This is a genomic window from Sphingobacterium sp., assembly GCF_039596235.1.
Taxonomy (GTDB): Bacteria; Bacteroidota; Bacteroidia; order Sphingobacteriales; family Sphingobacteriaceae; genus Sphingobacterium.
In genome coordinates, this window is record NZ_JBCNKE010000006.1 from 1 (window position 1) to 57,671 (window position 57,671).

At 41.2% G+C, this 57,671-nt stretch carries 46 protein-coding genes and 4 tRNA genes (1 of these 50 running past the window's edge); 13 read left to right on the top strand and 37 right to left on the bottom strand.

What is annotated here, in order from left to right:
- The 3 genes from ABDW32_RS13445 to ABDW32_RS13455 all read left to right on the top strand — a co-directional run.
- On the top strand, window positions 1–190 hold a 190-nt coding region (locus ABDW32_RS13445), incomplete at its 5' end, for a hypothetical protein (RefSeq protein ID WP_343563207.1).
- A gap of 845 nt (window positions 191–1,035) precedes the next feature.
- The gene (locus tag ABDW32_RS13450) at window positions 1,036–2,442 is read left to right on the top strand and encodes a Gfo/Idh/MocA family oxidoreductase (RefSeq protein WP_343563209.1); all 1,407 of its coding nucleotides are present in this window, start codon (window positions 1,036–1,038) and stop codon (window positions 2,440–2,442) included.
- Window positions 2,443–2,610: 168 nt separating this feature from the next.
- Window positions 2,611–3,549 carry a formylglycine-generating enzyme family protein gene (locus ABDW32_RS13455; RefSeq protein ID WP_343563211.1) on the top strand — a complete coding sequence of 313 codons (939 nt, stop codon included), beginning with the start codon at window positions 2,611–2,613 and terminating at the stop codon, window positions 3,547–3,549.
- Between the two features lie 44 nt (window positions 3,550–3,593).
- On the opposite strand, the gene carB is transcribed toward ABDW32_RS13455, so the two are convergent.
- A complete protein-coding gene (gene carB / locus ABDW32_RS13460) occupies window positions 3,594–6,413 on the bottom strand; it encodes a carbamoyl-phosphate synthase large subunit (protein WP_077438026.1) in 2,820 nt (939 codons plus the stop codon).
- Window positions 6,414–6,674: 261 nt separating this feature from the next.
- A complete protein-coding gene (locus ABDW32_RS13465; RefSeq protein ID WP_343563215.1) occupies window positions 6,675–8,933 on the bottom strand; it encodes a family 20 glycosylhydrolase in 2,259 nt (752 codons plus the stop codon).
- A 150-nt stretch (window positions 8,934–9,083) separates the two neighbouring features.
- Here ABDW32_RS13465 and lipA point away from each other — a divergent pair, with 150 nt between their 5' ends.
- Window positions 9,084–9,965, top strand: a complete 882-nt coding sequence (gene lipA / locus ABDW32_RS13470) for a lipoyl synthase (protein ID WP_343563217.1) — start codon at window positions 9,084–9,086, stop codon at window positions 9,963–9,965.
- Between the two features lie 188 nt (window positions 9,966–10,153).
- On the opposite strand, the gene ABDW32_RS13475 is transcribed toward lipA, so the two are convergent.
- The 8 genes from ABDW32_RS13475 to upp all read right to left on the bottom strand — a co-directional run bounded on the left by ABDW32_RS13475 (window position 10,154) and on the right by upp (window position 18,665).
- Window positions 10,154–12,814, bottom strand: coding sequence for a carboxypeptidase-like regulatory domain-containing protein (locus ABDW32_RS13475; RefSeq protein WP_343563219.1), 2,661 nt, complete (start codon window positions 12,812–12,814; stop codon window positions 10,154–10,156).
- Entirely contained in the window at window positions 12,814–13,716 is a 903-nt protein-coding gene (locus ABDW32_RS13480; protein WP_343563221.1) for a GLPGLI family protein, read from the bottom strand. Before ABDW32_RS13480 ends, ABDW32_RS13475 begins: the two co-directional genes overlap by 1 nt.
- 126 nt (window positions 13,717–13,842) lie before the next feature.
- The gene (locus ABDW32_RS13485) at window positions 13,843–15,483 is read right to left on the bottom strand and encodes an amidohydrolase (RefSeq protein ID WP_343563223.1); all 1,641 of its coding nucleotides are present in this window, start codon (window positions 15,481–15,483) and stop codon (window positions 13,843–13,845) included.
- A gap of 202 nt (window positions 15,484–15,685) precedes the next feature.
- Window positions 15,686–16,096, bottom strand: coding sequence for a BrxA/BrxB family bacilliredoxin (locus tag ABDW32_RS13490; RefSeq protein WP_077438022.1), 411 nt, complete (start codon window positions 16,094–16,096; stop codon window positions 15,686–15,688).
- 135 nt (window positions 16,097–16,231) lie between these two features.
- Window positions 16,232–16,831, bottom strand: coding sequence for an ATP-binding protein (locus tag ABDW32_RS13495; protein ID WP_343563225.1), 600 nt, complete (start codon window positions 16,829–16,831; stop codon window positions 16,232–16,234).
- A complete protein-coding gene (gene pnuC, locus ABDW32_RS13500) occupies window positions 16,788–17,390 on the bottom strand; it encodes a nicotinamide riboside transporter PnuC (protein WP_343563227.1) in 603 nt (200 codons plus the stop codon). Before pnuC ends, ABDW32_RS13495 begins: the two co-directional genes overlap by 44 nt.
- Window positions 17,391–17,440: 50 nt before the next feature.
- Window positions 17,441–17,914: a ribonuclease H-like YkuK family protein gene (locus ABDW32_RS13505; RefSeq protein WP_077438020.1), complete on the bottom strand. Its 474-nt coding sequence runs from the start codon at window positions 17,912–17,914 to the stop codon at window positions 17,441–17,443.
- 103 nt (window positions 17,915–18,017) lie between these two features.
- A complete protein-coding gene (upp, locus tag ABDW32_RS13510; RefSeq protein WP_343563231.1) occupies window positions 18,018–18,665 on the bottom strand; it encodes a uracil phosphoribosyltransferase in 648 nt (215 codons plus the stop codon).
- Between the two features lie 284 nt (window positions 18,666–18,949).
- Between upp and uvrB the strand changes: the two genes are divergently transcribed.
- From uvrB to ABDW32_RS13530, 4 genes are all read left to right on the top strand, one after another.
- The gene (gene uvrB, locus ABDW32_RS13515) at window positions 18,950–20,983 is read left to right on the top strand and encodes an excinuclease ABC subunit UvrB (protein ID WP_343563233.1); all 2,034 of its coding nucleotides are present in this window, start codon (window positions 18,950–18,952) and stop codon (window positions 20,981–20,983) included.
- Between the two features lie 255 nt (window positions 20,984–21,238).
- Window positions 21,239–22,270, top strand: a complete 1,032-nt coding sequence (gene proB / locus ABDW32_RS13520; RefSeq protein WP_343563235.1) for a glutamate 5-kinase — start codon at window positions 21,239–21,241, stop codon at window positions 22,268–22,270.
- On the top strand, window positions 22,267–23,517 hold the full coding sequence (locus ABDW32_RS13525; protein ID WP_343563237.1) for a glutamate-5-semialdehyde dehydrogenase: 1,251 nt from the start codon (window positions 22,267–22,269) through the stop codon (window positions 23,515–23,517). Before proB ends, ABDW32_RS13525 begins: the two co-directional genes overlap by 4 nt.
- Window positions 23,518–23,553: 36 nt before the next feature.
- Window positions 23,554–23,931, top strand: coding sequence for a hypothetical protein (locus ABDW32_RS13530; protein WP_343563239.1), 378 nt, complete (start codon window positions 23,554–23,556; stop codon window positions 23,929–23,931).
- A gap of 58 nt (window positions 23,932–23,989) precedes the next feature.
- On the opposite strand, the gene ABDW32_RS13535 is transcribed toward ABDW32_RS13530, so the two are convergent.
- On the bottom strand, window positions 23,990–25,126 hold the full coding sequence (locus tag ABDW32_RS13535; RefSeq protein ID WP_343563241.1) for an acyl-CoA dehydrogenase: 1,137 nt from the start codon (window positions 25,124–25,126) through the stop codon (window positions 23,990–23,992).
- Window positions 25,127–25,411: 285 nt separating this feature from the next.
- Here ABDW32_RS13535 and ABDW32_RS13540 point away from each other — a divergent pair, with 285 nt between their 5' ends.
- Window positions 25,412–26,047, top strand: a complete 636-nt coding sequence (locus ABDW32_RS13540) for a peroxiredoxin (protein ID WP_121125603.1) — start codon at window positions 25,412–25,414, stop codon at window positions 26,045–26,047.
- Window positions 26,048–26,369: 322 nt separating this feature from the next.
- Here the strand turns inward: ABDW32_RS13540 and ABDW32_RS13545 are convergent, their stop codons facing one another.
- Both ABDW32_RS13545 and ABDW32_RS13550 read right to left on the bottom strand, forming a co-directional pair.
- Window positions 26,370–27,476, bottom strand: a complete 1,107-nt coding sequence (locus ABDW32_RS13545; RefSeq protein WP_343563245.1) for a serine protease — start codon at window positions 27,474–27,476, stop codon at window positions 26,370–26,372.
- Between the two features lie 24 nt (window positions 27,477–27,500).
- Window positions 27,501–28,073, bottom strand: a complete 573-nt coding sequence (locus ABDW32_RS13550) for a sigma-70 family RNA polymerase sigma factor (protein WP_077438011.1) — start codon at window positions 28,071–28,073, stop codon at window positions 27,501–27,503.
- A gap of 289 nt (window positions 28,074–28,362) precedes the next feature.
- Here ABDW32_RS13550 and ABDW32_RS13555 point away from each other — a divergent pair, with 289 nt between their 5' ends.
- From ABDW32_RS13555 to ABDW32_RS13565, 3 genes are all read left to right on the top strand, one after another.
- Entirely contained in the window at window positions 28,363–32,412 is a 4,050-nt protein-coding gene (locus tag ABDW32_RS13555) for a glycoside hydrolase family 2 TIM barrel-domain containing protein (RefSeq protein WP_343563248.1), read from the top strand.
- Between the two features lie 453 nt (window positions 32,413–32,865).
- The gene (locus ABDW32_RS13560; protein ID WP_343563250.1) at window positions 32,866–34,107 is read left to right on the top strand and encodes an MFS transporter; all 1,242 of its coding nucleotides are present in this window, start codon (window positions 32,866–32,868) and stop codon (window positions 34,105–34,107) included.
- A gap of 49 nt (window positions 34,108–34,156) precedes the next feature.
- Window positions 34,157–34,381 (top strand): (4Fe-4S)-binding protein, encoded by a 225-nt coding sequence (locus ABDW32_RS13565; protein WP_343563252.1) that lies wholly within the window; start codon window positions 34,157–34,159, stop codon window positions 34,379–34,381.
- Window positions 34,382–34,439: 58 nt separating this feature from the next.
- On the opposite strand, the gene ABDW32_RS13570 is transcribed toward ABDW32_RS13565, so the two are convergent.
- The 9 genes from ABDW32_RS13570 to ABDW32_RS13610 all read right to left on the bottom strand — a co-directional run bounded on the left by ABDW32_RS13570 (window position 34,440) and on the right by ABDW32_RS13610 (window position 40,049).
- A tRNA-Asp gene (locus ABDW32_RS13570) sits at window positions 34,440–34,516 on the bottom strand.
- Between the two features lie 25 nt (window positions 34,517–34,541).
- Window positions 34,542–34,615 (bottom strand) — tRNA-Asp (locus ABDW32_RS13575).
- Between the two features lie 31 nt (window positions 34,616–34,646).
- A tRNA-Asp gene (locus ABDW32_RS13580) sits at window positions 34,647–34,723 on the bottom strand.
- Between the two features lie 61 nt (window positions 34,724–34,784).
- Window positions 34,785–34,858 (bottom strand) — tRNA-Asp (locus tag ABDW32_RS13585).
- 73 nt (window positions 34,859–34,931) lie between these two features.
- Complete coding sequence (gene prfA, locus ABDW32_RS13590) at window positions 34,932–36,005, bottom strand: peptide chain release factor 1 (protein ID WP_343563254.1); 1,074 nt, start codon at window positions 36,003–36,005, stop codon at window positions 34,932–34,934.
- Window positions 36,006–36,102: 97 nt separating this feature from the next.
- Window positions 36,103–36,432 carry a multidrug efflux SMR transporter gene (locus tag ABDW32_RS13595; protein ID WP_343563256.1) on the bottom strand — a complete coding sequence of 110 codons (330 nt, stop codon included), beginning with the start codon at window positions 36,430–36,432 and terminating at the stop codon, window positions 36,103–36,105.
- A 63-nt stretch (window positions 36,433–36,495) separates the two neighbouring features.
- On the bottom strand, window positions 36,496–37,086 hold the full coding sequence (locus ABDW32_RS13600; protein WP_343563258.1) for a Crp/Fnr family transcriptional regulator: 591 nt from the start codon (window positions 37,084–37,086) through the stop codon (window positions 36,496–36,498).
- On the bottom strand, window positions 37,068–37,823 hold the full coding sequence (locus ABDW32_RS13605; RefSeq protein WP_343563260.1) for a UDP-2,3-diacylglucosamine diphosphatase: 756 nt from the start codon (window positions 37,821–37,823) through the stop codon (window positions 37,068–37,070). The genes ABDW32_RS13600 and ABDW32_RS13605 overlap by 19 nt, the downstream gene beginning before the upstream one ends.
- 57 nt (window positions 37,824–37,880) lie before the next feature.
- The gene (locus ABDW32_RS13610) at window positions 37,881–40,049 is read right to left on the bottom strand and encodes a M1 family metallopeptidase (protein WP_343563262.1); all 2,169 of its coding nucleotides are present in this window, start codon (window positions 40,047–40,049) and stop codon (window positions 37,881–37,883) included.
- Window positions 40,050–40,266: 217 nt separating this feature from the next.
- On the opposite strand from ABDW32_RS13610, the gene ABDW32_RS13615 reads away from it, so the two are divergent.
- A complete protein-coding gene (locus tag ABDW32_RS13615; protein WP_343563263.1) occupies window positions 40,267–42,390 on the top strand; it encodes a prolyl oligopeptidase family serine peptidase in 2,124 nt (707 codons plus the stop codon).
- Between the two features lie 120 nt (window positions 42,391–42,510).
- On the opposite strand, the gene ABDW32_RS13620 is transcribed toward ABDW32_RS13615, so the two are convergent.
- The 15 genes from ABDW32_RS13620 to ABDW32_RS13690 form a co-directional block, all read right to left on the bottom strand.
- A complete protein-coding gene (locus tag ABDW32_RS13620; RefSeq protein WP_343563265.1) occupies window positions 42,511–43,749 on the bottom strand; it encodes a thioredoxin fold domain-containing protein in 1,239 nt (412 codons plus the stop codon).
- A 325-nt stretch (window positions 43,750–44,074) separates the two neighbouring features.
- Window positions 44,075–45,313: a thioredoxin fold domain-containing protein gene (locus ABDW32_RS13625; protein WP_343563267.1), complete on the bottom strand. Its 1,239-nt coding sequence runs from the start codon at window positions 45,311–45,313 to the stop codon at window positions 44,075–44,077.
- 112 nt (window positions 45,314–45,425) lie between these two features.
- Window positions 45,426–46,613: a C1 family peptidase gene (locus ABDW32_RS13630; protein ID WP_343563268.1), complete on the bottom strand. Its 1,188-nt coding sequence runs from the start codon at window positions 46,611–46,613 to the stop codon at window positions 45,426–45,428.
- Window positions 46,614–46,808: 195 nt separating this feature from the next.
- Window positions 46,809–47,861: a TerC/Alx family metal homeostasis membrane protein gene (locus ABDW32_RS13635; protein ID WP_343563270.1), complete on the bottom strand. Its 1,053-nt coding sequence runs from the start codon at window positions 47,859–47,861 to the stop codon at window positions 46,809–46,811.
- Window positions 47,861–48,832, bottom strand: a complete 972-nt coding sequence (locus ABDW32_RS13640; protein ID WP_343563272.1) for a polyprenyl synthetase family protein — start codon at window positions 48,830–48,832, stop codon at window positions 47,861–47,863. Before ABDW32_RS13640 ends, ABDW32_RS13635 begins: the two co-directional genes overlap by 1 nt.
- 50 nt (window positions 48,833–48,882) lie before the next feature.
- Window positions 48,883–49,446, bottom strand: a complete 564-nt coding sequence (locus ABDW32_RS13645; RefSeq protein ID WP_077437997.1) for a DUF3109 family protein — start codon at window positions 49,444–49,446, stop codon at window positions 48,883–48,885.
- Window positions 49,447–49,451: 5 nt separating this feature from the next.
- On the bottom strand, window positions 49,452–50,237 hold the full coding sequence (locus ABDW32_RS13650) for a DUF3108 domain-containing protein (protein WP_343563274.1): 786 nt from the start codon (window positions 50,235–50,237) through the stop codon (window positions 49,452–49,454).
- Between the two features lie 95 nt (window positions 50,238–50,332).
- Window positions 50,333–50,878 (bottom strand): DUF2480 family protein, encoded by a 546-nt coding sequence (locus ABDW32_RS13655; protein WP_343563276.1) that lies wholly within the window; start codon window positions 50,876–50,878, stop codon window positions 50,333–50,335.
- A gap of 64 nt (window positions 50,879–50,942) precedes the next feature.
- Entirely contained in the window at window positions 50,943–53,048 is a 2,106-nt protein-coding gene (locus ABDW32_RS13660; protein WP_343563278.1) for a SurA N-terminal domain-containing protein, read from the bottom strand.
- A gap of 306 nt (window positions 53,049–53,354) precedes the next feature.
- Window positions 53,355–53,978, bottom strand: a complete 624-nt coding sequence (gene lptC, locus ABDW32_RS13665; protein ID WP_343563280.1) for an LPS export ABC transporter periplasmic protein LptC — start codon at window positions 53,976–53,978, stop codon at window positions 53,355–53,357.
- Window positions 53,979–53,982: 4 nt separating this feature from the next.
- The gene (locus ABDW32_RS13670; protein ID WP_343563282.1) at window positions 53,983–55,311 is read right to left on the bottom strand and encodes a hypothetical protein; all 1,329 of its coding nucleotides are present in this window, start codon (window positions 55,309–55,311) and stop codon (window positions 53,983–53,985) included.
- Window positions 55,312–55,487: 176 nt separating this feature from the next.
- On the bottom strand, window positions 55,488–56,471 hold the full coding sequence (locus ABDW32_RS13675; RefSeq protein WP_343563283.1) for a DUF6427 family protein: 984 nt from the start codon (window positions 56,469–56,471) through the stop codon (window positions 55,488–55,490).
- Between the two features lie 20 nt (window positions 56,472–56,491).
- Window positions 56,492–56,701, bottom strand: a complete 210-nt coding sequence (locus tag ABDW32_RS13680) for a CcmD family protein (protein WP_077437990.1) — start codon at window positions 56,699–56,701, stop codon at window positions 56,492–56,494.
- Window positions 56,702–56,900: 199 nt separating this feature from the next.
- Window positions 56,901–57,563 carry a cytochrome c biogenesis protein gene (locus ABDW32_RS13685; protein ID WP_077437989.1) on the bottom strand — a complete coding sequence of 221 codons (663 nt, stop codon included), beginning with the start codon at window positions 57,561–57,563 and terminating at the stop codon, window positions 56,901–56,903.
- 35 nt (window positions 57,564–57,598) lie between these two features.
- Window positions 57,599–57,671, bottom strand: the final stretch of a protein-coding gene (locus ABDW32_RS13690) for a heme exporter protein CcmB (RefSeq protein WP_343563287.1). 587 nt of this gene lie beyond the right edge of the window; the window shows 73 of its 660 coding nt (coding positions 588–660); its start codon lies off the right edge, out of view; its stop codon occupies window positions 57,599–57,601.

Below are 57,671 nucleotides of genomic sequence, written 5' to 3' on the forward strand. Positions count from 1 at the left end.
GTATTGCCGTAACAGGTGGGAGAGTAGGTCGGTGCCTTTTTTTACACGGAAGCCCTTGCTGGAAACAGTCAAGGGCTTCTTTCGTTTGGAGACTTTTCTCTCGCTCTTCTACCGCCGGCCAACCGGGATGAATGGGAAGTTCCCCACAGTCACTTTATTCCTGCAACATCATTATTGGACAAAGTTATGAGGCGTACGGCGTTAGGGACTGTGTCTAGGCTGAAAGCATCTGAGAGCGAAACTAGCCACCTGGATGAGACTTCCTTATAGGGTCCTAGAAGAGACTACGCTGACAGCCCATAGGTGTATTGGCTTAATATTTTTAAAAGATGTGGGCGGTCTCCAGTAATGCGTGACATTGGAGGCACTTCGCTCCTTATTGTAAGACTACAAGGAAATTTAAGGGGCGATGTTTGAATACCGTACATTCGTATAGTGTACTATTGGAGTAACTCTGCTTCTGTAGTTCCTTCTTCTCTTACGCAAAGTAAATGCTGCTTTTACCGTATGATCTTTGCCGAATGAATCTGTTTGTTTGTGAATCCTACTGAATCAAAGCATGTATTCTACCCACCAATAAATAAAAGTAACTTGCTGAATAGCATCGTCTGATTACAGGGGATTCCGTATTTCGGAAATGATCTGCCGTGTAGGAATTATAATACAAAAGAGGATATCGAAGCTTGAGATCCATGGATAGAACAAATACATGACCTTGACTGCTTATTTTTAGATTTCTAGTATAAAATTGAAACACTGTATTTGTCTAAGAACCATACTTTTGCCAAAAGATCCCAATTTCAGGAGATTAAAGCAATCGTTTGTGTAGATTAAACAAACGATTGCTTTAAATTTTGATTTTTTATTTTGAGAAAAGTGTTATATTATTGTTATAGAGATTAAGTTCTTTAGTTAGAACCAAGTATAAATCCAAATCCAAATGGATTTTTCTTATTGACTGTTTAGTTTGTTTTAAAATAGGTGATTTTTTAGAGGGACCATTTGGTCCCTTTAAATTTACATGAACTTTAAATTATGGATTCTAGAAGAGATTTTTTAAAAAAGGCCGGGATTTTATCGTCACTGGCTGTTTCACTTCCTACTTTGGTTAATGCCAATGCAACAGCAGAAGCATTTAATATGTGTGGTTATGCTGCACCCAAAATTGATAAAGTGAAAGTTGCTGTCATTGGATTAGGGATGCGTGGTCCCGGTGCAGTAGAACGGTTATCTTTTATCGAAGGTTGTGAAATTGTCGCCCTTTGTGATAAACATCCGGAGCGGGTTGAAAAAGCACAGAAGATTCTTACTTCGAAAGGTTTGAAAGCCGCAAAATCATATTCTGGAGAAGACGGCTGGAAGTCACTATTGAAGGATGAAAAGTTGGATTTGGTCTACATCTGTACACCTTGGGACTACCATGCACCTATGAGTGTCGCAGCCATGAAAGCGGGTAACCATGTAGCTTGTGAAGTGCCAATTGCTTTGACAATTAAAGATTGTTGGGAAGTGGTTAAAACATCTGAAGCAACGAAAAAACATTGTATGATGTTAGAGAATTGCTGTTATGATTTTTTTGAAATGCTGACTTTAAATATGGCCCGTCAAGGTTTATTTGGTGAACTTATTCACGGAGAAGGCGCTTATATTCATGATTTATTGGATTTGAATTTCTCAAAAAATGGTTACGATAACATGTGGCGTTTAAGGGAAAATATTAAATATAATGGTAACCTATATCCAACACACGGACTTGGACCTGTTGCACAATGTCTAAACATCAACAGAGGTGATAAAATGGACCATCTTGTCGCGATGTCATCCAATGATTTTATGATGGGCGAGAAGGCTAAGGAACTTGCAGGCAAGGATTCGTTCTTTCAGGAATTTGTCGGAAAGAAATATCGTGGTAATATGAATACAACCCTAATTCGGACAGCGAAGGGCAAAACAATAATGTTACAACATGATGTCACTTCACCACGACCCTATTCGCGTCTACACACGTTAAGTGGTACAAAAGGTTTTGCCCAAAAATACCCAACTGAGAATATTGCTTTTGGTCATGAATTTATCAAAGAGGAAAAACTCAAAGAATTATATGATAAATATACGCCTGAGTTAGTTAAGTATATTGGTGACAAAGCCAAAGAAGTCGGTGGTCACGGTGGTATGGACTTTATGATGGACTGGCGTCTGATTGACTGTCTGCGTAACGGTTTACCACTGGATCAGGACGTTTATGATGCTGCTTCATGGAGTTGTATCGTGCCATTGAGTTTTGAGTCGGTTGAAAAAAACTGTAAAACGGTAGCTGTACCCGATTTTACAAAAGGCGCATGGAAAAATAATAATCCTGTGGATATCACATTAAAAGGCGGTGGTAATACGCCTATTCGCTCAAAAAATGCGAAAAAGGAAAATGTACAATTGGATGTATAAAATCCATCGCTAAGTCAATAATTGAAAGGGGAACATTTTATTGTTCCCCTTTTATGTTTATCTTTAAGTATGTTAATCAATCTAACACTAGTTACCTGCCTATCTATATTTTCCACAAATGATACCCTCTCATGTTGTGTTGGCGAAAATATACCTACCCGAGTAGGAATGATCAAATCTCAGCTGGCTAAACAAAGCAATGCCGCAGTTGGCAAGATGGTTTTAATTGAAGGCGGTAAATTTCTGATGGGAAGTTCGAATTTTGAAGATAGTAAACCTGTACATGCTGTGGAACTTAATTCATTCTATATGGATGAACATGAGGTGACAAATGCGCAATTCGCACAATTTGTAAAAGAAACAGGTTATGTGACAGTCGCTGAGCGAAAACTTGACCCGAAAAATTTTCCCGGTGTAGATCCAAATATGCTCGTCCCCGGATCTGCGGTATTTTCAAAACCTAAAGAACTCAGCTCTTTAACTAACTATTTGATGTGGTGGGAATACGTTCCCGGTGCAAATTGGCAGCATCCTGAAGGGCCCAATAGCTCAATAAAAGATAAAATGAATTATCCCGTTGTTCAAGTCGCCTACGAAGATGCCGCTGCTTATGCAAAATGGGCGGGGAAAAGATTGCCTACGGAGGCAGAATGGGAATATGCAGCCCGCTCCCGTAAGGATACGAATGAAGATCTGTACTATTGGGGGAAAGATTTGAAACCAAATGGGCAATGGACAGCCAATATCTATCAGGGGAAATTTCCTGTTGAAGATTCAAAGGAGGATGGCTATGAAGGTGCTGCTCCAGTAAAATCCTTTCAGGCGAACGCATTGGGACTTTATGATATGGAGGGAAATGTCTGGGAATGGTGTTCGGATTACTATAGACCGGACTACTATAAGAATAGCGCCGTCTCAAACCCTACAGGACCGGAGAATTCCTACGATCCACAGGAACCTAATCTCGAGAAACGTGTCCAACGGGGCGGATCCTTTCTCTGTAATGACCAATATTGTGAACGCTACAAAGCAGGAAGCCGAGGTAAAGGTGAGGTAAATAGTCCGACAAATAATGTCGGTTTCCGATGTGTAAAAGATATAAAATAGAAAAGGCTTGCATTTGCAAGCCTTTTCTATTTTATAATGATGCCTTATTGGGCATTCAAGAACATTGATTTTTGATTATACAACTCTCTGAAATATGGATCTTGAAGATCTTTGATAAAGCGGATGGCTTCACCTGTTGATTTCATTTCAGGTCCCAATTGTTTATCTACCTCAGGGAATTTATTGAAGGAGAATACAGGTTCTTTAATCGCGTAACCTTGCAATTTGCGCTCGATGGTGAAGTCCTTCAATTTATTCGCGCCCAACATGACCTTTGTAGCGATGTTGATGTAAGGAACATCGTATGCTTTCGCGATAAACGGAACAGTACGGGATGCACGTGGGTTAGCCTCGATAACATAAACATTCTCACCTTTGACAGCGAACTGAATGTTTAATAAGCCACGCACGTTCAATGCTTTCGCTAATTTGATCGAGTATTCTTCCATCTTATCCTGAACAGCTTGCGATAGACCAAATGGAGGCAATACTGCCGAAGAATCTCCGGAGTGAATACCAGCCGGCTCAATGTGCTCCATCATACCGATGATATGTACATCTTCACCATCACAGATTGAATCTGATTCCGCTTCTTCAGCACGATCCAGGAAGTGATCGATCAAGATGTGGTTTCCAGGAAGGTTTTTCAATAGGTTAACAACCGCTTTTTCCAGGTCTTCGTCATTAATGACGATGCTCATGCCTTGGCCACCCAATACATAGGAAGGACGGACCAATACCGGGTAACCTACTTCGTTTGCTACTTGTAAAGCTTCTTCTGCTGAAGTCGCTACACCATATTTTGGATAAGGAATTTCAAGTTCTTTTAATAAGTCAGAGAAACGACCACGGTCTTCTGCTAAGTCCATGTTTTCAAATGATGTACCGATGATTTTTACACCAAGTTGCTCTAAGCGTTCAGCCATTTTAAGCGCCGTCTGTCCGCCCAATTGAACGATAACTCCTTCTGGTTTTTCTAATTCGATGATCTCACGTACATGTTCCCAGAATACAGGCTCGAAATATAATTTATCGGCCATATTGAAGTCTGTAGATACAGTCTCAGGGTTACAGTTCACCATGATTGCTTCGTAACCACATTCTTTTGCTGCCAATAAGCCGTGCACACAGGAGTAATCGAACTCGATACCCTGACCGATCCGGTTTGGACCTGAACCTAAGACGATGATTTTCTTTCTATCTGAAGAGATGGATTCATTTTCTTCTTCGAATGTCGAATAGTAATATGGGGTCTGCGCAGGGAATTCAGCGGCACAGGTATCTACCATTTTGTAAACGCGGTTGATACCTAGTTCTTTACGGCGATCGTATACCTGATCTTCTGTTACATTACCTAATAACCAAGCGATCTGAACATCTGAATAACCTTTTTGTTTCAAGGTCATGAAGAAATCGCGTGGAATGTTATTTAACTGATAACGACGTAGTTCTTGTTCCAGGTGTACCAATTCTTGAATCTGTACTAAGAACCATTTGTCGATGCGTGTAGCTTTACGGATGGATTCCAAAGGAACACCTAATTCGAATGCATCTTTGATATGGAATAGACGGTCTCCACTTGGATGCTCTAGGCTATCCATGATCTCGTCAAGATTCCTCCATTGACGACCATCAGCACCTAAACCTGCACGACCAGTTTCAAGAGACTGACACGCTTTTTGCAAAGCTTCGATGAATGTACGGCCGATCGCCATCACTTCACCTACAGCTTTCATCTGAAGGCCTAATTCCTTGTTTGCACCTTTGAATTTGTCAAAGTTGAAACGCGGGATTTTTACGATAACATAATCTAGCGTTGGTTCGAAATATGCTGAGGTTGTTTTTGTAATCTGATTTTGCAACTCATCCAAGTTGTATCCGATGGCTAATTTAGCCGCAATTTTTGCAATTGGATAACCAGTTGCTTTCGATGCTAAAGCAGAAGAGCGTGATACACGTGGATTGATTTCGATCGCAATAATTTCTTCATTTTCTGGATTAACAGAGAACTGAACGTTACATCCACCGGCGAAGTTACCAATCGAACGCATCATCAAGATCGCTTGATTACGCATATCTTGGTAGCATTTGTCTGATAATGTCATACCTGGCGCAACTGTGATGGAGTCTCCGGTGTGGATACCCATGGGGTCAAAGTTCTCAATGGTACAGATAATGATGACATTATCGTTGGTGTCGCGAAGTAATTCCAACTCGAATTCTTTCCAACCCAATACAGCTTGTTCTACCAAAACTTCATGTGTTGGTGAAGCATGCAAACCTCTGTTTAAAGCAGCATCAAAATCTTCTTTTCTGTGCACAAATCCACCTCCGGTACCTGCGAGTGTATAGGAAGGACGTATAACAAGAGGATAACCAATTTCTTGCGCAGCTTCTTTACCTTCAAGGAAAGAGTTTGCAATTTTGGATTTTGCAACACCTACACCGATATCAACCATTAATTGACGGAATTCTTCACGGTTTTCAGTTTTTTCAATGGCAGCAACATCAACACCGATTACACGAACGTTGTATTTTTCCCAGATACCGCGGTTAGACGCTTCGATACATAGGTTCAAAGCGGTCTGACCACCCATTGTAGGAAGTACAGCGTCGATATTGTGTTTTTGCAATACCTCTTCAATACTTTCGCAAGTTAATGGAAGTAAGTAGACATTGTCTGCAACAACTTTGTCCGTCATGATTGTTGCAGGGTTTGAGTTGATGATGGATACTTCAATACCTTCTTCTTTCAATGAAAGGGATGCTTGAGATCCAGAATAATCAAATTCACAAGCTTGACCGATAACGATGGGACCTGATCCGATGATTAAAACCGACTTAATGGAAGTGTTTCTTGGCATTATATCTAGTTCAAAAAATTAAATTTCCTATTGTAAATCTGAGCAAAGACAATCAAAAATAGCTCATGGGGAAGGGTCATTCCGACTGCTTTGTCGGAGTGCAAAGTTACATTTTAAATTTTGAAAATGAAGTATTTATTTTAAGAATATTTCAAAATAAAATAACCTTTGTTGGAAAAGTGGTTTTGGAATTCGAAATAATAGTTGGAAAACGTAAGGAATGGGTTTTCCAACTATTAGCAGAAAATGCCTATTATTTGGTTAATAAACAATAATTTCGTCTGTAAATAAATATCCCTTTTTGGGATTGCTAGCTTTGAGCTTGATGTAGCGAGCCTGTTGCGCTTTATCAAGTTTCAATTCAAACCGCTTAAATGTTAATTTGGATTCTTTGTCGGATACATCGTTTTTCACCGTCCCTACTGAGCGGAATGTTCGGCCATTGTCAGAAACGAGAACCTCTAGTTCTCCAGGCATATAAACTCCTGGGCCTATCATTTGCATGAAGTTCATGGCAACCTGATGGATTTCTTCTCTGCGTTCTAAATCGACGATAACATCAATCGGCCCTGTAAAGCCCTGCCATTGACCGTCATGGTAAGAGAGTCCGCCGGTTATTCCATTTGTCAAAGTTGAATCTTTTTGTGCCGGATATCCTGACCATGGTGTGTTATAAGTTACTTTTTTTCCAATCGCACGATGAATATCGATATCAAAAGATAATGTGGGACCTATTTTGATCGAATCTTGAAAATAGGCTGCATTGATATGTCCTGTTGAACTAAGTTCAAATGGTCCGGTATAAGGCGTAGATAGAATCGTAGGTTCGCTGCTATCAATGGTATATCTAATCTGATCTGTTTTCAATTGCTCGGTTGTAAGCGTAATCTTATTGTTGTTTTTAATCGGATTATAAGATGCTGTATACGCTACATTGAATGAGGGGCGATAATAGTTTAGATTCATTTCCTGCAACAGTTTATAGTGTGACTGCATTCGCCGTTGAAAGTCGGGCCAGCTTTTCGCATCTTTCGTTGTCCAATTGACCTCAGATAGCGCTAAGGCACGCGGAAATACCATATATTCGACATGCTCGGTCGTTGGCACATATTCTGTCCATATATTTGCTTGTGCTCCAAGGATGTGTTTGGCCTTATCCGCTTGTATTGCAGCTGGAATAGGATCGTAGGAATAGACTTTATCAAGTGTAAGATAGCCTCCAATTGCTTCGGGTTGAGTCCTTGGATCTGTTTGATAGGAATCGAAATAAAGATGTGAACCTGGAGTCATAATGACATCGTGACCTGCATTTGCCGCTTTTATTCCGCCTTCTTCTCCGCGCCAGCTCATTACTGTTGCTCCCTCGGTCAGTCCGCCTTGTAAAATTTCATCCCAACCAATAAGCTTCCGGCCCTTTGATTGCAAGTACAGATCCATTTGTTTAATGGCATAGCTTTGTAGCTCATCTACCGATTTTAAACCTTCCTTCTGCATCAGGGCCTGGTCTTTTGGACATTTTTCCCAATGTTTCTTTTCAGCTTCGTCGCCACCTATGTGGATGTATTGGGAAGGGAATATGGTGAGGACCTCATCCAATACGTTTTTTAAGAACTCAAAAGTTTTTTCATTGCCAATGCAAAACTCACCTTGGCTGTAGGGTTTACCTGAACAGGAAAGTTCGGGATAAACCGCCAGTACTTCTTCCGAATGCCCAGGCATTTCTATTTCGGGAATGACATTGATGCCTTTTTGGGCAGCATAAGCTACGAGCTCTCGCGCTTCTTCCTGTGTATAGAAGCCACCACTTGCATTCGGATTTCCTTTTTCTACATATTGACGACCGTTGTTCCACCAGTCTTTCCAATGGGTATGTGTTCGCCAGGCCGCTTTTTGTGTTAATTCAGGATATTTTTTGATCTCCAGCCTCCATCCGGCTCCATCTGTCAGGTGCCAATGAAAGTTATTGAACTTATAAATGGCCATGACGTCGATATATTTCTTTACGAAAGAAAGCGGCATAAAATGACGGGAAACATCTAAATGAAGTCCGCGGTAGGAAAAACGAGGTTCATCAACCATTGTCACAAAGGCTATTTGGCTGGGGTCAGCCTGCAGGTAACCTAATTGAATCAAGGTATAAATCCCATTGATGACCTGTGGCGTATCCCAAGCTTTAAGCAGAAGACCTTTTTCGTCAATTTGAATCGAGTATGCATTTTTGCTCAGGTTGTCTGCATCAACAGCTTTTACAATACGAAAACCTTCTTTTGGTACTTTTTTATTTTTCTTTAGCACTTCAAGGGTGAAACTTTTGATTGCAGGGTGTTCGGTAAGCAAGTGTGCCGTTGCCTGGAAATCATCTGAAATAATAACTGTGGGATGTGTGGGGATAGTATATATTCCCGTCGCTACAGTTACTTTGGATGGTTTGGGAATTAGATCAAAATTAGTTTGGGCCTGCGCACCAAAGGTGCAGGCTCCCCAAAGAAATAAGAAGGATAAAGATCGGCTCAGTCGCATAGTAAAGTAGTTAGATTAACAAATAATCAACACAAATATCCTAATTTTTGTTTCATTATTCTATTATTGCCGCCATTCGATAAGTATTTATGATATAAAACCAACAAATTGCCCAGTAGAAATTACATTTTTAATCCTTAACTTTGTTCTATGATTGAACTTCCAGTTATTCCGGCAACTCCTGCACAACGCAAGCCTGATTGGTTGCGTGTCAAATTGCCTGTTGGTAAAGAGTATAGACATGTCAGAAGTCTTGTAGATGAACACAAATTGCATACGATTTGTGAGAGTGGAAATTGCCCTAATATGGGAGAGTGTTGGGGGGCAGGAACAGCGACCTTCATGATATTGGGTAATATCTGTACACGTTCATGTTCGTTTTGTGCTGTAGCGACAGGCCGTCCTTTGGCCGTCGATTTGGATGAACCTAACAGGGTAGCTAACTCTGTAAAATTGATGCAGGTAAAACACTGTGTCATCACTTCTGTGGATCGTGATGATCTGAAAGATGGTGGTTCGACAATTTGGGCCGAAACAATTAATGCCATTCGTAGAGAGAGTCCTGAGACAACGCTGGAAACGCTATTGCCGGATTTTAAAGGCCAATGGGATAATTTAGATCGCGTCATTGCTGTCCGCCCAGAAGTGGTTTCTCATAATCTCGAAACAGTACGCCGCCTGACTAGAGAAGTGCGTATCCAGGCGAAATATGATCGTTCTTTGGAATGTTTGCGTCGGATTTCCGAAGCAGGCCTTCGTACAAAATCAGGCATCATGCTTGGCCTCGGTGAAACGGAAGAAGACGTAATTGAGGCGATGCAGGACTTATATCATGTTGGTGTTCATATTTTGACGCTTGGACAATATTTACAACCTACAAAAGCGCATCATCCCGTAATTGAATTTATCACACCAGCTCAATTTGAAAAATATCAAAAAATAGGTTTGGAAATGGGATTCAAATATGTTGAGTCGGGGCCATTGGTGCGTTCGTCCTACCATGCTGAAAAGCATTTATTCGATATGCAATAGTATGATATAGCACTATTGAATTTTAATGAAGATGGTGTTATCTTAAATTTAGATAAGAAGAGAGCCTGGGTGATTATTTCATCCAGGCTCTCTTCTTATAGATGATCTTAGCCCTCATTAAGCGTAACAGGTAAGGACCTTTCCTAATTGCTTCTATTTAAGAGGCTAGTTTTCAGCAAATTTAAGATCTAAAGATTAAAGACTACGCGCAGTAAAATTGATCTTCCACGTAGTTCAAATTCATTTTGGGAAATCATATTGGCTGTGGTCATGTAAGTCCGGTACTTTTTTATATTCGTCAGATTGCTCATATCCAATTCAAAGTCAGTTTTCCATTTGTTCAATCGATAACGCGCAAAAACGTCCATAAATGTATAACTCGCATTCTTCATATTCGTCTGGAAAGCGGAGAGATTACGTATATTTACGCGTATATAGCCGTTTTTAAAAGGACTTATAGGGAAACCAACGTTATGTATCATCATGGTTGTTTTATTCCGAATCAGTTGGTCTTTCCCTTGTTGCTGGCTTCTATTCCAATTGAGTGTACCTGTGTACGATACATTATAGGATCTGAATATTTTTGCTTCTAAACTAGGTTGCAGGGTGTAATTGATGCTTTTTATGGGAACGACAGTACTGTTTAGCAATTGATTGAATCGGGAATAGGCAATACTGCCTTTTAACTTGAGCGTACTTGCCAAAGGAAATATATATTTATCAAATCCAATCTGTGAGGACCAGCGTTCTTGCAGATTGTCCATATTAACCAAGATATGCTCTGTGATATCGTCTTTTATAATTGAGGATAACATCGTGTTAGATGAAAGCCTGGAATAACTGATTCCTGCATTAGCGAATAATATTTTCAATGTACGTGCCAGGTTGTAATTGAAATTAAAGGTGTGCTTTTGGGATTCATTCAGCGCAGCATTGTTTTGGCTAAGCATCCTATAATTGCGCAATACTGCTCCACGGAATATGTCTTCAATATTCCCGATGTCCTGGCTATATTGATAAGCAAATTGGAGATAATCTTCCTGGGAGACTCGCCAGCGTGCTTTTAGCCCAGGGTTGATCAACCATGAATTTTTTGAAACGTCCAAAGCTTGTGTATTATCCTGATAATGGGTGAGCAGGTAGGTGATCGGGATATCGAGCTGAGCCTCGAAGCGATCGTTTTTCCAGTCATACTGTGGTGTAATAAAGGCTTGTGATCGGCTCCAGCCTAGATCGTTGCTCGTATTTTGATCCGGTCTTCTATCCATCTGCTCATGATCTTGAAGATATAATAATGAAGTAAAATGTTGGCGGTCGGTATTGAACCCAATCTGGTAATGCTGCTTGATCTTACGTTTATTGAAGCGGTAACCTGTCGAAACCTCAGTGAAAAATGAGGGAACCTCGACCTGCTGCATGGTACTTTTGTATGGAATGCTATCATTTAATATTTCCGGAAAAACGCCTGGATAAATCTGTAGCGATTGTGGTTTATTTCCATAATTTAATGTCCAATTAACGGCTATAATATCGTTATTTTTCAATTGCGGTATATAACTGAACTGATTGCTGATCCCTTTGATATGATGTTTTTGAAATTGGTCAATTTTACTGCTCGGGTTTGTTAATAGGGCTTTTATATCTTTTTTTTCATATTCAAAAGAGAGTATTTCGCTGATGTACCTTTTTTCTGTATTCACGGATGCCGAGAGTCTTGCTGCACCTAGCCATTTCTCTGCTCTGATACCGTTTTGTTCTTCAAAGGATACATCACTTCCATCGAGTAAATATCGTGTACTAGCAGCGTTATTCTGCTTTTCTTTATCAAATAGTAACTGAATATTTGATTTCACTTGCCATTTGTTTTTGAAATTGTATAGATTATTGGTGTTGAGGGAACCTGTATTGTTAAAGTAATAGTTGTTTTTTGGAATATTGGGAGCTCCAGTTGTACTTGTTGCAAGGAGATTGTTAATAGAGGAAACGCCAAACTTTGCGAGCAAAGATGATTGGCTGTTGCCTACGATATCAGCAGAAAGGTCCTTGCCAATGTTATTTGCACTGAGTACATTCAGCATTTTAACTTTTTTGTTAAAAAGAATGGTGTTTAGCTCCGGGTCATAGCTCTTGGGCGTACCAGCCGCTATTTTAGCCTGTCCGGTTAACTTTAACTTAGCATCTTCTTTGATAACAAGGTTAATGGCTACATCGTCAGTAAATCTTTTGTTTTTAAGTACTTTATAGTGTTCATGGTTATCGAGGACCTGAATGTCTTTGACCATTTTGTGCGGAATTGTTCGTGTGCCTATTCCGTAACGATCTTCTAACAGATCATCACCGTCAATGTAAAGTTTGGAAACTGTCTTGTCCTGATATTTTATTATGCCGGATTCAGTCACCTCCATACCGGGTAGGCGTTTGATGACGTCGCCGATATTTCGGTCCTCCTCCTTAGCAAAAGAACCTACATCATAAGAAATGCTATCGTTGGAACGACTTACTCTGGGTTTGCTCTTTACGATTATATCTTTCAGCTGATTGGTTTTCGGTGTTAGGATTATCAGGAGATCAGTGGCCTGTTTACCAATTTGCTGTTCAAATTTTTCGTAAGTAAGATGGTTGATCTGTAGGTAGATGGAGGTATATTCTTTAGAAAGTTTTATCATAAACCGTCCTTCCTGATCAGTCGTTTTAAAGGCAATGATCTTATTTCCGGACATGATATTGACACTTGCGAAAGGTATTGGGCGTTGTGTATTTGCTTCTTGTATCTTTCCACTGATCATTTGCTGGGCAAAACAGATTTGCCCGAGCCAAACGATTATAAATAAGCAGATAGATACTTTCATTAAGGTATTAACTCAATCGGATTATTGGTGACTTTTGACGGCTTATATAATTCATCCTTACGTATATTAAAACTTTTGATCCTTGAGACATCCATACCGCCAGCTCCTGTTTTCGCACCAGCGCTCGAACCGCTGTTAACAGTAATGGTATTGCCGGAACCTACACTGATACTTCTACTCTTTGCCGCTCTAGCATTCATGTAAGCCTGAGGATTTGCTTTAAATGCTGCCTGAATTTTTTTGACTTCATCCATTGTGGTTGTGATGACAGTTTGGGGTAGGGCAACCTGCATGTTGCTATCTTCGAGTTTATCAAATCCGGCATAGGCAAAAACAACTTCATTTTTCGTATCCCTTGCATCCAAAATGAGCCCTGGTAGTCCATGGAGCTTCCAGGGACCATATGGGAATGGCAGCTCTGTCGTAAACCAGACCTCATATGTACGACCTTTGAACGTTGTCCTTGCGTTTTGACAGCTGTAGCCTCCAATCTCCTTATGATCACTTAATATTTCCCATTCTTGGATTGGGTAGGTCTGAGGTATTGCAAATTTGTCCCCAGAAACAGCTATTAATTCTGTCATTTTGTTGTTGTTGACATCGAGTAGATAAGCGGCTTCTAAAGGGGTAGTTCGTTTCTGAATAGTTAGATTTCCGTCAAAGGAGGGCGCGTCCATCTGTTTTTTGACCTCATCCTGCATGCGATCTGTGGAGTATGTGGTATAATAACTGGCTTGTTGATTAAAATAGGTAACTGTTTCGTCTCGAATAAACTGATCACGCTGGGTCGTGTCATTAATGTGTTTGAATTCGTAATGTACTTTAGCTATTGCTGGCGAATTTTCCTGGGCAAATAGAAGCTGTATTGTTACAGAAAGCAGGAAGGATAATGAATATTTCATAAAATTATGTTTATATCGTAAATATACGAAATATTCGTAAAAATGGAAATTATTGTAAATTTTCACTATTATACCACTAATGGTGCTTTTCTGGTTGGGAGTGAAGCTCTGTGTGGTGTGAAACTATTATTGTTGTCTATTGAAAACAGTTTCTCCGGCAATTACCGTTCGTATTGTTTTTACGTTCCGCAATTGTTCATTGGGTATTTTGAGGATATCCTGTTCGAGGATTACAAAATCGGCGTCTTTGCCGGCTTCTATGCTGCCACGTTTTTTCTCCTGAAAGCAGGAATATGCTGCCCAGATTGTCATTCCACGTAATGCATCTTCCCGGCTGATGGCGTCCTGGATTTGAAAGCCCTGCGTTGGATAACCTTTTTTATCAACCCGAGCCACCGCGGCGTGAAAACCATATAGCGGATTAAAATGTTCTACGGGGAAGTCGCTTCCTAAAGCGAGTTTACCATATTCTTTCAGGAGATGCTTGTACGCATAGGCGCCTTTCATCCGCTCTTCACCTAGACGGTCTTTGGCCCAGTACATGTCTGATGTTGCGTGGGTAGGTTGTACCGAAGGGATAATCTGGAATTTTCGGAATTTATCGAAGTCAACTGGCGATATAATCTGTGCATGTTCGATACGCCATCTGCGATCTGTATGTGGATGTAGATACTTGCCATAGATATCCAAGATAATTCGATTGGCTGAATCACCGATAGCATGGGTATTGGCCTGAAAGTTACTCGCCGCGATCGCTTTGATCATCTGTTCATATTCCCTAGGACTATGCAATAGAAATCCATGTGTAGGCGCATCATGGTAATGGGCAAGGAGACAGGCTCCGCGGGAACCTAAGGCACCATCAGCCAGTAATTTGAATGATTTTATTTCCAGTCGGTCGGTTTCATAAAATCCCTGTGCTATAAAGGAGGAAATATTCTGTGGATTGCCAAGGATCATCGCATAATCCCTAAATTTTAATGCACCTTCTTTATAGTATTTTTTTAACAGATCGAGCCTTTCTTTTGATAAACCTGCGTCTACAATGGATGTCAAGCCTACAGAAAGTAGAGAATCTTGTGTTCGCTTTAGCATTCTTAAATATTCTTTTTCATCAGGTACCGGTATTGTTCGGTTGACCAGATCCATTGCATTGTCGATCAAAAGACCGTTAGGTGTATTATTGTTTCCGCCAACAACACCGCCATGTACGGTGGGGATACTTGTCAATTTGGCCCATTCCAGTGCTTTAGAATTGACTACTGCAGCATGGTAATCTACCCGTATCAAATACACGGGTATATCCGGGAATGCCTGATCCAATAGTTCTTTTGTAGGGAAGGATTTGTCTTTCCAGCGATTTTGATCCCAGCCACCGCCGATGAGCCAGGTTTTATGGGGATTTTTTTGCTGATAACTTTTGACCCGTTGAATCACTTCTTCGAAAGAATCAGCTCCATTGAGATCGACCTGATCCATCAGTTCCGCTTCATCAAATAGATGTGCGTGGGCATCATAAAATCCAGGATAAATTGCCTTGCCCCCAGCATCTATTTTCTCCTTAGCCCTGTACTTTCTTTGAATCTCTTCATCTGAACCGATTGCGATAAATTTACCGTCCCTAACCGCAAATGCCTGTGCCGTACTGAAGGTAGAATCTACGGTATATACCTGTGCATGATATACGATGAGGTCTACCTTCTCTTGCGGAGAACAAGCGATGAAAATTAAACAGAAGAGCAAAGGGATAATTGGGAAGTTTCTCATATCCTAAAAATAGAAAAAAATAGCTAGATGCAGAGGGAGTCAAGCTAAAAATATAAACTGACTAGGGGCAGTGACATACCATGACAGTATGTTGTTTGGGAGATCGGCTAGGGCAATTGTTAAATTTTGAAGCTGTCTGATAGCAAAAAAGGCTATCCAAATAACTCGGAAAGCCTTTTAATTCAAAAATCAAAATACGTGATTAACAGTACTCGTCAAATGCAGCAACTAAATTGTCCGCAATCATTTGTGCCGGGCGACCTTCAATCATATGTCTTTCAATCATGTGTACCAATTTGCCATCTTTGAATAAAGCCATTGCTGGAGAAGATGGTGGGTAAGGCAACATGTAGTTACGCGCTGTGTTAACAGCATCAGTTTCCATACCTGCGAAAACAGTAACTAATTTTGCGGGGTGTTTTTCGTTTTTTACAGCGGCTTTTGCTGCAGGACGTGCGTTTGCAGCAGCACAGCCACACACGGAGTTAACAACCACAAAAACTGTTCCTTCTGAAGCGATCGCGTTATCAACTGCTTCCGGTGTTTTTAATTCTTCGAATCCCGCATCAACTAACTCTTGACGCATTGGAGCTACTAAATATTCTGGATACATTATTTCTTAAGTAAAATGTTAATATTCTAATCTAAATGGTATAGCGCTGCTACAGTTATTACCACGTTGTTCAGTAGGCAACTACTACACTTTACAAATATAGCGGTAAAAGCCTGTTTCGTCAAGGTACTAGTCTCAAATCAATGTCAGAAAATCGTTAACAGCTGTAAAACCATTTTCAAGTCGCTGTTTGCCCGCACCCGAGATGATCCGATATTGACCATTGATAGCGTTTAACTCCGCTTTCCAGACTTCCAAAAAATAATCTCGCTGCTCGGGGAAATCTCTGAGGGGGTCGTCTTGCCAGGGCAGGTCGATATCCATCAGTAAGTAGAGGTCGTACGGATGCTGTTGAATCTTGTCGGTGACTTCTTTCGGAGTATGCTTGAATAGATAATCAGACCAGATTTTCACGGTCATAAAAGTCGTGTCGCAAATCAGGATATTTTCCTTTGCCAAGGGGAGAAGGGCTTCTTCCAAAGCTAGCTGTCCATAAAACATGTTAACCTCGTCCTGTAAAGTATATTTATTATTGAGACTCTGACAGTAGTAGCGCGAATACTCCGGTACGCAGACGGTTTGGAATTTTTCAGCCAGATATTGTGCCATGGTTGACTTGCCTGTAGACTCTGGACCTACGACAGCGATTTTTATTAACTCTTTTCCCACATCCTTTTTTTGATAGGCAATATTACGCAAAATTTCTATAGGTTTTTTGCCAATCACGATAACCATTCCAGGCAATAATGGCAAATACGAGATAGAGTACGGCTGTTAGCATTAGCTGTTTGTGTATATACAGTGGAATGTAACAGATATCGACGAAAACCCAGAGCAGCCAATTCTGGAGTATTTTTCTCGTCATGAGAAACTGGGCCACAAAGCTGACGGAGGTGCAGAATGCATCAATATAAGGCACATCGGAATTTGTTTCGCTATCCAAGAGGTATCCGATTACTGCTGTCAAGCAGCCAATGGCAAGTATACTTAGGAGGAGTTGATATCTATTGGCCTTAACAATTGGTTTCTTATTTTCCTCTCTTCGCTTATGCCAGTAATACCAGCCGTATATGGCTGTGGATAGAAAATAAAATTGCAATACGGTATCACCGTAAAGCCTGGCATCATAAAAAAGAATGGCATAGGACAACACACTGATGATACTAATGGGCCAGTTCCATATGTTCTGCTTCGCCGCCAAATAAACACAAAGAAAGCCCGTCAGTGTGCCTAACCATTCAAGCCAAGGGGTCTGGGCAAATTGACGCGCAATCTGCTGAAAAAAATCTTGCATCTGGTGTTTTAAAATTACACCTAAAGATACAAAGTCTGTCCGATAGTCAGCTACTGCACCTGTTTATTGGCACAGTTGGTGCTCGCAAAAGACTCCGGTTTTGCCTTAAATACGAATCCCATACCCATGATATAACCCATGGCCTCTTTGAGGGCTACATTTGATTGAAAATTTGGATTGGTGTTAATGTCGGCGTGGACTTCGAGGTCTACTTTGTATTTTTCGAGGAGGGGGCAGAGTTGGTAGGCGATGTCGATGGATTTTTGGACTTCGAGCAGCATCCGTTCTTTAATACTCATTCGGTGATGCCTTTTGTCCCGTTGGATAAACATAAATCCACCTTTATGTTCCCGGAGAAAGACGATGACGGTGGCGAAGTCGATGATTCCCCTTTTGACCTGGGAATCGGTGCCGATATAAACCTTGAGCTTATTCCCCAGGGCATCTTCTCGTTTAATGACTTCTTCAACAGCATCGAAAATCGTGGAGCGAATGGATTCGCCATTGTATTTTTGCCATCTCATAGTGGTATAAATTAGATATATAAAAATTAAACTTCATCATTGACATAAATTTACTGAATTTCAATGAAGTAAGTGTTAATTTAATTTTAAATAATTATCCACATTAATGGAGTTTTTCACCATAGGCTAGATCTCCGGCATCGCCAAGACCGGGAACGATATAGGCTTTTGTTGTCAATTCATGATCGACATCGCCCACCCAAATATGTGCTGTAGGAACAAAAGCTTTGACATGGTTTAATCCTTCTTCCGATGCGATTGCAGCAACGATATGTAATTCCTTGATTTCATATTCGGCTAGAAGATCTTTGCAGCATAAGACGAGGCTCTTTCCGGTTGCCAGCATCGGATCGACGATGATAACTGTTCTATTGTCTAAATTCGGTGTATTTACATATTCTTTATGAACCTCAAACTCTCCACTCTTCTTAGTGTGCCGGTAGGCCGCGATAAAGGTGTTGTCGGCTTGGTCGAAGATATTTAACAGCCCTTGATGAAATGGAAGTCCAGCCCTTAGGATGGTCGCCAATACTGGCTGTTCCATTAGCAGCTGTGTTTTGGCAACACCAAGCGGGGTTTCGACTTCCACAGGTTTAAAAGTCATAGTTTTGCTGATCTCATAGGCAAATACTTCTCCGAGCCGTTCCAGATTCCGTCGGAAACGCATACGATCCCGCTGAATCGTTACATCTCTCAATTCTGCAATAAAATGATTTGCAATGCTATTTTGGGTAGATAGAATAGTGACCATGGCGTGCTTGCTAGTTCTGTTAAAGCTAAAGATAGTAAATAATCAACTGAAAGTAATAACATCTTCGGCGTAATTATAGTTTGATATAAAATGGTAAAAAAATTAGTAAATTTGTGTGTAGACCATCTGATATATGGCCCTAGACCGTTGTTGCGCAATTGCAACCTCAGTAGATTACATCAAGGAGTTTGTGTGACGGATTTTTTTAGCAGAAATGTATTAACAGGTCTGCTATGAGGTTTAGCGAGAGGTCGAAATAGTTTTCTTTAAGAAATAGGAATTGTATGAAATTTGAATTAACATCAGAGTATAGACCGACGGGTGATCAACCAGAGGCAATCAAAGAATTGGTAGCAGGTGTGGAGCAGGGCGAGCAATATCAGACACTTCTGGGGGTTACTGGATCCGGTAAAACATTTACTGTAGCCAATGTAATTCAAGAAACACAAAAGCCAACGCTGATATTAAGTCATAATAAAACATTGGCTGCACAGCTCTATGGTGAATTCAAACAGTTCTTCCCGAATAATTCGGTCAATTATTTTGTTTCTTACTATGATTATTATCAGCCTGAAGCATTTATAGCCTCCACAAATACTTATATAGAAAAAGATCTGGCAATCAATGAAGAAATCGAGAAACTGCGATTGGCGACGACTTCTGCACTGATGTCCGGGCGGCGGGATATTGTTGTGGTTTCTTCGGTGTCCTGTATTTATGGTATGGGAAATCCGGAAGATTTCTCGCGGTCAATTTTTCGTTTTGGCGTAGGGATGACAATCACCCGTAATGCTTTTTTACATAAATTGGTTGAAATTCTGTATTCCAGAACAACAACAGAGTTTAAGCGCGGTACATTTCGTGTTAAAGGAGATACCGTAGACGTATATCCGGCTTACTTGGATTTTGCGATCCGTATTTCATTTTTTGGCGATGAGATTGATGAATTGAGTGAAATCGATCCCGTATCTGGTAAGACCTTGAACAAAATGGAAGATCTAGCACTTTTTCCTGCGAACCTATTCGTTACGCCGAAAGAGAAATTTAAGGAATCGATCTGGGCTATCCAGGATGAATTAATGCAGCGTAAGGCGCAATTGGAGGAAGAGGGGCTTATGCTGGAAGCCAAACGTTTGGAAGAGCGGGTGAACTATGATCTGGAAATGATGCGCGAACTCGGCTATTGTTCCGGAATAGAAAATTATTCCCGATTCTTTGATGGTAGAAAGCCGGGTATGCGCCCTTTCTGTTTACTGGATTATTTTCCGGAAGACTACCTGCTTGTTATTGATGAAAGCCATGTTACCTTACCACAGTTGCGGGCCATGTATGGTGGTGACCGGTCACGTAAGGTCTCTTTGGTAGAACATGGCTTTAGATTGCCGGCAGCGTTGGACAATAGACCGTTGAATTTTCCGGAGTTTGAATCCTTGACCAATCAGACTATTTATGTTTCGGCGACTCCTGGAGATTATGAACTGCAGCAGACAGAAGGTGTTGTTGTTGAGCAGGTCATCCGTCCGACGGGTTTATTGGATCCGGTTATTGAAGTGCGTCCAGCCATCAATCAGGTGGATGACTTTTTGGAAGAGGTCGACAAGACTATTAAGGAAGGCGGTCGTGTCCTAGCGACGACGCTGACCAAACGGATGGCTGAAGAGTTATCCAAATACATGACCAAACTGAATCTGAAAGTACGTTATATACATTCGGAAATTAAAACCTTGGAACGGGTGGAGATTTTACGCGGATTACGTTTGGGAGAGTTCGATATTTTAGTGGGAGTAAATTTGCTTCGGGAGGGATTGGATCTGCCTGAAGTTACCCTTGTGGCTATACTTGATGCCGATAAGGAAGGATTTTTACGTTCGGAGCGCTCGCTGATCCAAACTATCGGACGTGCTGCCCGGAATGATAAAGGACGGGTCATTATGTACGCTGATAAAATGACGGATAGTATGCGCGTAACAATAGACGAGACGAACCGACGCCGCGAGAAGCAGATGAATTATAACCTTGAGCATGGTATTACACCACGCACGGTTGGTAAGACCCGGGAAGAAATTCTGGAACAGACCTCTGTTGCTGATTTTTCAGGGGTTGAGCAGAAGATTTATGTTGAGCCTGATCCTACACAGGCTATTGCAGCTGATCCGGTCATGCAGTACCTCAGCGAGAAAGACCTGAAGAAAGCGATTGATAATGTCCGTAAGAAAATGGATAAAGCGGCAAAAGAAATGGATTTCTTGGAAGCAGCAAAATATCGTGATGAAATGTTCTCGTTGGAAAAGCTGTACGATGAACGTTTTTCATCGTAACTGACCGCTGAGCTGATTTATAAATGGGATTGTATCAAAATTGGTTTTGTCGGCTGATTTTCAACCGAATTGTTGAGACTTTACTCAATAAGATAAAAGGACCGCATTTTGCTTTTTCTTTTTGCGAAGACTTTTACTCAGATAAAATCAGCTGGCATTTTATTGCTCAATATTGTTCAAATGTTAACATATTTTGCAAAAATTGAATTCTTCTCAGTAAATTAGAGCTTTAATCTAAACTAAAGCATACTTACGATGAAAAAGCCTATTCTCGTTGTCAAATTTGGATCGGCTTCTATTACCACGAAAGAGGGAGAAGTTGATGAACGTATTGTTTTGGAGATTGCCAGACAGATTGCCGCCTTACAGAAGAAGTACAATATTGTCCTGGTGTCTTCAGGTGCTGTTGCTGCCGGCAAGCGTTTTCTCCCCAGTTACACAGGTACGCTGTCTGAACGGAAGGCAGCTGCTGCTATCGGAAATCCGATATTGATTAATACGTATTCCACCTATTTCAGGCCTTTTAAGATTTCCTTGGCACAAAGTCTATGTGAAAGGCATCACTTCTCTAACCGGGATCAGTTCCTCCAGCTAAAGAATACTTATGAGGAACTATGGCGTAGTAATGTGATCCCAATTGCGAATGAGAATGACGTGGTGAGTAATAAAGAACTGAAGTTTTCTGATAACGATGAACTGGCCACACTGATTGCAGTTGGGTTTGGGGCTGAAAAATTGCTGTTTAGTACTTCTGTTCCTGGAGTATTGGATGCCAATAATAAAATTATCGAGACGATCGAAGCTATTGACAGGGATATTCTGGGATTGGCAAGAAAGGATAAATCTGCAGTGGGATTAGGGGGGATGACCTCAAAACTGAACTTTGCGCGTCTTGCCAATCAGATGGGAATTGAAGTAGTTATTTTTAGCATGCAGACCGAAGATGCAATCACAAAAGCCATTAAACACGAGACAGGTACTTTGTGTTTGCCTGAGCGTAAAAAGATCTCTTCGCGAAAAAAATGGCTGGCCAGTGGAAGCTTAATTAAGGGCGAATTGATGATTGATCGTGGCGCTGAGGAAGCTCTGTTAAAACATAAAAGCTTACTGGCTGTCGGGGTAACCCGTATTGTTGAGCATTTTGAGAAAGGGGAGGTACTGAATATCGTGAACCTCGAAGGTCTAACCGTTGCCGTTGCCCGGGCAAAAACGGATTCATCTTTGTTATCCCAGTCCAGTAAAAAGAATTTAGAAATTGCACATGCAAATGATATCGTATTGTTATGAGTGAATCAATAATTGAACAACTGAAGGCAGCTACCAAGGCGAAACAATTCTTGCAAGAATTTGCTCCTGACGCGAAAAAAGCAACTTTAAAGGCAATCGCTGCGGCACTTGTTAAAGAAGAGGCGCTCATCCTGCAGGCTAATAAAATAGATTTGGATCGTATGGATGATGAAGATCCTAAAAAAGACCGTCTTCTGTTGAACAGCGATCGTTTGCGCGCACTATCAGAAAGCGTAAGCCAGATTGCTGATCTACCGGATCCGACCGATCAGCTGTTGCTGAAGAAGGTGCTGCCAAATGGACTGGAAATAGAGAAAATAACTGTTCCCCTTGGTGTTGTTGGCGTTATCTATGAATCCAGGCCAAATGTCACGATAGATGTTGCAGCGCTCTGTATCCAATCTGGCAATGTTTGTTTGTTGCGGGGAGGTTCTGATGCGTGCTATACAAATGAGGCCTTGCTGAAGGTTATTCATGCTATTCTGGAAGAGCAAGGGATATCCAAGGATATTGTACAATTGTTACCGGTCGATCGCAAACATGTGTCCGAATTACTGGAAGCAACCAAGTATGTAGATATTATTATTCCACGTGGTTCACAGTCCCTGATCGATTTTGTTCGGGCAAATGCAAAAGTTCCGGTGATCGAAACAGGTGCGGGGGTATGTCATACCTATGTGGATCAAACGGCTGATCTCGACATGGCAGCACGTATTGTGGCCAACGCGAAGATCTCCCGACCATCGGTCTGTAATTCTTTAGATACGGTCATCGTGGATGAGGCGGTGGCACCGGATTTTTTAAATAAATTAGCACCCTATCTCGAAAATGCCGCGGTAGAAGTGTTTGCGGATCCGCTGGCATTTGAGCTATTGACGCAGCAACGATTTTCAAATTTAGTGGCCGCTGAAGAGGCAGATTTTGGAAGAGAATTTCTAGATTTGAAGTGTTCCATAAAAACAGTCAACGGTTTGGACGAAGCACTGGAACATATCGAAAAGTATTCATCAAAACATTCGGAATGTATTGTATCTTCGAATGAAGGGACTATCGAACGATTTTTGAATGCAGTAGATGCAGCCGCGGTATATGCGAATGCCTCCACCCGTTTTACGGATGGCGGGGAATTTGGATTGGGAGCGGAAATAGGTATTTCGACACAGAAACTTCATGCGCGCGGACCCTTTGCATTGGAAAAGCTGGTAACGGAAAAATGGATTGTCAGGGGTAATGGACAGATTCGGTAAGAATAGACAATGGGAATAAGTTTTAAAAAAGATTTAATGGTACGTTGGGTCGAAGACATTGGAAAATTTCTTCGTATCTGGATTGACGGTTACGATGCTTTTGCCGAACCGACGGATCCGACGGTATTTGCTGATGCCTATCAGAAGTTTTTTGAAAGAGATCGGATTTTTTATTTGGGTCTCTCGGAAGACGAACTCGCAACTTACGCAAAAGAACAGTTGCAGGTTCAGCAGTTGCATCCACTGGCATTGACCTTGCTCTTTGATGGGTTGAATACAGGAGCGGAAGAACAGCAGAATTTATTGCGAAAAGCAAAGTTCATGTTAAATTTGGCAATGGCTGAAACGGCGAGTTTTTCTTTTCAGGATTATCAGTACCTTGCAATGATCGATAATAAATTGAATACTCCATAAAAAACCTGTCCGCTCATAAAGCGGACAGGTTTTTTATTTAAGCTAGGCTATCAATAGTCTAGCGTAGGATTTCCCTTGCGATGACCAAACGTTGTATCTCCGATGTTCCTTCGTAAATTTGGGTGATCTTCGCATCACGCATAAGCCTTTCCACATGATATTCTTTTACATAGCCGTAACCCCCGTGTACCTGTACAGCTTCGACCGTATGTTTCATGGCTACCTCAGAAGCATGCAGTTTGGCCATTGCAGCTTCTTTTCCATAGGGTAGGCCTTGGTCTTTGGTCCACGCAGCCTTATAGGTTAGCAAGCGGGCTGTTTCGATATCGACTTCCATATCGGCCAGTTTAAATTGGATGGCCTGATGTTCTGAAATAGGTTTACCAAAAGTCTTGCGTTCCTTGGCATAGGCAAGCGCAAGATTATATGCACCTGCTGCGATGCCCAAGGCCTGCGCCGCGATGCCTATGCGCCCACCATCGAGGGTTTTCATGGCAAATTTAAATCCAAATCCATCTTCACCGATGCGATTCTCTTTGGGCACTTTGACGTCTGAAAACAGCAGGGAATGGGTATCCGAACTGCGGATCCCTAATTTATTTTCCTTTGGTCCTATAGTGAATCCCGGTAAGCCCTTTTCCACAATCAACACATTGATACCTTTATGACCTTTTTCTGGATGCGTCTGTGCGATGACAAGGTAGATGTCCGCATGACCACCGTTTGTAATCCAATTTTTAGTGCCATTCAACAGATAATGGTCGCCTTTGTCTTCGGCAATTGTATGTTGCGAGGAGGCGTCCGATCCCGCCTCAGGCTCCGAAAGCGCAAATGCGCCCAGTTTCTCTCCCTTGGCGAGCGGAACGAGGTACTTTTGCTTTTGCTCCTCGGTTCCATAAGCATTGAGTCCATAAAGCACTAATGAATTATGGGCGGAAACAATAACGGCTGCGGATGCATCAATCTTGGCGATCTCTTCTAATACAAGCACATAGGCTAAGGTATCCATGCCGGCGCCGCCGTAGGCTTCAGGCGTCATGATTCCCATAAAGCCCAGTTCGGCCATTTGTTTGACAAAATCGGTAGGGAATTGGGCTTCCTCATCCCGTTGTATGACACCTGCTTTTAGTTCCTGGGCAAACTCCCGTGCCGCATCACGGATCATTTTATGCTCTTCGCTTAATTCAAAGTTCATGATATCTCAATTTTTATGGTCTATAACTTATCATAACTGTAACTCTTTACAAATCACCGCGAAGCAAAAATGTTTTTAAAATCGCAGTAGGAGCGCTAATTTCAATCATTTGTTGAGGAAATAGTTCGCTTATACTCAAATATACTAAATATATGTTATGCTTGCATAGTATTTTAACTTTGTTTTTCATCTGAATCTAAAAAAATAGGGAATTATTTGTTTGCTAAATTTAATCTACTATATTTGTAGAGTATGTAGTTTTGAACATATTTAAAAGATAAGATTATGAGTTTAAGATTAGGAGACGAAGCGCCAAATTTTAAAGCGCAAACGACTATTGGTGAAATAGATTTTCACGATTATATTAAAGATAGCTGGGTGGTGTTTTTTTCACATCCATCTGATTATACACCTGTATGTACAACAGAGCTAGGCCGCACTGCGAAATTGAAATCTGAATTTGACAAAAGAGGAGTTAAAGCAATTGCCTTGAGTGTAGACAACGTAACCGATCATTTGAACTGGATCAAGGATATCAATGAAACACAGCAAACAGAAGTGAATTTTCCGGTTATAGCCGATGAAGATCGACACATTTCCGAGCTGTATGATATGATTCATCCGAACGCTTCTTTGACAGCTACTGTACGTTCGGTGTTCATTATCGGCCCGGATAAAAAGATAAAGTTGACATTGACATATCCTGCATCTACAGGACGTAATTTTGATGAAATCTTACGTGTAATCGATTCATTGCAGCTCACCGCCGATTATCAGGTCGCAACACCAGCTGACTGGAAACATGGTGAAGACGTCATTGTTGTCCCTGCAATCAAAACGGAAGATATCCCAGCAAAATTTCCGAAAGGATTTAAGGAAATCAAACCTTATTTAAGAACAACTCCACAGCCTAATTTATAATCAATTAGGTGAAATTCTTATAAAAAGAGGGAGCGTCCTGTAAGAAAGGATGCTCCCTCTTTGATTTTGTCCAGGTCCTACAATAGCTCTTATCGAGTGCCCATCGCAGGGAATCTCCTTCTTTGGATAGTTTCTTTTGTTATTGGATAGTTTCTTTTATTAGATCCTATGTCATAGGAACTGTGAACCTTAAATTGGAGCTAGGGGAACAAGTCATTATTTGCATCGAAATCACTGGGCTGGAGGTGAATATTGCCCTGGCAAAAAAAGAAAAGGCGATACTTAAGTACCGCCTTTTCTATAAACATTAAAGATCGAAGTCTTAGTAGACTTTAACCATATAAATATAGTCTTGTAATTTTTTGATCTGTTCGGTTCTCGGTAAACCTGCCAATGTATTCTTCCGGTTGATTTTTACACCTGCGCTTAACGAATCACTAGGGATATCTGCAAGCGCATTCATGATTGACTTGGTTTTGATGGCAAAAGCAGCACCATCTATTCCTCGCTGTTTACCGGAGATAATACCGATCACATTACCTCTGCTATCCAATACAGGACCACCGCTGTTGCCGGGATTGACCGGAACAGATATCTGATAGGCAATGGTGTCACCGGCATAACCTGTCGACGAGCTTAAGTATCCTTGGCCATATACTGCTTCATCACGCGGGAAGCCGATAGTGTAGATATCTTCTCCTAAATCCGAAGTAGAGGTTTTGAAGGTATAAGGCAAGCTTTTAGCCTTTTTAAAGTTTTTATCGGCGATATATAGAATTGCTAAATCTTTGCTGGCATCGCTGTGAACGACCTGTGCTTTGTAAGATTCTCCTTTGCTGTTTTGCAGGTAAATGGAGTCAGCACCACTGACCACGTGATAATTGGTCACCACATAACCATCCGTTGTCAACATAAAGCCGGTTGCACCAAATTGGCTTTCGCTACTTTTAACCGATTTTTTATCGTTGATATCTTTTATGGCGGCGTTATGTGCGTTGACGTTCTTTTTGACATTGTTCATGTCGCGACGCAAGGCACTGTAATCCGATGAGGCCTTCTCTAGGTTGCTATAATAACCACTCAGCCATAAGGTGCCAAATACCGCAAATACTGCCACAACTGCAGCTACCAATGAGCTGGCTTTGATCCGTTCCCAAAGTGATATAACGGTGGATTGTTTTATCGGAACCACTTTAGTGGCTGTACCTTGGGATTTATGATATTCCTTGGCTGAGTTGGCCAATACTTTTTTGAAGTCAAGCCTTTGGCTAGTTTCCTTCATATTGGCAACAAAGTCGCTGTGTTGTTGTAATTGGGCAGCATAAGACGGGTTTTCAGCACAAAAAGCTTCGAACGCTACTTTTTCTGCTGCAGATAACTCTCCGCGCAGATATTGGTCAGCCAATTCGAAAAATTCTTTTTGATTCATTGTTCCCATGGTGTTACTCAAATGTTAATCTGTTGAAAAAAATATTTTTTTCAGCCTTTGCAGGCATTTATATTTTTGAGTCTTGGCGTTATCTGTATTGGTATAACCAAATTTCTCACAGATGTCCTGCATCGAGTGGTTCAAGATATAGAAGTCATGTAAGATTGTCTTACAAGGTTCCCCCATTTTCTCTAGCGCAAGTTCCATTTGATCAAACTTCTTCTCAAGCTCTTGATGCTGTTGTAAGTCTTCTTCCTCGAATAAGGAGTCCTCATAACCGCTAATGTCACTATTGTTAAAACCAGTACGATTGAGTTGTTTTAGCCAAAGCCTTCGGCAAATCGAGTAAAGATATGTTTTGAGTTTGCTGCTGAGTTCAAAGTCGCCTTTGGCAACTTTATCATAGAGCACAATCACAGCCTCTTGAAAGATATCCTTTGCTTCATCCTCACTTCCATTGTTTTGCAGTATCATATGACTTATGGATGGATAGTATCGTTTATAGATACTGTCTATCGCCAAGCTATTGCCTTTTTTAAGGCCTTCAATGATCTGCTCATCATTTTCTAGCAGGACTGATTTACTGAATTTACTCACCTATTAATACCTTAATGCCTAAATTGTAACCCTTTGAAAAATGAAAATCTTCAAAATATTTTCAAACGTAAACTTTTATTTGTTTAATGCGAAATCTAAGCCCAAAAATACTGCTTATTCCCTGAAACCGAAAGCATTTGTTTTTGCGCCTACATTCGGATACGCTTAGAATCCACAATTGTTTTTCCATGTATCGAAAAAGTTTCGCAATCGAGTGCTTTAATAATCTGCTTGTTATTCCTCTAAAATGAAGTTACATTTGGTTTCCTGAACTAAAATGCTTAAATACATGATGTTAAGAAAATCCGTTATTTTTTCAACCTTACTGGCCTCTTTGCTGTCCCTGCATTCGACCTCAATCATAGGGCAGACTTCCACGGCTCCTATTGCAGGATTTCAGTATGGAGATATGTTATCGCCAAAAGGAAACGAATGGGAATCACCGCAATTGCTCTCACTGAATAAGGAATTGCCACATGCTTCGTTCTTCTCCTTTTCAAACGTTGAAACTGCGAGAAAAGTACTTCCCGAGCATAGTAACTTTTGGCGCTCACTCAACGGTTCCTGGAAGTTCCATTGGGTAAAAACGCCCGAAGAACGGCCAAAAGAATTTTACGAGCCCAACTATGATGTCACGACTTGGGAGACTGTGCCCGTTCCAATGAGCTGGAATATCTTCGGTATTCAGAAGGATGGCAGTTTAAAATATGGTGTGCCTATCTATACCAATCAGCGCGTGATTTTTCAGCATCAGGTGAAGGTTGATGACTGGCGCGGTGGGGTGATGCGCACACCTCCACAAGATTGGACGACTTATGTATACCGCAATGAAGTCGGATCATACCGTCGTAATTTTACGGTCCCCAAAGATTGGGATGGACGTGAGGTATTTCTCAATTTTGACGGAGTAGATTCATTTTTCTACCTTTGGGTGAATGGGAAATATGTCGGTTTTTCAAAAAATTCAAGAAACCTCGCTTCATTTAATATCTCCGCTTTCTTAAAAAAAGACGGGGAGAACGTTTTGGCCGTAGAAGTCTACCGCAGCTCGGACGCTTCATTCCTGGAAGCCCAGGATATGTTTCGCCTGCCGGGAATATTTCGCGATGTCTCCCTGACATCAGCTCCCAAAGTCCAAATTCGTGACCTTGCAGCAATTCCAACATTGGATGAGCATTATGAAGATGGCGCATTGAAAATTACTGGTACTGTCCGCAATTTAAGCAATAAGAAAGCCAATGGGTATAAGCTTGTTTATTCGTTATATAAGAACAAACTGTATAGCGATGAAAATACGCTGGTTGATCAGGCTGAGGTGTCAGCCCTTGTTCCTGAATTGGAGGTAAAGGGATCCAATAGCACGGAAGCCTTATTAACGGTCAAGAATCCAGACAAATGGTCGGCTGAACTTCCTTATCGGTACACCCTGGTGGCGGAATTAAAGGATAAGAAAAATAAAACTGTTGAAACAGTCTCTACCTATGTCGGATTTCGAAAGGTTGAAATTAAAGATACCAAAGCCTCTGAGGATGAATTTGGTCTTGCTGGACGTTATTACTACGTCAACGGTAAAACAGTGAAGCTGAAAGGAGTGAACCGTCATGAGACAAATCCTCAACACGGAAAGGTGGTTACGCGGGAGCAGATGGAAGCTGAAGTAAAACTGATGAAAAGCGCCAACATCAATCACGTACGCAACTCACACTATCCAGAGCCTCCGTACTGGTATTACCTCTGTGACAAATACGGCATCTACCTTGAGGACGAGGCTAATATTGAGAGTCATCAATACTATTATGGAAAGGAATCACTCTCTCATGTTTCGGAATGGAAAAATGCCCATGTAGCGCGGAATATCGAAATGGTGCATGCCACCATCAACCACCCTTCTATTGTGATCTGGTCACTTGGGAATGAGGCCGGTCCCGGAGATAATTTTGTGGCAGCTTATGATGCGATCAAAAAAATTGATACCTCCAGGCCTGTGCAATACGAACGCAATAATGCGATCGTGGATATGGGCTCAAATCAATATCCTTCGATTGACTGGGTCAGAGGGGCGGTCAAGGGAACCTATAAATTAAAATATCCTTTTCATATCTCTGAATACTCACACTCCATGGGTAATGCCGTCGGTAATTTAATTGATTATTGGGAAGCCATAGAGTCGACGAATTTCTTTATGGGGGGCGCAATCTGGGATTGGATTGACCAGGCTATGTATTATTATGATAAGAAAACCGGCGAACGGTTTTTAGCTTATGGCGGTGATTTTGGAGACAAGCCCAATGACGGTACATTTGTCAACAATGGATTGATCTTCGCCGATATGAAACCCAAACCTCAATACTATGAGGTTAAAAAAGTCTATCAAAATGTAGCCGTTAAGGCCATCGATATGACGCAGGGAAAAATTGAGCTATTCAATAAAAACTATTTTAAAGATCTGAGTGATTATCAGGTTCAATGGTCACTGTTCAAAGATGGGGTTGTTGTTTCCGGAAGCGGTGGTACAATAGCTGCTGCTGATCTTCCCGATGCCCGAAAGAGAAAACAAGTTGTCCTGCCTATTGAATATGGTAAATTGGATGCAGGATCGGAATATTTTGTAAAAGTTCAGTTTTTGCTTAAGACAGATAAGCCATGGGCGAATAAGGGCTTTGTTCAGATGGAAGAGCAACTGTTTGTTAAAGCAGCAGAAAATAAACCGTTGATTTCGGCTGTTGCCAAAGGGAAAAATCCAGTTTTATTCAAAGAAGGTGAGCTGCAGATCGTTAAAGGAGATCAGTTTCTCGCGAAATTTGATAATAATACCGGATCAATCTACAGCTTAACATATGCAGGTAAGCAAATTATACGCGATGGGGAAGGACCTAAACTGGATGCATTGCGTGCGCCCGTCGATAACGATAACTGGGCTTACCAGCAATGGTTTGAAAAGGGCTTACACAACTTAAAGCACAAAGTCTTGTCTTCCAATAGCTATACCAAGAAAGACGGGACTGTCGTTTTGGCGTTTACAATTGAGTCACAGGCTCCCTACGGTGCTTCCTTGTTAGGAGGAACATCAGGAACCTATACACTCAAAGAGCATAAGGATAAACCATTTGGCAAGGATGATTTCAAATTTACCAGCAATCAGATCTGGACGATTTACCAAGATGGCTCGATTGAATTATCATCCAGCATTACTTCCAACAACGCATCTGTTGTATTGGCCAGGTTGGGCTATTCCTTGCAATTGCCAGGTGAGTTTGGCAACTACACGTATTATGGACGTGGTCCGATCAATAATTATGCAGATCGTAAGACGGCGCAATTTATAGAACTGCATAAAAGCACTGTAAGAGATCAATTCGTAGCTTGGCCCAATCCGCAGAATATGAGTAATAACGAGGATGTCCGCTGGACATCCCTGACGAATAAGGAGGGACAGGGGGTAATCTTTATTGCGAAGGAACATCTTGCGACATCTGCGCTGGAATACAGTGAGCTGGAATTGACCTTTGCACCGCACCCGTATCAATTGCCAAAGAGCTCCGGCGTGCATGTGCACCTTGACGCTGCGGTCACCGGACTCGGGGGCAACAGTTGTGGACAGGGACCCCCATTGGAAAAAGACCGAGTGAAAGCGGCACCAACGTCAATAGGATTTATTATCCGCCCTGTACAGCAAAATGATTATCTGGCTAAAGCAGGGGTGGCTACAGCTGGTGATGCGCCTATTTCATTCGCCAGAAGTTCCACAGGTGAGGTAGCTGTGCTTTCCGGAAATAAAGCAGAGACTGTACTGTACACGGTGAACAATGGAAAGGCAAATACCTACAAGAACCCTTTTGATCTGCGTCAAGGCGGAACAATAACGGCCTGGTACCAGGGGAATGAAAAACTAAAAGTGACACAGCAGTACAGCAAGATCGAGACGGTTCCGATGGACGTCGTCTTTGCTTCCAGCCAGGAGACCGGAGAAGGTGATGCCAAGAACCTGTTGGATGGCGATCCTACCTCAATCTGGCATACGATGTATTCAGTTACTGTCGCTCAATATCCGCATTGGGTTGATTTTGATGCCGCGAGTGTCAAGACGATCAAAGGTTTTACATTTTTGCCGAGAGCGGATGGCGCAAATGGCGATATCAAAGATTATAAAATTCAGATAAGTAAAGACGGTAAAAACTGGGAAGAGGTGATGTCGGGTACATTCGAGCGAAACAAGAAACTCAAAACCGTTCGCTTTGAGAAACCTGTCAAGGGACGTTATATCCGCTTTACGGCATTGAGCTCGCAGCGTGGCGATGATTTCGCTTCGGGAGCAGAATTTGCTGTTATCGCGGAATAAAAAACACGCTAAAAGCGATTAGAGCCAGCACCTGGACACAGGAGTGCTGGCTTTTTTATTTTATGGATATGCTTTCTGTAAAGACAGCTTTTTCTACAGTTTCAATTGTTATTAAATTAAACCCATTGCCCGCATTCATTGCAAAGCTATATGCTGTATCAGCATCCTGTAAGCTTAATTATTTCCATAAGTTCAATAAATATCAGGCAAATCAAAGAGCCCTGTCCATGGCATAGTGAGCCTGACCGTCGAGTCCCTTTATTATTCGGCAGATATGCCGCTAAGGAACTGAAACATGTCGAAGGCTTACGATATGCTAGCAGCGGTTTTAGTAAAAAGTTGGATCTAAAGGTGTTAAAAGGCATATTGAATAATTTTTATGGACTTATTGTGTAGAATGTTCCAGCGCTTGTGTATTTTTAACCCAGTTTAAACCAAAATCATTATTATCATATGGAGATAGACCAACAGGCGAATGCACCCTTTACGGCGTACCAGAAACTCGTGGTGTTTTTGCTGGCGATTACACAATTTACCGTTGTACTTGATTTTATGGTAATGTCGCCAATGGGCGATATTTTGATGAAAGCTATCAATCTAAAGCCAGCCCAATTTGGAGTTGCGGTTTCAGCCTATGCTTTTAGTGCCGGTGCATCGGGCTTACTGACAGCGGGTTTTGCCGATCGTTTTGACCGGAAGAAGCTCTTGCTGTTCTTTTACTCCGGTTTTATTGTCGGAACTTTTTTCTGTGGATTCGCCAATGGTTATTGGGCTTTGGTTGCTGCCCGCGTGGTTACCGGTTTATTTGGCGGTGTTATCGGTTCGATTTCCATGGCTATTATTACTGATATTTTCACGTTGCAGCAAAGGGGACGTGTTATGGGCTTTGTACAGATGGGCTTCGGCGCAAGTCAGGTGCTGGGAATTCCGATAGGCCTGTATATCGCAAACAACTGGGGCTGGCACAGTGCTTTTCTTTGGATCGCGGTCATGGCTTTGATTATTGTGATCATTATTGCAGTTAAATTGATACCAATTACGGCACATATTGGTTTACAGAAGCATCAATCGGCGCTGAAACACCTTTGGGCGACATTCTCGCAAAAGGAATACCGTATCGGTTTTCTGGCGACAGCACTACTCTCCATCGGAGGTTATATGATGATGCCATTTGGAAGCGCTTTTGCCGTCAATAATCTGCATGTTAGCCATGAGCAACTTCCCCTGTTATTTATGATTTCAGGTGTAGCCTCCTTGATTATAATGCCCATCGTGGGTAAATTGAGTGATCGTTACGATAAATTTAAAATCTTCGCATTTGCTTCGCTATGGTTGATGGTAGTGGTGTTGATCTATACCAATCTGGGAGTCTCTCCATTTTACCTTGTTGTGCTTCTGAATATTCTGATGATGGCTGGTATACTAAGTCGCATGACGCCTTCCTCAGCACTGATCAGTGCTGTTCCTGAGATGAAAGACAGGGGTGCATTTATGAGCATCAGTTCGTCCCTACAGCAGCTTGCTGGGGGAGTGGCTGCGTCTCTTGCGGGTGTGATCATTGTGCAACAGACAAAAGAAAGTCCTTTGGAGCATTACCCGACCTTGGGTATTATCGTTGTTTTGCTCTCTGTTGTGAGTATTTTTATGATCTATCGGGTCAGCAGGCTAATTAAACAAAGACGTCCGATTTCCTAAAACAAAATTGTTCTTATTGGTATTAGTAGTTCAGGAGAGATTTTTTATTATGGAAGAAAAAATTGTTAAATATGCCCATCCCAACGGGGAGATCGATGTCCTTTGGATTCCCGAACGATGTGAACACGCTGCGGTCTGTGTTAAAAGTTTGCCACAGGTATATCATCCGAAAGATAGACCCTGGATTACGGCTGAAAACGCAAGTACAGCTGAGCTGATCGACCAGATTAAGCGCTGTCCCTCGGGAGCACTGCAGTATGAGTTGAAAAAATAGGCGTAGAGATTTGTGTAAAAAAAAAAGCATCATTTTATTCAAATGATGCTTTTTTTGTTGGCGGTCTGGACGGGACTCGAACCCGCGACCCCATGCGTGACAGGCATGTATTCTAACCAGCTGAACTACCAGACCAACAAGATGTTTTTTAAAATTTTAGCGGTCTGGACGGGACTCGAACCCGCGACCCCATGCGTGACAGGCATGTATTCTAACCAGCTGAACTACCAGACCTAAAATCTTAAGGATTGTTTTTAAAAATTTTTGGCGGTCTGGACGGGACTCGAACCCGCGACCCCATGCGTGACAGGCATGTATTCTAACCAGCTGAACTACCAGACCTAAAAATCTTAAAAACTTATTTTGTTAAAGAACTTACCGAGATTACTCTCTTTTTTTGAAGCGGTCTGGACGGGACTCGAACCCGCGACCCCATGCGTGACAGGCATGTATTCTAACCAGCTGAACTACCAGACCTCAACCCTTCTCCTCAGAAGGTGTGCAAATATAGCGTTTGTTTACGTATCTGCAAAGATTTTTTGAAAAAAAACTAGTCTACTTGACCCTCTTTCATCTTCTCCGCATTCTCTGCAAACTGCAATGCGTCGATAATTCCTTGAATATCACCGTCCATAATTGCGGGCAAGTTGTACATCGTCATACCGATACGATGTTCAGTTACGCGACCTTGTGGATAGTTATAGGTACGGATTTTTGCCGAACGGTCTCCGGTCGATACCAAAGTTTTTCTTTTTGCAGCAATATCACCGTTCTTTTTGTTCAGTTCAAGCTCATAAAGTTTGTTACGAAGCATCTCCATCGCGAGTTCACGGTTGGCTAATTGCGAACGTTCCACCTGACAGATTACAACGATACCTGTTGGTTTATGTGTCAACTGTACTTTTGTTTCTACTTTATTGACGTTCTGACCACCGGCACCACCCGAACGGGATGTCTGCAATTCGATATCACCCGGATTGATTTCCACGTCGACATCTTCGGCTTCTGGTAATACAGCAACCGAGGCTGCTGATGTATGCACACGTCCTTGTGTTTCTGTATCAGGAACACGTTGTACCCGATGTACACCAGATTCATATTTCAACTGGCCGTAAACGTCTTCGCCGATTACTTTTAAAATTACCTCCTTATAACCGCCAGAAGTACCTTCGGTAACATCCATCACCTCATTGCGCCAGCCTTTGGTTTCGAAATAACGGGTATACATGCGGTAAAGATCGCCTGCAAATAGTGCTGCTTCATCACCTCCTGTTCCGCCGCGAATCTCGATAATCGCGTTTTTGGCATCCTCCGGATCTTTTGGAATCAGCATTAAACGGATTTCTTCTTCTTTTTCCTCTTTTTCAACCAATAAAAGATCCAATTCCTCTTTGGCCATCTCACGAAGTTCCTGATCCTTCTCGTTCATGATGATGTCTTTATTGGTGTCAATATTGCTCACCATATTTTTATAAATATGGTATTGATCTACGATTTTGCCCAAATCTTTGTATTCTTTATTCAATTTGGCAAAACGTTTCATATCTTGCATGGTGTCCGGGTTGCTCAATTCGGCTTCCACTTCTTCCCATCTTTCTTTGATCGCTTGTAATTTATCTAACATATATCAAAAATGCTTCTTCTAGGAATTTATGACCTAGATTACTATTGAGAGTACAAAAGTAAGGAAATTTTGTTGCTTTTGAACTACCTGCCAGCTATTAATGAGCGGAAACTGCTTTTAGCCCAACAATGGAGGCAATCAGCGTGAAAATAAAGAATATGCGCCAGAAATCTGCAGGTTCCTTAAAGAAGATAATACCCATTAAAACCGTTCCCACAGCTCCGATACCGGTCCAAACAGCGTAGGCCGTTCCAAGAGGTAGTGTTTGTGTTGCTTTGATCAGTAAGCCCATACTTGCGAATAGGAAGACAACGAAGGCGCCATACCACAGCCATTGCTCGCTACCTTCTGCGTCCTTGGCTTTTCCAAGACAGGTTGTAAAACCAATTTCACATAACCCGCCAAGAATTAAAAATACCCAGTTCATATCTCTGTTTTTTGTTTCAGGGACAAAGGTCTACGTTTTCCAGCAGAATAATTTTAACAAATGTTAAAAATTTGAAAGGATATTCGCGCGGATACGGCTGAGAGTCACTTGGCTAACCCCTAGGTAGGAAGCAATGTAACCAAGTTTGATCCGTTGTATATATTGAGGGTATTTTTGCAACAGTTCAATATAGCGATCCTGAGCTGTATTAAAGAGTTTGGACATGGTGCGCTGCTCCGCTTTGATAAACTCCAGTTCAGCCATTTTTCTACCCCAATTGGCAATGGCAATATCTGTTTCGTAGAGGGCGAACAACTGTTTTTGGTCAATTTTGTACACGATGCTGTCTTCGAGCAGGTCGATGTTTTCGTAGCCCGGTGTATCATGTACATAGCTGTTCATCGAAATTAAAGTACCACCGGGAGACACAAAGTCCAGGGTGATCTGCCGATCTTTGGTTTCGTAATAAACCCGAGCCAATCCAGAAGCCAAAAAATAAATGTCTTTTTGTATCTTATCTTGTTTGATCAGTAGGTTATTGCGCTTACAGGTAAGTGTTTCACTGATCCGTTCTAGCTTATGGATGCTTTCTGCCTGTAAAAAATGATAGCCCAATAGGCAATCTGCCAAAGAAATTACGACTTTTTCTCCCATTTTTCCAAACGTAAAGTGTCTCCGTCCCATACCGCATAGGTATAGTAATTGATCCATTCGCCCAGGTTGACAATACGGCTATCTGCATTAAGTCTGATATCATACGGTAGATGTCTATGGCCAAATAGATAGAAGTCATGATGTTGTTGACCTTCGATTTCCTTCGCATAACCGATCAGCCATTCTTTGTCTTCGCCCAGGAATTTTTCATCTTCATTGTTGGCGAGCCGGCTGTGCTTGGACCAGCGGGTGGCGATACCTATCCCTAGATTAGGGTGCAATCGGGCAAAAAGCCATTGGCAGAAAGGGCTTCGAAATACTTTCTTGAGCAATTTGTACTTGTAATCACCAGAACCGAGACCATCACCATGATGGATGTAGAAAAGTTTATTGTCAAGCTCAAGCTCCAGTTCATTGTCGATGATCTGCACATTTAATTCCTTTTTGAGGTAATCAAACATCCACATATCATGGTTGCCCTTAAATAACGTGATTGGGATACCCAGGTCGGCAAGCTCTGCGAGCTTACCCAAAAAGCGGATGTAACCTTTGGGGACTACGGTCGCATATTCAAACCAGAAATCAAAAATGTCGCCAACAAGATAAAGGTGCGCGGCATCGACTTTGATTTCGTCGAGCCACTGAATAATAGACCGCTCTCTTTCGCGTGAATGTTCCAGTGGATAGGATCCCAGGTGGAAGTCTGAGGCAAAATAGATTTTATTTCTTGTTGACATGTGCCCAAATCTAAAGAAAATGGAAGCGAATACAAAATTCGCTTCCACAATATGCATTTACGATTTGGACAGATTGGCGATGTGTGCCTTTAAATATTCAGCGGCCTCTGCATCTACTTTCTGAATCGACTGCTGCAACTTTGCAGGATAATTTGCCTTAATCGCCATCAAGGTACTAGCAATGACCATATAGGATTGATCTTTTAATCCGTTGAATATGAGCGGTTCATATTTCTTGCTTTTTAGCCCGGCCAGTTTAGCAATCGCAGATGAGCGAACGATTGAAGCTGTTGATTTTTCTGCCAGCGAAGCGATTATTTTTTCTGCTGACTTGCGGACAGTAGGATCTGTTAGATCGGTTCCCTGTATAGCCATCGCCACCAGGTCCGCATCCGAATCGGCCAGTGCCTTTGTCAATAACTCCCGCGCGGCGGATGTTTTTGGATTTTTGAGGGCAAATACCAATGCGCTGACACGGTTTGCAAAAGAGGGCGCATGTTCATATTGATAAAGATAATCTGCTTCAGTTTTGTCGATCCGGATTTCACCGACAAGCGTCTTTTGGGGATCCATATCAATAAATTCAAGGGGACCTGCCAGCGGTATAGTCAGTTGGGTTGCCCGTTTATTGAGCTGTACTGTTTTACTGATTTTGCCTTCTTTGGTATAGATGTCAATGCTGAGTGGCAATTGGAATGTTTGGACAGTGGAATCTTGAACCTGAGCGATATTAAGGACAAGTGTATTGTTTTCACTTTTGTGCGTTACGCTGAGGATTGGATGCCCCCCTTTGTAGTACCATTGATTGAAATAAGGGGCCCAGTCTTTGCCTGTCACTTCTTCCATCGCCAGACGCAATTGTTGCGGTTCGCCCGTTTTGAACGAATTTTCCGTCAGGTATTTTTTGAGTGATTGATAGAATGCCGCATCGCCCATCTGTTCTTTTAAGGCGTATAGAATCAATGAACCCTTAGCATAGCTGATATGATCAAACATATCTTCTTTGTCGTGGTAATAATATCGTGCAAGTGCTGGACTATTGCCGTTTTGCGTTGATTTGAGATAAGACTGTAGTTTTTCAAATCTCGATTTATCTCCTTTTTCTTTGCCGCCATCATGCTCATGCCAAATGATTTCACCAAAGGTCGCGAAAGATTCGTTCATCGTTAGGTTGGACCAGGACTCGGCGGTAACCAGATCGCCAAACCATTGGTGGAACAGTTCATGAGCAATGGTACCTTCTTCATTATCATCCAAAAGTTCCCTTTTGGTCTTTTGAACATGTTCGCCGTGTAAAGTCGCTGTGGTATTTTCCATAGCGCCGGAGACATAATCGCGACAGACAATCTGTGCATATTTATTCCATGGATAGGGTACTCCCAGGATTTTACCATAAAAGTCCATCATGGCCGGAGTTTTGCCAAAGATATCTTTGGCATAAGGTGCATACTTTGGTTCCAGGTAATAATCTACGGGGATGTTGTTGTATTTATCCTGGTAGATCTTGAAATCTCCCACGGCCATCATAAAAAGGTAGGGCGCATGGGGAAGTTCCATTTTCCAGGTATCGGTACGTGTTCCGTCATTGTTCTTTTGTTGGCTTACCAAAGCACCATTGGATAGGCTGACATATTTATCCAATACTGTCATGGAAATTTCTGCCGTTGTCTTTTGGTTAGGACGGTCAATTGTTGGGAACCAGGCGGAAGAAGCTTCCGTTTCGCCCTGCGTCCAGATCTGCTGCGGTTTGTTCGGCGAGCTTTCATCCGGATTGATAAAATAGAGTCCTTTTGCATCATTGATTGCCGCGCTGCCCTGTGCTTTTAGCAGATTGGGTTTGGCGGTATAATCCAGGTAGATGGTATATTTCTCATTTGCAAGATAATTGCGGTCCAGTTTGATCGCGAGCGAATGATCGTCGTAAGTATATTTTAAAGGAATAAGCTGTTGTCCGTTGACCAGTGCAATTTGTTTGATGTCCATGCCTTTTGCATCCAGGCGCAGTGAATCCGTTGGGTAAAAATGTGGTTGCAGTGTAATCCATTCTTTTCCGTTCAAAAATTGATTTTTATAATCAAAGCGGACATCGAGTTTGGTATGGACGAGGTTGTTGATCTTGCTAGGTGTCGAGCGATATTGCTGATCTATTGGAAGCTGTTGCGCCTGACTCATATCGATTGCTGAAAGGGATATGGCCAGGTAAAGGTAAGCGATTCTTTTGCCCATTGTTAAGTGATATTAGAAGATTTAAATAAAGCTAAAAAAATTTCAGCTGATGTAAAAATTAGGCGTGTATAAAATCCATAGACCGCTATTTGGTGGGTTCGCTGGAAGGCGTGAATTATTGTTTCTGAATGGAAAAGAATGACATTTACTTCGATTAGCACTATGAATTCTGAAATTATATTTGTTATTTTTGGATGAAACAAGTATAAAGTTTTTTATGATAAACAAAAAAATTGGCCTTATCCTGATGATGATCGGTATGGCAGGTACAGCGAGCACTGTTTGTGGACAGCAGCTGAAATATCCAACGACAAATAAAGGCACAGTCGTAGACGAATTCTGGGGGCAGAAAGTATCCGATCCTTACCGTTGGTTGGAGGATGACCGCTCGGCAGAGACGAAAAGCTGGGTTCAGGCTGAAAATAAAGTCACTTTTGATTATCTAAATACCATTCCTTTCCGGACAAAATTGAAAGAACAATTGACCGAAATTTGGAATTACGAAAAGATAGGAACGCCTTTCAAAGAAGGAGCATATACCTATTTCTTTAAAAACAATGGGCTTCAGCAACATTCTGTACTTTACCGCAAACAGGGCGAGAATGGTACTGAAGAAGTTTTCCTTGATCCGAATACCTTTTCGAAAGATGGATCGACTTCCCTGGCTGACGTTTCTTTTTCAAAAGACGGAAGTCTGGTTGCCTATTCGATCTCTGAGGGTGGCTCAGATTGGAGAAAAGTGATTGTGTTGAATGCAAAGGATAAAACGCCGGTAGGAGAGACACTTGTGGATGTAAAATTCTCAGGCATTGCCTGGAAAGGAAATGATGGATTTTACTATTCAAGTTATGATAAACCAAAAGGATCAGAATTATCCGAGAAAACAGATCAGCATAAATTATATTACCATAAGCTCAATACGGCACAATCTACAGATCAACTGATTTTTGGCGGTTCGGCAACTCCGAGACGTTATGTAGGAGCTTCATTAACAGATGACCAACGCTATCTGATTATTTCTGCTGCTAATACAACTACAGGGAATGAACTTTATTACCAGGATCTGAGCAAACCGAATAGTAAAATCGTTTGCCTGCAGGATCATTTTGAGGCAAATACAGGTGTGGTCGATAATATCGGAGATACCTTTCTATTGGAAACAAATTATAAAGCGGCCAATAACCGTTTAGTAAAAGTTGACCTTAAAAACCCAGCCAAAGAAAACTGGAAGGACGTCATTCCGGAAACCGAAAATGTACTTTCGATCAGTACCGGTGGAGGTTTTCTTTTTGCGAACTATTTGAAAGATGCTGTCTCCGTGGTAATTCAATACGATTATACAGGTAAAAAAATCAGACAGATTGAATTGCCTGGGGTAGGTACCGCAAGTGGTTTTTCGGGTAAGAAAAAAGAAAAGGAAATCTATTTTGGTTTCTCGAATTACATTACACCTTCATCGAGCTATAAGTTTGATGTCAACTCGGGAAAATCCACGCTTTATATCAAACCGAATGTCAAGTTTGACAGTGATCAATACGAATCAAAACAGGTATTTTATACCTCTAAAGATGGAACGAAGGTGCCTATGATCATTACCTATAAAAAAGGCATCACTTTGAACGGTAAAAATCCAACGATTGTATATGGTTATGGTGGTTTTAATATCAGCCTGACCCCGGCTTTCAGTACTTCAACTGCAGTATGGTTGGCCAATGGTGGCGTATATGCTGTTCCCAATCTACGGGGTGGCGGTGAATATGGTAAAAAATGGCATGATGGGGGCCGACAGTTCAATAAGTTGAATGTATTCAACGATTTTATCGCTGCGGCTCATTATCTGCAGGAGAATGGTTATACCTCGCCTGAGTACACCGCGTTGTCGGGGGGTTCGAATGGTGGTTTGCTTGTGGGCGCGACAATGACTATTGACCCTAAAGTGGCTAAGGTAGCATTGCCAGAGGTCGGTGTATTGGATATGTTGCGTTACCATACTTTTACGGCTGGTGCAGGCTGGTCATATGATTATGGTACTGTCGCTGACAGCAAGGAGATGTTTGATTATTTGAAAGCTTATTCACCAGTGCACAATGTAAAAGAAGGGGTCTGCTATCCTGCAACCATGGTATTAACAGGTGATCATGACGACCGTGTTGTTCCGGCACACTCCTATAAGTTTGCCTCCGAACTGCAGGCTAAGCAGGCTTGTGATAATCCGGTTTTGATCCGTATTGAAACTAAGGCGGGACATGGCGCTGGCCGCTCTACGGAAGTCTTGATCAATAGTACAGTTGACAAGTATGCTTTTGCACTCTGGAACATGGGGATCAAAGCGTTGAAATAAAAATAGTAGGGAAGGATCTAGCTACATCCTGTTTTTTGTAGCTAACTTATCCGAATACAATAAAAAGGCCCAGATCAACTGCTTGATCTGGGCCTTTTGTTTCCTATGTCAGTAGCGGGATTATTCCCAGGTTTTTTCGCCTTTTTTCATTTTTTGTAGCGTTGCTACATAATCCTCTTTTTTATCGTTTGCAGTCAATAGTGAGATTGCTTTCTCCTGGGTTTTGATGGCTTCATCTTTGTTCCCTAGACGATAGAGCAGGTTGGCAAAGGTATCTAAGTACATTGGTGTATCTTTTTCCTTTTCAAGCGATAATTTGCTCCATTCCGAAGCCGCTTTCAAACAAGCGGGATCATCACAGTTTTCAAAGATGGACCAAGCCATGTTGTTGAGTTCCATGGCGGTGATTGTCGAACCGTATTTGGCAATATACTTGTTAAAACTATCTCTCAAACCGGGATAGTTTTTGGTGTAGGAGAAATAGCGGGGCTGCATTTCCAGACTCGCTTTTTCAGTGTTGACAGTTGGGTATTTTTGGGCCAGTTCTTTTTCAAGGGCAGCAAAGTCTACAGTTTCTTTTGCCTGGATTTTGGTATTGACCGCCTCACCGATCAATAGTTTAGCCAAGAAATCGTTTGCTTTCACCTTCTCACTGATCGCATCAAATTTGGCTGGGTTATCTTTTATTAAATTAAAAGCCTTTGAATCCTTAATGCTTGCCGAAGAAAGCAATAACTCTACGTTGTCTTTAGTAAAGATTTGATCTGTGGATAGCGTAGATAGCACGATACCTTCTGCTTTTGCCTGTGTTTCTTTGTCATAGGCATCTTTTGCTGCCGCAGCCATCGCCTTTGCAATTGTGGGATTTTGGGGATCCGCATTGAATTTTGCCAATAAGGTTTCATATTGGGTGTTCGGATCCAACGCTTTTTGCGCTTTGGCAATAAAACCATCCGCATCCCCGCCGCCTACAATTCGGTGTACAAGATTTCCTTTTGAATCGAAGATCAGGAAAGTCGGGTAGGCCACCACTTTGTATTCTTTGGCAAAACGATCTGCTTCGCTGTACCAGGATTTTACTTCCTCATTATCCGCTTTGGTTTTATCCATCTGGATTTTAGCATTGATAAATTTGGCATTGAAGAAATCACCTACCTTTGCCTGTGGGAAGATCGTGCTTGTCATATACTTACAGGGCCCACACCAAGTGGTGAAACAATCGACAAAGATAAATTTGTTTTCCTTGGCCGCTTTTTCCTTGATTTGGTTCCAGTTGAGGCCATGCTCAAATTTTACACCTTCGCCCTGAGCGAACAGTAAGGTGGGAACCAAGAATAACATTAAAATTAATTTTCTCATAATCCGTTGATATTTAGCTGTTAATTTACTGAATAAAATGACGACCAAGAAAAAAATATGAAAAAAAATTAATCGGGTGGTTTACTATTTTGAGAAAATCATTTATAATTATTCAAAGTTAAAACCAAATCAATAAATAGGGTTAATGCCCAGATGTTAATAGCCGATCTGCTGACGGACCATGCTCCATACTAATATATACTTTAAAGCTCCGTGCGAAGTTCTAAAAACCAGACTACACAAATGGTAAAATACCATTACTAAGATTTATTCCATAAGAATAAATCTGTGCAGAAATCGAAAGACCCCTTTTGCTTGACAACGCCTAATTTTCCCAGGTCTTTATTCCTTTGGTCATTTTGTCGAGTGTTTCCTGATAGATCGGACGGTCATCTTCGCTGGCCATTTCTATGGCTTTATTTTGCCACTTGATCGCTTTTTCGGTTTCCCCCTTTTTATAAAGTAGGTTGGCGTAGGTATCCAAGAAAGCAGAACTTGGATCTTCAATAATCGACTTCTTGCTCCAGCTGATCGCTGCGTCGATACATTCGGGATCACTGCTGTTATTAAAAATTGTCCAGGCAAAGGTGTTCAATTGATGTGCTGTAAAATCCTCCGATGATAGGTAATCGTTGATGGTGTTTTTCATGGCCACATAATTCTTGACCTGAAGATAATAGTGTGCTTTGATCTTTTTGAACATCGGGGCAAAATCTATGTCCGGATATTTAGCGGATAATTCGCTTTGATAAACATCCCAGTTAGGTTCGTGCTTGGCATCTATCTTAATTTGGAAGAGTTCATTGACGACCACATTAGCCAATGTACGATTGGCAATTCCAGGTGATTCCAAAAGGATGTCTATTTTTTCCTTGTTGTTGCGGATCAGGTTAAAAGCCTTTGAATTTGTGAACTTGGCGGCAGCCAGGAGGATATGTACATTTTCTTTCTTAAAAAGCTCGTCAGTGCCTAAAGAATTGGCCAAGGTGTTTTCGGCTTTACGTGCAGTGCTTTCGTCATAAGCGATATTGGCTGCTTTTAACATCTGTTTGGCTGTATAGATATCCTGTGGCCTTTTCTCAAATTTCTTTAATAACGTGTAATACTGTGTTTCGGGATACAGTCCATCCGTGACATGGTCAACAAATTCTGGTGCATCACTTGCACCAACAATTCGGTGTACCGCTTCTCCGCTTGGATTAAAAATTAAGAAGGTTGGAAAAGATTGGATATTGTACTCACTGGAAATGGCACTGGCATCAGCATACCATTTTTTGACGGCGGCATTGTCCGATTCTGTAGAGTCCATTTGTACGCGGATGCTAATAAAATTCTGGTTTATGGCCTCACCGACCTGCTCCAAGGGAAAAATTTCATTACTCATGTATTGGCAGGGGCCACACCAGGTCGCAAAAAGTTCAACGAAGATAAACTTATTTTCTGCCTTCGCTTTCTCTTTGACCTCTTTCCAACTTAATCCTTCAACAAATTTCACCCCTTTGGTCTGGGAATACGCTAGATTCCCAACTAAAATTGCAAGGCATAATGCGATTATACTTCTCATACTCACTGAACAACTAGATTTATAATTAGGTTTAAGTTATCAAATTAATCTGAAAACAAAAACACCTCTGAAAGATTAATTTCAGAGGTGTTTTCAACCGTGGATAAATTGCTTATTTGATATTTATCTTGGATTTTAAATCTTTTGTCAGACCATCTTTATGTAACAGTAAAGAAGTTGTTTTATAACGTACAAATTCCTTTGTCGCATATAAATATCCTTTGTAGTCATTGGATGTTCCCCATGAGTTTTTAACGATATAGTATTCTTTACCGTTTTGATCTTTTACCAAACCGACGATATGCATACCATGATCGTCGGTAGTTTGCCAATTGTCGAATGCTTTTTGACGCTCTTCTGGCGTGATCTTCATTTCTGGTTTAGGACCTACAAACATACTTGCTTTCTCTTGCTCGCTCATTTGTTCGAAAGGTTTTTCCGGAACATAAGCGATACCATTTTTCCAGGAGAATCCTTTTTCTGACACGTCGGTTGCCCAGGCAACAGTGTATCCTTTTTGCAAGGCATTATCAATGATATCTGTTAAATCATTGGTTTGTACATTATAAAAGCGGTCAAATGACCAGTTGTCCGGAATTAACAGTACGAATTGGCTATAATAAGGATGGTCGGTAACAGAAGCAATACCAACATAATCATCCGGATTGATACCAATAACCTGGTCTGCGAATGTACGCGGTGTATAGGATTTACCGTTGTAATCGAATTTTTCAGGAACTTCACCTAAGTAAGAGTCCATTGCTGCGGTATAAGCCTTTTCCCAGTTTGGAGTCAGGGATTTACCTTTTACAATGGAGCCCAACATCGCATCAAGCATCGAGGTCATTTCACCGAAGTTGTTGCGTGTGCTACCATAGTGGAGACCCGTATAAGCCGATTGTGGCATAGCACCATATTTGCGGAACGAATTCAACACGTCGTGGAATTGACCACCCTCACCCAATGACAAGCCGCCATGAAGACGTACATAGGTACGTGCTTTATCTAAGTATGTATTACGCGCTGTATAAATCTGGGAAATCTCCACTGGTTTTTTACCCATACGGATCATCTCGGACTCTAGAAAAGAGTTTCCTGAATAAGACCAACATGTACCTGAAGAACCTTGATCCTTGATCGAGGTATTACCTAAATTGATAACTTCTGTAAATGTAAACCCAGATTTGCTATTGTCATTTTGATTTGCTTTTAAGGCATTGATCAAATTGTCCTGTGCTTGTACTTGGAATGAAGCTGCAAACAGAGACGCAGCTAGTACAATCGATTTATTCCAATTCATTTGTTAGTATTTTGTTAATTTAAAGTGATGCTAAATTAAATAAATTAAATTTAGTAAGGTAAATTCCTCTGTAAAATAATTGTTCTTAAAAATGTGTCCTAATTTCGGCTTTTTTTTCGGAGAAGTCGGTGGATAAAAAAGGTTAAAGCATTGAAAAGCAAAGGGTCGTAAATTTTACGACCCTTTGCTTTTATGTTATTCGGCAATTTCCTTCTGTTTTGGAAAGAGCAGTGAAGCAATAATACTTAAGGCAAGTATACTGATAATCACAATCAAAGAGTGGGTTGTTGTAAAGCCGACCTCTGCCAACCAATGATGCAATAACATCTTCAGACCAATAAAGACCAATAGAAAAGCCAATCCCACCTTTAAATATTGGAACTTATGAATAATATTGACCAATAGAAAGAACATGGAGCGTAGCCCTAGGATAGCGAAAATATTGGAAAAGAATACCACATAAGGATCTTTGGTCACCGAGAAGATCGCAGGAATAGAATCCACTGCGAAAATCAGATCCGTAAATTCAATCACTAACAAGACCAAAAATAAGGGTGTCATGTATTTTACGCCATTCTCCACATGAAAAAAATGACCGCCATCTAATTTTGGTGTGACCTTGAAATACTTGGATGCAAATTTAACCACAGGATGGTTTTGCGGATCGACCTCTTCTTCCTGGTTGCGGTTGATAAACATCTTGACCCCAGTGAAAACCAAGAAAGCACCAAAGACGTATAGAATCCAGCCAAATTTAGCGATGAGGGTTGCACCAAGGAAGATAAACAGGAATCGCATCACGATAGCTCCGAGAATCCCCCACACCAAAACCTTATGATAATAGCGCTCAGGAATTCCAAATGAGGTAAACAGTAATACCATCACAAAAATATTATCCACCGAAAGTGCATATTCAACGACATAGCCTGTCAGATACTCCAAGCCTAGGTTTTTATTATACACAGCTAAACTAGCGGCTAGATCACCGGGAATAATTTTGATATCATGGTGATGTTTGGTGATGACCTCTTGCAGATGGTTCAAATCATGGATATTATGCAGTTCAAATCCATAGTGGCGTAAGAGCCAGTAGAAACCCAAAGAGAACAGTACCCATACAGCACTCATAATTGCTGCCGTTTTTAAACTAACGGGTTTATCGCCCTTGGAAAATAGGCCAAGGTCAATGGCTAACATCAGCGCAATGAAGATTAAGAAACCTCCAAAAAACATTAATTCGTGACTCATTATTTTTTTCTTTCTGTTGTATGTCTAACCAATTGCAGTAATCCTTGTTTGTATTCGCTATCCGGAAAATCATCTAGGATGCGAAAGGCATCTTGCTGGTATTCCAGCATTTTGTTTGTCGAATAGGCTAACCCACCACTGTTGCGCACAAAATCGATGACTTCAGCAACCTTTTTGGGGTCTTCATTATGGTTTCGAACCAAATTGATGATTCGCCTTTTTTCGCTGGAACTCGTCTGACTTAGGGCGTGGATCAAAGGCAAGGTCATTTTTTTCTCTTTGATGTCATTTCCAAGCGGCTTTCCCACATCATCCAATCCAAAATCAAACAAGTCATCCTTAATCTGAAATGCAATGCCAATTTTCTCTCCAAACTGGTGCAGTTTTGCTACTGTCTCTTCGTCAGCATTGGATGAAGCAGATCCACAGGCACAACAGGAAGCAATTAACGATGCTGTTTTTTTCCGGATGACCTCAAAGTAGATGGACTCTTCTATATCCAGTTTACGCGCTTTTTCGATTTGGAGCAACTCGCCCTCACTCATTTGATCCACTGCTTCTGAAACAATCTTTAACAGATGATAATCCTGGTGTTTCACAGAAAGCAATAAGCCTCTTGAAAGCAAAAAATCACCCACCAGCACTGCAATCTTATTTTTCCAGAGTGCGTTGATCGAAAAGAACCCTCTACGTTCATAGGAATTATCAACGACATCATCATGTACCAATGAGGCTGTATGTAATAGTTCAACCAAAGCGGCACCCCGATAGGTCGACTCATTGATCCCGTTGCAAATGCCTGCCGAGAAAAAGACAAACATCGGTCGCATTTGTTTGCCTTTGCGTTTAATCAGGTATTGCGTGATACGATCCAACAAAGGAACGGAGCTTTTCATCGATGCTTTGAATTTCTTTTCAAAAGCTTCAAGTTCGTGGATAATAGGACGTTGGATCTCTGTTAATTTTGACATGAATTGGAATGAAATACCAAAAAAGTTAAAGCTTAAAGATAGTAATTTTGTTACAACTCATCGACTGCACGCTCAAGATTTTTGTACCATTCTTCGCCATAAGTGCGGATCAGAGGATCCTTCAGAAATTTATATACCGGCACTTGTAATTCCTTCCCAAAAGTACAGGCATCTTTACAGATATGCCAGCGGTCGTAATGAAGTACGTCAAATTCGGGATAATGCGTCGTGCGGATAGGATAAAGGTGGCAGGAAACAGGTTTCCGCCAGTGGACTTCCCCTAATTCATAAGCCTTCTCTATCGCACATTTGGTAATGCCATTTTCCCAGGTTACATACGCACATTCTTTGTTCCCATCAACGCATGTTGTGGTGAGGTCACCATCGACATCGACAACATATTTGCCTTGTTCTTCGATGGCTTCAATACCTTTCTCGGTCATATAGGGTTTTACCTTTGGATAGATCTCCTCCAGAATAGCCTTTTCACTTTCCAGTAAAGGTGCGCCCGAGTCCCCCTCGATACAACAGATTCCTTTACATTTTGATAGATTGCACACGAAGTCATTATTGATTAGATCTTCATGTACCAACACATTTCCTACTTCAATCATTCTAATTATTTTGAGTAGCTTGCTTTTTGGCCCAATTTATATTTTAGTCCGCTTGCTTCCAGCAATTCTAAGGTGACAGAGCCAATTAATATATCGACATTGGCTTTCACCGGAATACGGTTACCGTCATTGGTTACCCAAAGGTAAAGCTTGCTATTTTTTTTAAAGATACGTCCCGGTTTAATTTCAGGGCTGAATTTGAGGCACTCTAGGGTGCCCAGTTCCGTTTTTATTTTTTCGATTCCAATATACTGTATGCCCAAGGTGGCTATTTCATCATTCAGGAAGTAGGTCAGCTTAAAGGATTCACCCGGCTTGACCGAACTTAAGTCCAGATTGCGGGCGAAATAGTAAGATGATAGCAAATCAAAGGTCTGATCCACCTTGGATGTAAATGTTCCTTTATTGCCGTTCACCGTACGTGTGTCCTGATTGAAACGTACTTTGTCATTCCTTCTGTAACCTCCCTCGCGGATGTTTTCTGTATAATAATAAGGCAAGAATGTCTTACTATTGATATATGAATTGTATTCGTTTCTTACGGTATAGATGGCAAATGCTCCTGCTGTTTTACCTGCAGCATATAGATGAAAGGCGGGATTCCCAAATCCGTCTTTCGTATCGGCGACAGTCAACGTTCCCGTTGCTGCGGAAATTATACCATAGCGGAGTTTATACTTTAATTTTTCTCCACCTTTAAATGCCGATTCCTTTAAATGGGGTAGATCCTGAGCGAAAACTGTACTTACAAAAACTGATAAGTATAGGAGCAATGTCGATATAAGTTTCATGTACGTAAGTTTACGAAAATTGTTTGAAAAGAAATGTTAATTTCATCAGAATAAATTGTCTTTTTAAAGTGATGAAATCATCAGGCACAGGCTGTTTATGCTTGTTTGTCAGCAGCTTTTGGCGCCTGGGGACTTCTTTTAAAAACTGGAACTGTAGAACAGGGTTCCCCGTACATAATACTCTTTGCTACTTTGCTGAGTTTTACCGTGAACTGGACAAATGTCGATTCTGGGATAAAGGTGTCGCCACAACCCTTAACGACGACTCTTTGATCCCGAAATTGTTCCATATCAATTTGCTCAATGGCAGCTGCATATTGTATGCGTAATAATTCATCCAAATCTCCGAAGATAACAGTTGCAGCATATGGCTCCAGCTTATTGGCCAGTAGCATATAGGCCCAGGTAGGTACAATAGCATCCGCCGTACAGGTGATGGCAACATGCTTATCGGCATATTGTGACCAGTCATGAGTTTTGATGAACTCGCGGAAATCTTTCTCCCGTAAAATCAGACCATGGAACAGATTATCCTTGATATCATACAGGACATTATCAGCCTTCGGATGATAATCCGCCAGATCAACAGTTATTAATCCACTTTGCGCAACTTTATTGACAATATTTGTTTGAATTTCCATAGCTATTCGATCAAAAAAAAGCCGGACGATAATTCGTCCGGCTACAAATTTACTTAAAAATCTTCTAAAAGAATTTCACTCTATTGTCAATGATTTCAGCTTTGTCCTGTAATGCACGGAAAATAGATCCCCAAGCACGTTGCGCTTTAGCTGCAAGCATTTGTTTCTTTTGTGCGTTGATGTCAGAAATTGCTGATGGGTTTGTGAAACCGTTCACTTGCACCACATATACCCCTGTATTTCCTTCAATTGCTTTCGAAGGTTTGTTTGGTTGAAGCCCAAATACCGTACCTACTACTGCATTTTCCAAGGCTACACCTGGAATAACAGGATTGGCAAATACCACATTCTCCACATGGATAGCAGATTTGCCCACTTTTTGAGCCACTTGGTCTATAGAAGATGTGCCAGCCAAAGCTTTTGCAAATCTTTCTTTTAAGATTTTAGCTTTAACCTTGTTTTTAACCGCAGGCTCAATGTCTTTTTTCACTGCGTCTAACGAAAGTATGCCTTTAGGTTGTACATCTACTAAGCTCGCTAGGATATAAGAAGTTTCAGTTTCAAATACTTTGTCTGAGATGTCCCCTTTTTTAGCTTCGAAAGCCCATTTGATTAAATCACGTGGAGCTTCAGTGCCATCAAGCACATTGTCCATTGCTGTAACACGTGATGCTGTACGCGCCTCTAAGCCTAATTTCTTAGCTTCTTGCGCAAAGTTTTGTGCAGTAGCAGCCGATAGGAATGCTGTCGCTTTGCTATGCGCATTGTTTAGGGTTTCTTTACCACTATTGATTACTTTGTCGATGATAGCAACTTTTGCATATTTTGCCGTACCGATCTGCTTCTCAATTTTAATGATATGTACACCAAACTGAGATTTTACAACTTTAATATCTCCCGTTTTTCCTTCGAATACTGCCTTTTCAAATTCCGGTACCATGCGGCCTCTTGTAAAAGTACCAAGCTCACCACCATTTGTTTTACTACCCGGATCACTGCTGAACTGCACTGCCAAAGCCGCGAAGTTATCTCCTTTTTGGATTAATCCTTTAATCGAGTCAGCTTTTGCCAATGCTTTGTCAACACCACCTTCTGCTGTAGCATCCAATAGGATATGAGAGGCCTTAACTGAATCCGGACCAACCACTGTCGAAACTACTTTCGCAATTTCATAAGCACCATTGCTTAGGAATGGACCTACTGTAGTACCCGCAGCTACATTGAAGACTACTGAATCCAAAGAAGGACTCAATTGACCTTTTTTCATGTAGGTAAATGGATATTTGTTGTCCGAATTAATAGATGCAAATAAGGAATCATCTTTCGCAACGATAAGATCTTGCTTTAACTTGTTGATCGTTTCTTTTACGGCCAATGAATCTTTAGCAAGTGGTTTTGCGTCTACAGTAACATATTGGATCGCGCGTGTCTCCTCTTGTGTTCTGAACATATTTTTATGTTCATTATAGTACTCTTGGAAATCAGCATCAGTCACTTTAGCCTCAGCATCTTTCACAGAAGCATAGTCTAAAAGGATGTATTTGAAATTCGCTAATTTATTACGTTCTTGGTATTCTTCGTTTGCTTCCAATGAAGTGACGTATACACTGTTTGAAAGTAATTCACCATATTTGCTACTTAGACGTTCTTCTTTCACGCCCTCAAGCAAGGTTTCCCACTGAGCAGCCACGGCTTGGTTGCCAGCGCTGTTCATTTGGCTTATAAAGGTTGACAACTGACCACGGTCAAATTGTCCGGTTTGCGGGTTAGTAAATGCTTGAACGATCTGAGCGGAAGGATTTGGACCTTGTACTAGATCATTCAATTCCTTGCTACCTACTGTCAAACCGATTTTTTCAATCTCTTTTCTCAAGATTTCTCTGGATAAGAATTGATTCCAAACCTGTTGTACGGCGTACGTTCTCATTTGAGGAGTAACAGCGCCACCCATTTGTTGTTTGAACATTTCTTCCGCCTGTTCTACCTGTTGGCTGAACGCAGGATATTCAATTTCAGTTCCGTTGACTTCCCCTACACGATTTTGATGTCTAGCCCAGAAAGGAGCGCCTCCCCGAACAACATCGCCTAGTAAAAATGCTAAAATTGCGATAGCCATGGCTGCCGTCAAGATGACACCAGCTTTGTTACGCAAAAAGCCCATTAATCCCATAGTCTGCTTATTGTGTTTATATTGTGTAAATACTTGTATTTCGTTAATTTATGCATAGCATAGCAAAATGCGGTGCAAGATACAATTTTTATAAAAAAAAACGGAATATTTTCCTGAATGTAATAAAACAAATTTGAAAACCATTTGTATTGCACTATTTTTTATAAATAATGGTATTGATCCAGCAACGATAATTTTCTGTAAGCAATTTGTGCGCGAGTGAGTTGTGTTATTGGCCTCCTGCCGTACATTATAGAGTGGTATGAGGGAGGCCGTAGCGGAGGGCCTAATAAAAGTGGGATTTCTCTATCGGCCTATGGAAGGGAACAAGCTGTTGTCTTTGATGATCACTACGCCCGTTGCATTCTGTATATTGGCATGTTGCAAGTCCTTGTCCGATGTAAAGGATGAGCCCTGAAGGTTTCCTCTTTGATCTTTAAAGAAAGCCTGGACGGGTACATTGTTGTAAAAAGTCTTATTGGGGTCTTTTGCGCCTTCATCATAAACGATTTCTTCCGTTTTTAGAATAGAGCCATCGGCCATGGTGACAACAACATTCTTCGTGAAGACTGTTATTTTCTCTTTTTCTTTCCTGATGGCATAGTCCGAGGTTATGCGCTGTGTTTCCTTTAGTTTCTCATCATAGAAGATGATCTTTATAGTTTTAGGAAACTCATAGACTTCTGTGCTATCGTGTTTGATCCGCATTTCGGGTGCGGTTAGGTTTGCTTTAACCCGGGTAGAATCACTATAGATCACATCGACATGGCGTGATATGTCCACAGCCTCCTCTTTTTTTAGGTTGGCGATCCGGTCGACTTCCTTTAGATCTGGCTCACATGAAGTCAATAAGAGCGCCCCTAGCAAAAATTGAATTACCAGGGGCGACATATTTTGTACTATGGAACGTGCAGATACTTTACCTATCATTGTCTTAGTCAAGTGGAACTTTTGCAAACCAACGATCATTTAGCGTAAATCCAATATTGAAGTTGATGTAACGCTCACGTAAGAGACCATTAGCTACTTTACCCATCTGGCCAAACTCCGCTGAGAAATTGATCTTGGAGAAAGCTCTCGAATATTGTGTTCGGGCTAAAGGTAAGCCTACCCCAACTGTTACAGCCATATCATTAATATCCTGACCGGCTAGAAAATACTGTGTTTTGTTGTATCTAAAACCAAGACGATAATCCACGTGGCTCAGATAGTTGAGCGACGATCGATCAGGAGTCAATTGTCCACCAACTGCTACACCATAATTTTTGCGTAATTGACCTTCACCACTTCTAACCTGAAATCTTGACCAGTCTGCATATTTAAAATCTGCCCCAACCAGCCACCGTCCATTGCGGGCAAAAGTAACACCCACATTATGTTTTAATGGTAGCGTCAGGTGTCTACTGCTCCGTCCAGACATATAGGTTGTATCTAGTGGAATATTTTGATTGTCCGGATCGGTTGAGGGTTGTGTTCTTGTATCGAATATTGTTGTGCGCTCTTTTATATCGTTATTCAAGGATCCTGAATAACCAAAGGTCAAGGCATACTCTTTACCTATAGCCTGTTCATATTGTAGTCCGTAGTCAAAGATAATACCTTGAATTTCGCGTTTATTTTGACGTTGTGTATTCAAAGCTCCACTGGAAAAAGGGAATTCAGCACGGCTATAGTCATTTAATGTACCAAAAAGGTACGACATATTGGCACCGATACTCAAGCCTTTATAAACACGTACGCCCCAACCTGCATACGCTTTTGTCAAGCCGCCCTCGCCGGTGAAAACCTTATTAAAGGTTACTGAATTGGTGCTTTCCTGTGAATTACTGCGATAGCCCACATCCGAAAAGGGCAATATCCCCATACTGATACCGCCGAACTTTTTCATTGGAAAAGTCATTGTGATATGACTAAAAGCAAAATCAGCCGTATTTGCAGACTGGGTAGTTGATTTTAATTGTGTGTAGTTACCGTATAAACCTGCATCAAAGACAGTATACCGCGCGGCGGAATAAGATGCCGGATTGGCTGGATTCGTATTGTAATAGATGCCATCTAATGTACGGATAGCCGTATTGATACCCCCCATAGCTCTATATTGAGGTAATAAATCTTCACGCATCTGACCTATCCCCAATTGAGAATAAGGTGAAGCGGATGTCGTTTTTTGGGCAAATGCGGTAGTAGAACTAGCTAAAATTCCACCTGCTAACAACAGTTGGAGTGATTTATTTCTTAGAGAGCTTATAAAGCGTTTCTGCATGGTCAATCTATAAAATTGAGAAACTAATGTTTATTTAGTTTTTGTGAAATCTTTGAGTTTTTTGACTCCTGTAATTAAATGTTCTTTGCTTTTATTCGCATACAAAACTATTCAATTTTTATGAGCTTGTTAAGCTGATTTTGTTAAAAAAGGTTAAACACCTGTTGTACAATTTGTTAGAAAAATTGAAAGTAGATTATGGTTAATACGATAATGGCATATACGACCTCAAAAAACCATTTCTTTTTGGCGTAGGTAAAGTAATACGCCATGTAAATCGCAATTGGGGGCGCGCAAAGCAGAAAGTGCGCCTCCGTTAATTTTTTATTCCAGTAAAATGAGGCTACAGCTAGGCATAACATGAAAAATAATAACTGGAAAGATTTTCGGATATGCACGATGCTCTTGAAGAAGTTGTCTTTGAGGATCAACAGGAACAGTATGAGCGCAAATAGGATCGGAATCAAGACCAGGTAATCAAATAACTGAATACGGATAGCTGTTGGGAACTTATAGGTGAACGGCAGCCAGATGGTATAAAATAATTCCATTTTCCCTACCCATAAATAGATTACCCCGAGTATAAAATAAACTGTAGCCAATCCGAGTAGTGGTGTGACCCATTCACGCCAATTGAATGGCCTAAAAATCAGTAGGCTTATCCACAAAAGGAAGAACATGCTCAAAAATGGAAAGTAGATCAGGCTTCCGATGCCGACGATCATGCCCAGATCGAACATTTCTGCTTTTACATCCGTCTGACGATAGAGCGACAGCAATTTGCTTAGCATCCAGATCGAAATAAAGTTACAGATCAGGGTGGGGGACAAAACCAAAAAAGGTAAAAATAAACTGGCCAGTGTCATATACATCAATGCAACCAAAAAACTAGGTTTTCCCAGTAGGTTGAAATGGCTTGTGATCCGATTGAGTATAGTTGCCTGAAAGATCGTCAGAATCAGTGTGATAAAGACGTTTGTTGCTGGAGAGAGGTTGATCAAATTGTTTTCTCCGAGCAGATTGCCAAGTGCAGGTTCAAAAATTACCGAATCCAGTTTATCCGGTAGGTGTAAGAATATGCCCAGGCATAATACAAACCCCACAAGGGATAAAAATAAGATGTTTATCGGCGTATAATTTCTGAACTGACTTATAATCATGATATGCGATATACAGCTGACTATTTATTCTTTTTTTCCAACTTCGTTATGCGGCGGTCAAGCAAAAAAAGAAAGAAAGCCAGACCGAGAAAAATGACCAACATCACGAGTACAACCACATAGATTTTTCCCTCGCTACGTAAGCCGGTTGCCATATCAACGTCATCCTGCGCAAATGTGCTTAAAGTTGATAAGATTAATAATGCAATTGATAATGTTATTTTTTTCATCCGTATAAATTATTTGTAAGTGTTAATCCCATCGGTATAAATGAGCTCGTTTACTCATTAATTAGTCCTTTAGGAATTCGTGAGCTCAATCGTTCGGTTCACTCAGTTTGTTTTTTTAATGCCTGATGAGGCACCGGTTATACTCCGGTTTCATCAGAATTCTTTTTTATCGAAATTGTCAGCTTATCTCTACTGACGGCTAGATTTCCTGCTCTTTTCTTTCCAACAGACGGACTCTATAACGGAGCGAGCAGATCCAAAAAGCGATCATCGGCCATCCGATCATTGCAGCATAAAATGTTGGCCGCAGTTCGTTGCTCATTTGTAGTTGCCCAAAGGTCGCATTACCACCACTGCCAGGATGCAGGGAATCTGTCATTTTTGGCAAAATATAGAGTAATACTATAATGATCGGAAATGCAAAAATATTGTAGACGGCAGATATTTTGGCTCTTTTTTGTTCTTCTTCCAGTGCATTCCGGAGAACAAGGTAAGCCAGATACATCAACGTTGCTATTGCTGAACCATTTAATTTAGGGTCATTTGGCCAAGGCTCGCCCCAGGTGATATTTGCCCATAACATTCCTGTTGCCAAACCAAAAAAACAAAAAGTAATACCTGTATTGACAGCTTCTATGGCCATTAAGTCATATTCTTGTTTACCCGTATTGAGGTATTTGATGCTATAAATAACAGAAATCAGGTACATCACAATCATCGCAGACCACATTGGGACATGGAAATAGACGTTTCGGATGCTCTCGTGAAGGATAAATAGGCGGGGAACAGGGCCCAGAAGGCCATTGATAATGACTGCACAGATAATCAGGACAGCTAATATTTTCCACCATTTTTTTCTCATGGTAAATTGAATTTAATGTGTTTCAATCCTAAAAATTAATCTCGCCAAAGGTACGGAAATAACAATAAAGAAATAGTGATCGTGATTACATTAATTGCGAGTAATACA

What these genes read in the sequence shown, in the direction of transcription:
- ABDW32_RS13450 (WP_343563209.1), top strand. Translation starts at nt 1,036, where the DNA reads ATGGATTCTAGAAGAGATTTTTTAAAAAAGGCCGGGATTTTATCGTCA.
- ABDW32_RS13455 (WP_343563211.1), top strand. Translation starts at nt 2,611, where the DNA reads ATGATCAAATCTCAGCTGGCTAAACAAAGCAATGCCGCAGTTGGCAAG.
- carB (WP_077438026.1), bottom strand. Translation starts at nt 6,413, where the DNA reads ATGCCAAGAAACACTTCCATTAAGTCGGTTTTAATCATCGGATCAGGT.
- ABDW32_RS13465 (WP_343563215.1), bottom strand. Translation starts at nt 8,933, where the DNA reads ATGCGACTGAGCCGATCTTTATCCTTCTTATTTCTTTGGGGAGCCTGC.
- lipA (WP_343563217.1), top strand. Translation starts at nt 9,084, where the DNA reads ATGATTGAACTTCCAGTTATTCCGGCAACTCCTGCACAACGCAAGCCT.
- ABDW32_RS13475 (WP_343563219.1), bottom strand. Translation starts at nt 12,814, where the DNA reads ATGAAAGTATCTATCTGCTTATTTATAATCGTTTGGCTCGGGCAAATC.
- ABDW32_RS13480 (WP_343563221.1), bottom strand. Translation starts at nt 13,716, where the DNA reads ATGAAATATTCATTATCCTTCCTGCTTTCTGTAACAATACAGCTTCTA.
- ABDW32_RS13485 (WP_343563223.1), bottom strand. Translation starts at nt 15,483, where the DNA reads ATGAGAAACTTCCCAATTATCCCTTTGCTCTTCTGTTTAATTTTCATC.
- ABDW32_RS13490 (WP_077438022.1), bottom strand. Translation starts at nt 16,096, where the DNA reads ATGTATCCAGAATATTTAGTAGCTCCAATGCGTCAAGAGTTAGTTGAT.
- ABDW32_RS13495 (WP_343563225.1), bottom strand. Translation starts at nt 16,831, where the DNA reads ATGGTTATCGTGATTGGCAAAAAACCTATAGAAATTTTGCGTAATATT.
- pnuC (WP_343563227.1), bottom strand. Translation starts at nt 17,390, where the DNA reads ATGCAAGATTTTTTTCAGCAGATTGCGCGTCAATTTGCCCAGACCCCT.
- ABDW32_RS13505 (WP_077438020.1), bottom strand. Translation starts at nt 17,914, where the DNA reads ATGAGATGGCAAAAATACAATGGCGAATCCATTCGCTCCACGATTTTC.
- upp (WP_343563231.1), bottom strand. Translation starts at nt 18,665, where the DNA reads ATGGTCACTATTCTATCTACCCAAAATAGCATTGCAAATCATTTTATT.
- uvrB (WP_343563233.1), top strand. Translation starts at nt 18,950, where the DNA reads ATGAAATTTGAATTAACATCAGAGTATAGACCGACGGGTGATCAACCA.
- proB (WP_343563235.1), top strand. Translation starts at nt 21,239, where the DNA reads ATGAAAAAGCCTATTCTCGTTGTCAAATTTGGATCGGCTTCTATTACC.
- ABDW32_RS13525 (WP_343563237.1), top strand. Translation starts at nt 22,267, where the DNA reads ATGAGTGAATCAATAATTGAACAACTGAAGGCAGCTACCAAGGCGAAA.
- ABDW32_RS13530 (WP_343563239.1), top strand. Translation starts at nt 23,554, where the DNA reads ATGGTACGTTGGGTCGAAGACATTGGAAAATTTCTTCGTATCTGGATT.
- ABDW32_RS13535 (WP_343563241.1), bottom strand. Translation starts at nt 25,126, where the DNA reads ATGAACTTTGAATTAAGCGAAGAGCATAAAATGATCCGTGATGCGGCA.
- ABDW32_RS13540 (WP_121125603.1), top strand. Translation starts at nt 25,412, where the DNA reads ATGAGTTTAAGATTAGGAGACGAAGCGCCAAATTTTAAAGCGCAAACG.
- ABDW32_RS13545 (WP_343563245.1), bottom strand. Translation starts at nt 27,476, where the DNA reads ATGAATCAAAAAGAATTTTTCGAATTGGCTGACCAATATCTGCGCGGA.
- ABDW32_RS13555 (WP_343563248.1), top strand. Translation starts at nt 28,363, where the DNA reads ATGATGTTAAGAAAATCCGTTATTTTTTCAACCTTACTGGCCTCTTTG.
- ABDW32_RS13560 (WP_343563250.1), top strand. Translation starts at nt 32,866, where the DNA reads ATGGAGATAGACCAACAGGCGAATGCACCCTTTACGGCGTACCAGAAA.
- ABDW32_RS13565 (WP_343563252.1), top strand. Translation starts at nt 34,157, where the DNA reads ATGGAAGAAAAAATTGTTAAATATGCCCATCCCAACGGGGAGATCGAT.
- prfA (WP_343563254.1), bottom strand. Translation starts at nt 36,005, where the DNA reads ATGTTAGATAAATTACAAGCGATCAAAGAAAGATGGGAAGAAGTGGAA.
- ABDW32_RS13595 (WP_343563256.1), bottom strand. Translation starts at nt 36,432, where the DNA reads ATGAACTGGGTATTTTTAATTCTTGGCGGGTTATGTGAAATTGGTTTT.
- ABDW32_RS13600 (WP_343563258.1), bottom strand. Translation starts at nt 37,086, where the DNA reads ATGGGAGAAAAAGTCGTAATTTCTTTGGCAGATTGCCTATTGGGCTAT.
- ABDW32_RS13605 (WP_343563260.1), bottom strand. Translation starts at nt 37,823, where the DNA reads ATGTCAACAAGAAATAAAATCTATTTTGCCTCAGACTTCCACCTGGGA.
- ABDW32_RS13610 (WP_343563262.1), bottom strand. Translation starts at nt 40,049, where the DNA reads ATGGGCAAAAGAATCGCTTACCTTTACCTGGCCATATCCCTTTCAGCA.
- ABDW32_RS13615 (WP_343563263.1), top strand. Translation starts at nt 40,267, where the DNA reads ATGATAAACAAAAAAATTGGCCTTATCCTGATGATGATCGGTATGGCA.
- ABDW32_RS13620 (WP_343563265.1), bottom strand. Translation starts at nt 43,749, where the DNA reads ATGAGAAAATTAATTTTAATGTTATTCTTGGTTCCCACCTTACTGTTC.
- ABDW32_RS13625 (WP_343563267.1), bottom strand. Translation starts at nt 45,313, where the DNA reads ATGAGAAGTATAATCGCATTATGCCTTGCAATTTTAGTTGGGAATCTA.
- ABDW32_RS13630 (WP_343563268.1), bottom strand. Translation starts at nt 46,613, where the DNA reads ATGAATTGGAATAAATCGATTGTACTAGCTGCGTCTCTGTTTGCAGCT.
- ABDW32_RS13635 (WP_343563270.1), bottom strand. Translation starts at nt 47,861, where the DNA reads ATGAGTCACGAATTAATGTTTTTTGGAGGTTTCTTAATCTTCATTGCG.
- ABDW32_RS13640 (WP_343563272.1), bottom strand. Translation starts at nt 48,832, where the DNA reads ATGTCAAAATTAACAGAGATCCAACGTCCTATTATCCACGAACTTGAA.
- ABDW32_RS13645 (WP_077437997.1), bottom strand. Translation starts at nt 49,446, where the DNA reads ATGATTGAAGTAGGAAATGTGTTGGTACATGAAGATCTAATCAATAAT.
- ABDW32_RS13650 (WP_343563274.1), bottom strand. Translation starts at nt 50,237, where the DNA reads ATGAAACTTATATCGACATTGCTCCTATACTTATCAGTTTTTGTAAGT.
- ABDW32_RS13655 (WP_343563276.1), bottom strand. Translation starts at nt 50,878, where the DNA reads ATGGAAATTCAAACAAATATTGTCAATAAAGTTGCGCAAAGTGGATTA.
- ABDW32_RS13660 (WP_343563278.1), bottom strand. Translation starts at nt 53,048, where the DNA reads ATGGGATTAATGGGCTTTTTGCGTAACAAAGCTGGTGTCATCTTGACG.
- lptC (WP_343563280.1), bottom strand. Translation starts at nt 53,978, where the DNA reads ATGATAGGTAAAGTATCTGCACGTTCCATAGTACAAAATATGTCGCCC.
- ABDW32_RS13670 (WP_343563282.1), bottom strand. Translation starts at nt 55,311, where the DNA reads ATGCAGAAACGCTTTATAAGCTCTCTAAGAAATAAATCACTCCAACTG.
- ABDW32_RS13675 (WP_343563283.1), bottom strand. Translation starts at nt 56,471, where the DNA reads ATGATTATAAGTCAGTTCAGAAATTATACGCCGATAAACATCTTATTT.
- ABDW32_RS13680 (WP_077437990.1), bottom strand. Translation starts at nt 56,701, where the DNA reads ATGAAAAAAATAACATTATCAATTGCATTATTAATCTTATCAACTTTA.
- ABDW32_RS13685 (WP_077437989.1), bottom strand. Translation starts at nt 57,563, where the DNA reads ATGAGAAAAAAATGGTGGAAAATATTAGCTGTCCTGATTATCTGTGCA.